Source organism: Azospira sp. I09, assembly GCF_009177135.1.
Lineage (GTDB): Bacteria > Pseudomonadota > Gammaproteobacteria > Burkholderiales > Rhodocyclaceae > Azospira > Azospira oryzae.
In genome coordinates this window covers 328,806-385,449 of sequence record NZ_AP021845.1, presented here as the reverse complement: position 1 = coordinate 385,449, position 56,644 = coordinate 328,806, and the positions used below count along the sequence as shown (strand labels likewise).

The 56,644-nt window shown below is 60.3% G+C and carries 55 protein-coding genes (2 of these 55 only partly in view); 33 read left to right on the top strand and 22 right to left on the bottom strand.

What is annotated here, in order from left to right; translation table 11 throughout:
- The 6 genes from AZSP09_RS19820 to AZSP09_RS19795 form a co-directional block, all read right to left on the bottom strand.
- A protein-coding gene (locus AZSP09_RS19820; protein WP_152090417.1) for a fatty acid--CoA ligase crosses the window boundary here: on the bottom strand, positions 1-1,358 show its 5' portion. The gene continues 283 nt to the left of window position 1, outside the view; only the first 1,358 of its 1,641 coding nucleotides appear in the window; it begins with the start codon at positions 1,356-1,358; the stop codon falls past the left edge of the window.
- Positions 1,359-1,530: 172 nt separating this feature from the next.
- Positions 1,531-2,160, bottom strand: coding sequence for a response regulator (locus AZSP09_RS19815; RefSeq protein WP_152090416.1), 630 nt, complete (start codon positions 2,158-2,160; stop codon positions 1,531-1,533).
- Positions 2,157-3,203, bottom strand: a complete 1,047-nt coding sequence (locus tag AZSP09_RS19810; RefSeq protein ID WP_152090415.1) for a PAS domain-containing sensor histidine kinase — start codon at positions 3,201-3,203, stop codon at positions 2,157-2,159. Before AZSP09_RS19810 ends, AZSP09_RS19815 begins: the two co-directional genes overlap by 4 nt.
- Before the next feature lie 543 nt (positions 3,204-3,746).
- Positions 3,747-4,724 carry an IS5 family transposase gene (locus tag AZSP09_RS19805; protein ID WP_152090826.1) on the bottom strand — a complete coding sequence of 326 codons (978 nt, stop codon included), beginning with the start codon at positions 4,722-4,724 and terminating at the stop codon, positions 3,747-3,749.
- A gap of 475 nt (positions 4,725-5,199) precedes the next feature.
- Positions 5,200-5,808 (bottom strand): DctP family TRAP transporter solute-binding subunit, encoded by a 609-nt coding sequence (locus AZSP09_RS19800; protein ID WP_152090414.1) that lies wholly within the window; start codon positions 5,806-5,808, stop codon positions 5,200-5,202.
- 436 nt (positions 5,809-6,244) lie between these two features.
- Positions 6,245-7,066, bottom strand: coding sequence for a hypothetical protein (locus AZSP09_RS19795; protein WP_152090413.1), 822 nt, complete (start codon positions 7,064-7,066; stop codon positions 6,245-6,247).
- 75 nt (positions 7,067-7,141) lie between these two features.
- Here AZSP09_RS19795 and AZSP09_RS19790 point away from each other — a divergent pair, with 75 nt between their 5' ends.
- From AZSP09_RS19790 to istB, 3 genes are all read left to right on the top strand, one after another.
- Positions 7,142-7,495, top strand: coding sequence for a hypothetical protein (locus AZSP09_RS19790; protein WP_197739018.1), 354 nt, complete (start codon positions 7,142-7,144; stop codon positions 7,493-7,495).
- A gap of 396 nt (positions 7,496-7,891) precedes the next feature.
- Entirely contained in the window at positions 7,892-9,439 is a 1,548-nt protein-coding gene (istA, locus tag AZSP09_RS19785; protein ID WP_152090412.1) for an IS21 family transposase, read from the top strand.
- Complete coding sequence (istB, locus tag AZSP09_RS19780; RefSeq protein WP_152090411.1) at positions 9,436-10,188, top strand: IS21-like element helper ATPase IstB; 753 nt, start codon at positions 9,436-9,438, stop codon at positions 10,186-10,188. Before istA ends, istB begins: the two co-directional genes overlap by 4 nt.
- 431 nt (positions 10,189-10,619) lie before the next feature.
- Here the strand turns inward: istB and AZSP09_RS19775 are convergent, their stop codons facing one another.
- From AZSP09_RS19775 to AZSP09_RS19760, 4 genes are all read right to left on the bottom strand, one after another.
- Positions 10,620-12,419 carry a UvrD-helicase domain-containing protein gene (locus tag AZSP09_RS19775; RefSeq protein WP_004883039.1) on the bottom strand — a complete coding sequence of 600 codons (1,800 nt, stop codon included), beginning with the start codon at positions 12,417-12,419 and terminating at the stop codon, positions 10,620-10,622.
- 2 nt (positions 12,420-12,421) lie between these two features.
- Positions 12,422-14,560, bottom strand: coding sequence for an AAA family ATPase (locus tag AZSP09_RS19770; protein WP_004883041.1), 2,139 nt, complete (start codon positions 14,558-14,560; stop codon positions 12,422-12,424).
- Positions 14,561-14,665: 105 nt separating this feature from the next.
- Positions 14,666-16,075: a Shedu immune nuclease family protein gene (locus AZSP09_RS19765; RefSeq protein ID WP_004883043.1), complete on the bottom strand. Its 1,410-nt coding sequence runs from the start codon at positions 16,073-16,075 to the stop codon at positions 14,666-14,668.
- Between the two features lie 61 nt (positions 16,076-16,136).
- Complete coding sequence (locus tag AZSP09_RS19760) at positions 16,137-16,367, bottom strand: type II toxin-antitoxin system RelB/DinJ family antitoxin (protein WP_050554911.1); 231 nt, start codon at positions 16,365-16,367, stop codon at positions 16,137-16,139.
- A gap of 640 nt (positions 16,368-17,007) precedes the next feature.
- Between AZSP09_RS19760 and AZSP09_RS19755 the strand changes: the two genes are divergently transcribed.
- The 4 genes from AZSP09_RS19755 (at position 17,008) to AZSP09_RS19730 (ending at position 21,416) form a co-directional block, all read left to right on the top strand.
- Complete coding sequence (locus tag AZSP09_RS19755) at positions 17,008-17,838, top strand: DUF932 domain-containing protein (RefSeq protein WP_004883049.1); 831 nt, start codon at positions 17,008-17,010, stop codon at positions 17,836-17,838.
- An 80-nt stretch (positions 17,839-17,918) separates the two neighbouring features.
- On the top strand, positions 17,919-19,985 hold the full coding sequence (locus AZSP09_RS19750; RefSeq protein ID WP_004883050.1) for a ParB/RepB/Spo0J family partition protein: 2,067 nt from the start codon (positions 17,919-17,921) through the stop codon (positions 19,983-19,985).
- Between the two features lie 810 nt (positions 19,986-20,795).
- The gene (locus tag AZSP09_RS19735) at positions 20,796-21,110 is read left to right on the top strand and encodes a DUF736 domain-containing protein (RefSeq protein WP_004883051.1); all 315 of its coding nucleotides are present in this window, start codon (positions 20,796-20,798) and stop codon (positions 21,108-21,110) included.
- 87 nt (positions 21,111-21,197) lie between these two features.
- Entirely contained in the window at positions 21,198-21,416 is a 219-nt protein-coding gene (locus AZSP09_RS19730) for a hypothetical protein (RefSeq protein WP_103790875.1), read from the top strand.
- Here the strand turns inward: AZSP09_RS19730 and AZSP09_RS19725 are convergent.
- Positions 21,413-21,706 (bottom strand): helix-turn-helix domain-containing protein, encoded by a 294-nt coding sequence (locus AZSP09_RS19725; RefSeq protein WP_064717570.1) that lies wholly within the window; start codon positions 21,704-21,706, stop codon positions 21,413-21,415. The genes AZSP09_RS19730 and AZSP09_RS19725 overlap by 4 nt on opposite strands.
- A 118-nt stretch (positions 21,707-21,824) precedes the next feature.
- Between AZSP09_RS19725 and AZSP09_RS20510 the strand changes: the two genes are divergently transcribed.
- From AZSP09_RS20510 to AZSP09_RS19670, 9 genes are all read left to right on the top strand, one after another.
- Positions 21,825-22,376, top strand: a complete 552-nt coding sequence (locus AZSP09_RS20510; RefSeq protein ID WP_004883053.1) for a DUF2958 domain-containing protein — start codon at positions 21,825-21,827, stop codon at positions 22,374-22,376.
- A gap of 343 nt (positions 22,377-22,719) precedes the next feature.
- Positions 22,720-23,487: a DUF2285 domain-containing protein gene (locus AZSP09_RS19715; protein WP_004883055.1), complete on the top strand. Its 768-nt coding sequence runs from the start codon at positions 22,720-22,722 to the stop codon at positions 23,485-23,487.
- Positions 23,488-23,599: 112 nt separating this feature from the next.
- Positions 23,600-23,884: a helix-turn-helix transcriptional regulator gene (locus tag AZSP09_RS19710; RefSeq protein WP_004883058.1), complete on the top strand. Its 285-nt coding sequence runs from the start codon at positions 23,600-23,602 to the stop codon at positions 23,882-23,884.
- Positions 23,885-23,910: 26 nt separating this feature from the next.
- Positions 23,911-24,753 carry a replication initiator protein A gene (locus AZSP09_RS19705; protein ID WP_004883059.1) on the top strand — a complete coding sequence of 281 codons (843 nt, stop codon included), beginning with the start codon at positions 23,911-23,913 and terminating at the stop codon, positions 24,751-24,753.
- A 265-nt stretch (positions 24,754-25,018) separates the two neighbouring features.
- On the top strand, positions 25,019-25,657 hold the full coding sequence (gene parA / locus AZSP09_RS19695; protein ID WP_004883061.1) for a ParA family partition ATPase: 639 nt from the start codon (positions 25,019-25,021) through the stop codon (positions 25,655-25,657).
- Positions 25,654-25,929: a hypothetical protein gene (locus AZSP09_RS19690; protein WP_004883063.1), complete on the top strand. Its 276-nt coding sequence runs from the start codon at positions 25,654-25,656 to the stop codon at positions 25,927-25,929. Before parA ends, AZSP09_RS19690 begins: the two co-directional genes overlap by 4 nt.
- Positions 25,926-26,471, top strand: a complete 546-nt coding sequence (locus AZSP09_RS19685) for a DUF2840 domain-containing protein (RefSeq protein WP_004883064.1) — start codon at positions 25,926-25,928, stop codon at positions 26,469-26,471. Before AZSP09_RS19690 ends, AZSP09_RS19685 begins: the two co-directional genes overlap by 4 nt.
- A complete protein-coding gene (locus AZSP09_RS19680) occupies positions 26,468-27,067 on the top strand; it encodes a S26 family signal peptidase (protein ID WP_004883067.1) in 600 nt (199 codons plus the stop codon). The genes AZSP09_RS19685 and AZSP09_RS19680 overlap by 4 nt, the downstream gene beginning before the upstream one ends.
- 436 nt (positions 27,068-27,503) lie before the next feature.
- Positions 27,504-29,486, top strand: a complete 1,983-nt coding sequence (locus tag AZSP09_RS19670) for a relaxase/mobilization nuclease domain-containing protein (protein ID WP_004883068.1) — start codon at positions 27,504-27,506, stop codon at positions 29,484-29,486.
- Here AZSP09_RS19670 and AZSP09_RS19665 read toward each other — a convergent pair.
- On the bottom strand, positions 29,479-30,933 hold the full coding sequence (locus tag AZSP09_RS19665; protein WP_196636953.1) for a patatin-like phospholipase family protein: 1,455 nt from the start codon (positions 30,931-30,933) through the stop codon (positions 29,479-29,481). The genes AZSP09_RS19670 and AZSP09_RS19665 overlap by 8 nt on opposite strands.
- 337 nt (positions 30,934-31,270) lie before the next feature.
- On the opposite strand from AZSP09_RS19665, the gene AZSP09_RS19660 reads away from it, so the two are divergent.
- Positions 31,271-31,579 carry a hypothetical protein gene (locus AZSP09_RS19660; protein ID WP_152091299.1) on the top strand — a complete coding sequence of 103 codons (309 nt, stop codon included), beginning with the start codon at positions 31,271-31,273 and terminating at the stop codon, positions 31,577-31,579.
- A gap of 28 nt (positions 31,580-31,607) precedes the next feature.
- Here AZSP09_RS19660 and tnpC read toward each other — a convergent pair whose 3' ends face one another.
- The 8 genes from tnpC to AZSP09_RS19620 form a co-directional block, all read right to left on the bottom strand.
- Positions 31,608-33,116 carry an IS66 family transposase gene (tnpC, locus tag AZSP09_RS19655; RefSeq protein ID WP_152091298.1) on the bottom strand — a complete coding sequence of 503 codons (1,509 nt, stop codon included), beginning with the start codon at positions 33,114-33,116 and terminating at the stop codon, positions 31,608-31,610.
- A gap of 82 nt (positions 33,117-33,198) precedes the next feature.
- Positions 33,199-33,531 (bottom strand): IS66 family insertion sequence element accessory protein TnpB, encoded by a 333-nt coding sequence (gene tnpB / locus AZSP09_RS19650; protein WP_152091297.1) that lies wholly within the window; start codon positions 33,529-33,531, stop codon positions 33,199-33,201.
- On the bottom strand, positions 33,528-33,929 hold the full coding sequence (tnpA, locus tag AZSP09_RS19645; RefSeq protein WP_152091296.1) for an IS66-like element accessory protein TnpA: 402 nt from the start codon (positions 33,927-33,929) through the stop codon (positions 33,528-33,530). The genes tnpB and tnpA overlap by 4 nt, the downstream gene beginning before the upstream one ends.
- Before the next feature lie 61 nt (positions 33,930-33,990).
- Positions 33,991-34,587: a DUF3313 family protein gene (locus AZSP09_RS19640; RefSeq protein ID WP_232058921.1), complete on the bottom strand. Its 597-nt coding sequence runs from the start codon at positions 34,585-34,587 to the stop codon at positions 33,991-33,993.
- A complete protein-coding gene (locus AZSP09_RS19635; RefSeq protein WP_004883073.1) occupies positions 34,588-34,923 on the bottom strand; it encodes a DMT family transporter in 336 nt (111 codons plus the stop codon).
- 190 nt (positions 34,924-35,113) lie between these two features.
- Entirely contained in the window at positions 35,114-38,230 is a 3,117-nt protein-coding gene (locus AZSP09_RS19630; RefSeq protein ID WP_004883075.1) for an efflux RND transporter permease subunit, read from the bottom strand.
- A 22-nt stretch (positions 38,231-38,252) separates the two neighbouring features.
- Entirely contained in the window at positions 38,253-39,419 is a 1,167-nt protein-coding gene (locus AZSP09_RS19625; RefSeq protein ID WP_023123862.1) for an efflux RND transporter periplasmic adaptor subunit, read from the bottom strand.
- Positions 39,419-40,054, bottom strand: a complete 636-nt coding sequence (locus AZSP09_RS19620; protein ID WP_004883078.1) for a TetR/AcrR family transcriptional regulator — start codon at positions 40,052-40,054, stop codon at positions 39,419-39,421. Before AZSP09_RS19620 ends, AZSP09_RS19625 begins: the two co-directional genes overlap by 1 nt.
- Before the next feature lie 109 nt (positions 40,055-40,163).
- Between AZSP09_RS19620 and AZSP09_RS19615 the strand changes: the two genes are divergently transcribed.
- From AZSP09_RS19615 to AZSP09_RS19540, 16 genes are all read left to right on the top strand, one after another.
- Entirely contained in the window at positions 40,164-41,588 is a 1,425-nt protein-coding gene (locus AZSP09_RS19615) for an efflux transporter outer membrane subunit (RefSeq protein WP_028699135.1), read from the top strand.
- A 74-nt stretch (positions 41,589-41,662) separates the two neighbouring features.
- Positions 41,663-42,607: a LysR family transcriptional regulator gene (locus AZSP09_RS19610; protein WP_152091295.1), complete on the top strand. Its 945-nt coding sequence runs from the start codon at positions 41,663-41,665 to the stop codon at positions 42,605-42,607.
- The gene (locus tag AZSP09_RS19605; protein ID WP_004883082.1) at positions 42,604-42,879 is read left to right on the top strand and encodes an EexN family lipoprotein; all 276 of its coding nucleotides are present in this window, start codon (positions 42,604-42,606) and stop codon (positions 42,877-42,879) included. The genes AZSP09_RS19610 and AZSP09_RS19605 overlap by 4 nt, the downstream gene beginning before the upstream one ends.
- A gap of 298 nt (positions 42,880-43,177) precedes the next feature.
- Positions 43,178-45,193: a conjugal transfer protein TraG gene (locus tag AZSP09_RS19600; RefSeq protein WP_004883083.1), complete on the top strand. Its 2,016-nt coding sequence runs from the start codon at positions 43,178-43,180 to the stop codon at positions 45,191-45,193.
- Positions 45,190-45,654 (top strand): ribbon-helix-helix protein, CopG family, encoded by a 465-nt coding sequence (locus tag AZSP09_RS19595; RefSeq protein ID WP_004883086.1) that lies wholly within the window; start codon positions 45,190-45,192, stop codon positions 45,652-45,654. The genes AZSP09_RS19600 and AZSP09_RS19595 overlap by 4 nt, the downstream gene beginning before the upstream one ends.
- Positions 45,651-46,718: a P-type conjugative transfer ATPase TrbB gene (trbB, locus tag AZSP09_RS19590; protein WP_004883088.1), complete on the top strand. Its 1,068-nt coding sequence runs from the start codon at positions 45,651-45,653 to the stop codon at positions 46,716-46,718. The genes AZSP09_RS19595 and trbB overlap by 4 nt, the downstream gene beginning before the upstream one ends.
- A complete protein-coding gene (locus AZSP09_RS19585; protein WP_004883090.1) occupies positions 46,715-47,098 on the top strand; it encodes a TrbC/VirB2 family protein in 384 nt (127 codons plus the stop codon). The genes trbB and AZSP09_RS19585 overlap by 4 nt, the downstream gene beginning before the upstream one ends.
- Complete coding sequence (locus tag AZSP09_RS19580; protein WP_004883097.1) at positions 47,095-47,367, top strand: VirB3 family type IV secretion system protein; 273 nt, start codon at positions 47,095-47,097, stop codon at positions 47,365-47,367. The genes AZSP09_RS19585 and AZSP09_RS19580 overlap by 4 nt, the downstream gene beginning before the upstream one ends.
- An 11-nt stretch (positions 47,368-47,378) precedes the next feature.
- Positions 47,379-49,829, top strand: coding sequence for a conjugal transfer protein TrbE (gene trbE / locus AZSP09_RS19575; RefSeq protein ID WP_004883099.1), 2,451 nt, complete (start codon positions 47,379-47,381; stop codon positions 49,827-49,829).
- Positions 49,826-50,563, top strand: a complete 738-nt coding sequence (trbJ, locus tag AZSP09_RS19570; protein ID WP_004883101.1) for a P-type conjugative transfer protein TrbJ — start codon at positions 49,826-49,828, stop codon at positions 50,561-50,563. The genes trbE and trbJ overlap by 4 nt, the downstream gene beginning before the upstream one ends.
- Before the next feature lie 12 nt (positions 50,564-50,575).
- Positions 50,576-50,902, top strand: coding sequence for a hypothetical protein (locus AZSP09_RS19565; RefSeq protein ID WP_004883103.1), 327 nt, complete (start codon positions 50,576-50,578; stop codon positions 50,900-50,902).
- Entirely contained in the window at positions 50,899-52,263 is a 1,365-nt protein-coding gene (gene trbL, locus AZSP09_RS19560; protein WP_004883106.1) for a P-type conjugative transfer protein TrbL, read from the top strand. Before AZSP09_RS19565 ends, trbL begins: the two co-directional genes overlap by 4 nt.
- A gap of 29 nt (positions 52,264-52,292) precedes the next feature.
- Positions 52,293-52,997 carry a conjugal transfer protein TrbF gene (gene trbF / locus AZSP09_RS19555; protein WP_004883108.1) on the top strand — a complete coding sequence of 235 codons (705 nt, stop codon included), beginning with the start codon at positions 52,293-52,295 and terminating at the stop codon, positions 52,995-52,997.
- Positions 52,994-53,986, top strand: a complete 993-nt coding sequence (gene trbG, locus AZSP09_RS19550) for a P-type conjugative transfer protein TrbG (RefSeq protein ID WP_004883112.1) — start codon at positions 52,994-52,996, stop codon at positions 53,984-53,986. Before trbF ends, trbG begins: the two co-directional genes overlap by 4 nt.
- Before the next feature lie 2 nt (positions 53,987-53,988).
- Positions 53,989-55,269: a TrbI/VirB10 family protein gene (locus AZSP09_RS19545; RefSeq protein WP_004883119.1), complete on the top strand. Its 1,281-nt coding sequence runs from the start codon at positions 53,989-53,991 to the stop codon at positions 55,267-55,269.
- Positions 55,266-55,508: a DUF2274 domain-containing protein gene (locus tag AZSP09_RS19540; RefSeq protein WP_004883121.1), complete on the top strand. Its 243-nt coding sequence runs from the start codon at positions 55,266-55,268 to the stop codon at positions 55,506-55,508. The genes AZSP09_RS19545 and AZSP09_RS19540 overlap by 4 nt, the downstream gene beginning before the upstream one ends.
- Before the next feature lie 152 nt (positions 55,509-55,660).
- Here AZSP09_RS19540 and AZSP09_RS19535 read toward each other — a convergent pair whose 3' ends face one another.
- Both AZSP09_RS19535 and AZSP09_RS19530 read right to left on the bottom strand, forming a co-directional pair.
- Complete coding sequence (locus AZSP09_RS19535) at positions 55,661-56,038, bottom strand: hypothetical protein (RefSeq protein WP_152091294.1); 378 nt, start codon at positions 56,036-56,038, stop codon at positions 55,661-55,663.
- Positions 56,039-56,147: 109 nt separating this feature from the next.
- Positions 56,148-56,644, bottom strand: the 3' end of a protein-coding gene (locus AZSP09_RS19530; protein WP_152091293.1) for a hypothetical protein. It continues 886 nt past the right edge of the window; the window shows 497 of its 1,383 coding nt (coding positions 887-1,383); its start codon lies beyond the right edge, outside the window — the gene reads right to left on this strand; it ends in the stop codon at positions 56,148-56,150.

Genomic DNA, 56,644 nt, shown 5'->3' with positions numbered 1-56,644 from the left:
GAGGAGACCCATTCGCCTCCAGTCTTGATCACGTCTTTCAAGCGGTCAGTTACGGTCAACATGCCGCGCTGGTCAATGACACCGATGTCGCCCGTATGCAGGTAGCCACCAGACCAAAGCTCTTCCGACGCGACAGGGTTGTGCAGGTACCCCTGAGTCAGCCACGGTGCTCGAACGACAATTTCGCCGGTGGCCTTACCGTTCCGGTCGACATCAAGCATTTCGTCGTTAACCGTACGCAGATCAACGAGAGGAATCGTGTAGCCAGTTTTGATGCGTTCGCTGACCTGCGTATCGGGATCATTACCAAGATCGTCACCGACTCGAACGATGGTTAGAATCGGGCAGGTTTCCGACATACCGTAACCGGTAAAGACATCCATCCCACGCGCCAATGCAGCTGCAGCCAAGCCCTTGGGGAATGCCGCCCCGCCAATCACCATCTTGCAGCGTGACAAATCAACGTTTGCGCCAGCCTTGCTGTTCAGTAGCATGTGCAGGATCGTCGGAACGCAGTGCGAGAAGGTCACCCCTTCGCGAGCAATTAGTTGCAACAGCATATCGGGGGCATAGCGACCGGGATAAACCTGCTTCAAGCCAAGCATGGTCGCCACGTAAGGGACGCCCCAGGCATGAACATGGAACATAGGGGTAATCGGCATATAAACATCGTCACGATGCAACCGACCTTGCCCAACCGCAGAACCAAGTGATGCCGCCACAGACAATGTATGTAATACAAGTTGGCGGTGGCTGAAATAAACCCCCTTGGGCACCCCCGTCGTGCCAGTGGTATAGAAAGTCGTTGCCCTTGTGTTTTCGTCGAAATCCGGGAAGTCGTAATGTGCTGATGCGGCTGCAAGTAGGGCTTCATACTCGCCGGCATAGGGAACCTTGAAGCCACTCATTGTTCCGCCATCGTCAGTGATCAGGATGAATTTCTTCACCGTTTCGAGCTGATCCTTGATGATTGCCAACATCGGAATAAACTCGACGTTGACCAAAACAATGTCGGCCTTGGCATGATTCAGGGTGTATAGGATTTGCTCCGGTGACAGGCGGACATTCACCGTCTGCAGTACGGCCCCCATCATCGGCACGGCAAAGAAGGCTTCAAGATAGCGATGGCTATCCCAGTCCATCATCGCTACCGTATTGCCGGGTCCAACACCCTGGCCTGACAACGCATTAGCCAAACGACCAATGCGCTCGAAAAACTGGCGGTAGTTGCCGCGGTACTGATCGCGATAGACGATCTCTTGGTTGCCAGCAGTGGCCCAGGCTGAATGCAGTAACTGCTTGATCAGTAGCGGGTAGGCATAAGCTGAAGGGGTCGTCTCGATTGGCTCGAACGGCATCCTTGTCTCCTTTGTTGTTTGCTTGGGAGACGCAGAATAGATTCGCGCTAATTCAGCTTATGCAGGAATTTTCCGGCATTGGTGTAAGAATTTTCTTAAGGCCGAGAATGGGCATCAGCATGATGGTAGTTCTTACCAAGGAGGTGGCTTGCCCATGGAGTCAACTGCATCATTAACTTAGTCCATGTGATAACGCATAGCGCACCAAATTTGCGTTATTTTCCAGCCCCAGTTTGGCGAGAATGCGAGTGCGGTAGGTACCGATGGTTTTGACACTAAGAAACATCCGCTCGCCTATCTCGGTCAGGGATACACCCTGAACGATCAATAACATGATTTGCATTTCACGAGCGGAGAGTTGTTGGTGAGGAGGTTGGGTGCCGGCATCCTGAATATTTAGAAAAAGCCCACCCAAGGCGTTAGGCGAAATGTAACGCCCCCCACTTGCCACGGTCCGAATTGCTCTCACCAACTCAGGCGCATCAGTATCCTTCGAGAGGTAGCCGTAGGCTCCCGCCCTGAGGGCCTGAGTCGCGAATTGCTCCTCCGGATACATGGAGAGCATCAGCACCGCCTGATTTGGCCATTCAGCCTTTATCCGCTCAAGAACCTCCAGGCCACTTCGCCCTTCCATATTAATATCAAGCAGAATGGCTTGATATTGGTGCGAACGTAACAATTCGATCGCTTCCCGACCGTTTTTGGCTTCGCCAGTAACGCGCAGATCAGGTTCATCCGATAAAAGACGAGACACACCACTCCTGAATATAGCGTGATCATCAACAATCAGTATTTCGATCATGCCGCATTCTCCAAGGGCACCCTAAGTAGCAGTCGAGTTCCGTTGCCCTGCTCCGAACAGATTTCAAGACTCCCGCCAAGCTCATGTGCTCGTTCAGCCATGCTAACCAGGCCAATCGACTTCCCGGTTGGAGTCAGAACCTGAATGCCTCGCCCATTATCGCGAACTTCAACGGTGAGCCATTTTTCCGATTTTTCGAGAGAAATAGTAACCTCACTGGCTTGGGCATGCCGGGAGATGTTGGTCAGCGCCTCCTGGCAGATGCGGTAGACACCTGTAGCCTGCGATTGCGAAAGATGCAGTTCCAACTCGTCCGGACTCATGGTCACAACGATGCCAGTGCGACCAGCAAACTCTTTAAGCGCAACGCGCAAGGCAGTTACCAGACCAAAATGGTCGAGCAACCCCGGACGTAGGCATTCCGAAATCTCTCGTACCTGAACGATTGTTTCCTGGGCAAGCCCTAACAAATCCTCGGTCATTTGCAGGAGCTCCTTGTCCTGCACTCGCCGGGCGATACGTTGTATATCCAGTTTCATTGAAGTCAGCATGCCACCAACCACGTCATGAAGCTCCCTGGCAATTCTGGAGCGCTGTTCCTCGCGAACGGTGTTTATGTAGGCCGCCAGTTCCCTCAGGCGTTCATGCGACTTTCGCAGTTCCTCCTCCCGTTGAACCCGCTCAGTAACATCGATTCCCACACCGACCACGGCCAGACGACCTTGGTAAAGAAGTCGGGAACCGTGTACTTCGAGGTGGACAATGCTGCCGTTCTTGTGCACCCCCTGCGTAATGAAACGAATACTTTCGGCTTCGCCGCGGATACGTCGATAATAATTATGGACGACCTCGTCTACGGCCTCTTTCGGCACGATCGCACTGAGATGCAAACCAATCACTTCCTGAGGCGTGTATCCGGCGATAGCTGCGAATGTGCTGTTTACGTAACGGAATATCTCGTCCTGAATGACATACACCCCGGCCAGGGATTGCTCCACGATGCCTCGAAAGGGTATATCGAGAAAATCATTTTCAGAGTCCATGAGGTATTCCTAAATATCACTTGCTTGATGGAAAAGTGAAAGGAATCGGTTTCTCCCTGCGACGGGCGTTCCTCAAACAGTCAGAGCTTCCCCGAGGATTGCTCGACATTTGGAGACACCAGAATGGCCTTTTCCTGCACGAAATGTTCAAAATAGGAAGTAATCGATTCATCATCAGCGCATCATCACAAGGATAAGGCTATTGATTTCTCGGGAGAAAATAACTGTCTGTAGGTCTGTTTGCATCACCGCAATTGTCCCGCAATGACTAAAAAAAATCCAAGATAATCCAAATACATATTTCGTGCGCATAGAAGAAAGATGCGGAGCTCCGAAAGTACGTGGCCCGCGACTTTTCCCGCAAAACGCGGGAATTCAATGCGTACGCGTCTTTTGCCTCGCTCCGATCCTATCGAGTAAGTTAGCTTAGGGATTCTCTGAACAACCCGCCATTTCAGCGTGGGCTGTCATAAAAAAATGAAAAATTGGCGATTTTCGACCGTTGACCGTGAAATTCCGGGGCTCTCACCCGCATTTCCCGTTTCACGGGCGCACCTCGCCCAACAAGGGCAGCAATCGCTTGCGTGCCAGCCACAGATTGGCCAGTGCAAACAGCGTCACAATCTGCCCGGTGTTCTTGGCCAGTCCGCGATAGCGAACTTTCACAAAACCAAACTGGCGCTTTACCACCCGGAACGGGTGTTCAACTATCGCTCGTACCGCCGACAGCATCCGGTTGAATCCCTTTTGTTCGTCGGTCAATTCGCCACCCTTGGGTTTCTTGGTCGGCGTCAGCACAGACAGACTACCTTCTTTCTCAAAGGTCTCAATCGTCCGGTTCGTCTTGTGATAGCCGCGATCACCCAAGGCAATTTTCTCTTCCCCGTGCAAGCACGCCTCCATCATCGTGATGTCCGCTACTTTGGTCGTTGTGCATTCCACGGTATGAATCAGACCGCTCTCGGCATCAACACCGATGTGCGCCTTCATCCCGAAGTACCACTGATTGCCTTTCTTGGTTTGCGTCATCTCGGGATCGCGTTTCTTGTCTTCGTTCTTGGTCGAACTCGGTGCCGCAATCAGCGTGGCATCGACCACCGTGCCGCGCTTCATCGACAAGCCTTTCTCAGACAGAACAGCACTGACTTCAGCAAACACCGCCACTGCCAAATCATGCTTCTCCAGCAGGTGACGGAAGCGAAGAATGGTGCTTTCGTCTGGCATCACGTCCTCGAACGCATCCAGCCCGGCAAACTGGCGAAGCAAAGGCACATCGTGCAAAGCCTCTTCCATTGCCGGATCAGAGTAGCCAAACCATTGCTGCATGAAGTGAATGCGCAACATCGTACCCAACGGCATCGGCGGGCGACCGTTTCCCTTCTTCGGGTAGAACGGCTCGATCAAGCTTTTGAGACGCGACCACGGAACAACCGCCTCCATCTCTGCCAGAAACACCGCCTTCCGGGTTTGCTTACCTGCTTTCGGCAGAAATCCCGTCTCGGCCAGGCTCAGTTGCTTCATCCGTTTCATCTTCTTCATCAGCACCATGACAATGGCGCTATTTTCTCAAATTGCGCTGCATGATGGTTACTTATGCAGAGTTTCCTTAGTGATTGATACCAGCCCAATCCAGCCAGACACATCTCTGGCGGCTCTGGCCGGAGGCTGTGTGGAAACGCTCGGGAATTTCGGCCGCCACGGGTTGGATTCAGAAATTCTGGCTGCTCATTTCGGGTTTGCCAGGTGGAATTCGGAATAAGACTGGCAAAAAGGCCCGGCGAGGCCTGGATCGCGGCCATCAACCCCTCAATTCCGATAATTTTCATCACGCGTTCATGTTGTAGGCAAGAACATGCAGGCTCATCCTATCCCCGGAGACCGTCAGCAAGGTGGCGCCGCTGTACGCTTACCAAAGACCCGACGAATCCCTTGGAACGGCAAAAAAATGCCTGACCACATCAGGTCAGGCATTTCAGTCCAGATGAAATTACAAAGCCTATTTTTTACCGGTCACTTTGTAAATTTCATTCAAAATTTCCTTGCCATACCGCCCTTCCATTTCCTTGTGCACCTTGGTGAAGGACTGCTTCCACTCAGCAATTTCTTGAGGATTTGGCGTATAGATCTCGGTCTTTCCGGCCTTTTTGATTCCCTCCATGGCCATCCGGTCCTCTTCCTTCGCCTGATCGTAGTAGTAAGCCGTCGTGTTCTTCATAACGTTATCGAGGGCACTACGAATGTCGGGTGGCAACCCGTCCCAGAACTTCTTGTTCACGATGACCACATAGCCATGGTAAGCATGATTCGTCACTGCCAAATGCTTTTGTACTTCATAAAATTTCTGGGTATAGATATTGGTTGCTGGGTTTTCCTGGCAGTCAACCACCCCCGTCATCAGTGAGTTATAGACCTCTCCGAACGCCAGAACCTGCGGCATGGCACCAATTCCACGCATCTGCGCCTCAGCCACCTTTGAAGACTGAATACGAACCTTTTGCCCCTTCAAATCACTCGGCCTATGGATCGGCTTGTTACAGGTAAAAACCCGGAAGCCGTTATCCCAAAATGCCAATCCAGTGATGCCCTTAGGGGCAACAACAGCCATGAAACAAGAAGATTTCCGCAATTTTCAGCTGGGCCACCTGAAGCCATGCACGAGTTCGCGCATCAGGAATGAAACCGCACGAGCTAACAGCACCTCTCGTATGCGTATAGCGACTGCTTACAGCAGCATTGCTGCCCGACAATGCCACCCATGCTACTGGCAGCTAAGGCCGAGAAGTTCGCGTTCAGCAAACGCTCTGGATGTCCGCAACACTCAGTAAGCTGCCGTTGCGCTGCCTGAGTGCTAAAAGTCGGCTGAGGATTGGGAGCACGTATTCGTCGAATGAGAAAGCTAACCTTCGTTGCTGCCTTTGCCTGAACGTCCCCTGATTGAGGAACGACTGTCTCTCATCTTGCACAGACTGGTTTGCGGATCGACGGAAGAAATCTGAACCCATGAATTTGCGCGACGCAAGAAAGTTCAACCGTTGCCGGCGTTAAGTTGAGTTCCCCCACTCCTCCCAACCATTTCCCCATTCGTGAGCACGGTATAGAAGGGCTAATTTCGGGCCAAAGTAGGAGATTCGATCACTTGCCCACTCCTGGCCATGCCAGAATACGTGCACGTTCATACGCTTTCCCGGCGAAACCATCACCCAATACTGGCATACCTTATCGACATAGGTGAAAAGCTCGGGGTAGTGCGCACAAGTTTCCGGTGCGTCCGCCAAGATGGGCTGCAGCCGAGCGTAGCAGTCGAGCGCCATATCGCGTAACTCGTGAGACGCGGTCTCCTCTGAAAGTTTGGTCAGGATCGCAACCGCTGCCAGCGCGTCAAAATTCCCCAGCGCCACAAGGCAATCAAAGTGCTCATGGGTCAATTGGACGAGTTCTGCTTGCCCCTTGATAGACCCTTCTGTTGTGATCAATACGTCAATGACTGCGGGGGAAAGTGTCTGCAGCAGGCGCTGCAATTCCCAACGATCCGGCTTGGTTCCTTTCAAAATTTCCCAAAGGGGATTGTCAAACCAACTCGCCGTTCCTGGGTAGTGCCGCTCGGCTAGATCAACTGCATCGCTCAGATCATAGCTGCGCTTGGGAACCCGGGTGCCATGTTCATAACTGTCCCACTTCCTAGGACGATTCACCCCATCTGCAGTAATGCGGACAAGGTGGGGCTCCAAGGCTTTCTCGATGGCATAGGCGCTGGGCAAACCTGAACGCAGCTTGAGCACATGGAACCAAAGCTGAGTCCTCAAGACATCAATCAAGTTTCGTGGTGGCCGGCCCGGCTTTTTGGAGGTAAGGAATTTCGGCATTTGTATAGAGTACAGAAATTCCGGATTTCTGTTCGGGTAGATTGGGCGTGCGATCTGGCGAACACTGCGTGACCAATGACGACACTGACTGCCATGACCCTTTCGCCATCTCCCAAAACCCCAAGCCCCTTAAGGGCGCTCGATACACAGCAAATACTGCAGTCGAGGCCGCTTGTCGTGCAGTTGTATGAAGATCTTCTGGAGCGCCATGGCCCGATCCTCGGTGGAGTTGATTTGGCTCAAGCGATGGGATATCGGTCCTTGGCTGCATTCCGTCAGGCCCGCAGGCGCGGGCAGGTTGAAGTTTCCCTGTTCACCTTGCCTAACCGTCGGGGAGTCTTTGCACTGGGCCTTGATGTGGCCCGATGGTTAGCTGACGCATATCAAGCCAATCTGGTGGCTTCACATGAGTTACGCCAACCGACCTGAATAACAAATAGATCAGCGATATCAGGAATTCATTGGCATGAAATTGAGAACGACCAACGAGTAGATGAGTTGGCGGTTTCAGATGTGATCGAGAATTTCTGTCTATCGACGATAGCGCATTCACGAAAAGGACCTAGGCAGCAGGCGTTGCCTAGCTTTGTAATAAGGAGCATGCATGAAATAAGGACCGAACAAAATTCCCGGCCCATAAAACGCAAAACCCGAGGTGGCGACCTCGGGTTGCGTACTGCGGATTCAAGTTTGCGACTTGGAATAAGCAGTATCAGCAACGTCTCAGGATAAGTCAAGTCCGGGACGGTGGGCTTTCTCATCCGTTCGTTTCGCGTGAACGAACATTCAACCCTTCGGCGCGAGTCGCCGGATACGGAGAGATCCATGCGGATACCTGTAACACAGCAGCGTGAGATTGCACGCCTGCATTTTCATCAACCTCAATCAGCTCGTTCGATCAGTCGGATCACGGGCATCTGTGCCAACTCGGTTGGCGAGTTGCGCAAACGAATCCAGGCTAGTGGCAAAAACTGGCAGGATATTGTCGATCTGGACGACGATCAGTGGGAGTTGGCTCTGGGCACTAAAAACCGCTCAGTGGCCCAACGCAAGGTGTCGCCGGATTGGACATGGGTCCATGAGCAGATGCAGTTAGAGGATGCCACCCGGGAACAAATCTGGCAGGAATGGCGTGAAGAGCACCCGGATGGGATTGGTCAGTCCCAGTTCAACGAAGGTTACCGGAAATGGCTGGGGCAGCAACGTGTGGTGATGCGCCAGATTTACCGCCCGGGAGACCGGATGTTTACGGATTTTGCCGGGCGCAAGGTGGTCATCCAGGGCTGCTCAGGCGAACCGGTTCGCGAGGCCAATCTTTTCGTCGCCGTCATGGGCTGTTCAAGCCGCACGTATTTGGAACTGGTATGGCAACAGACGACGGCCTGCTGGCTGGCAGCACAGGCAAATGCCTTCGAGTATTTTGGCGGCGTGCCAAACTGGGTTGTCAGCGACAACCTGAAGGCGGCTGTGCTACGCCGTGAAAAAGATCGTATTGTCCTCAACCCCCAATATCTGGAATGTCTGAAGCACTACGGTACGGCCCCCATGCCGACCAAGCAACGCTCACCTCGGCAAAACGCAAAGGCGGAGGCCGGAGTGAAACTGGCCCAGCGCTGGGTTCTCTTCCGCTTGCGTGACCGGGTGTTTTTCAGCTTGGATGAGGCGAACGCCGAAATTCGCCGGCTCAACGAATTGTTGAATGATCGGAAGTTGACTAAAAGCGAAGATACTCGGCGCAGCAGGTTCCTTGCACTGGATGCGCCGGCCTTGCGTCCGCTGCCTTCTACTCGATACGAATTGTCGGAGTGGCGTCACAGCGTCCGGGTCGGAGACGACTATTTGATCGAACATGGCAAATGCTATTACTCGGTTCCCTGGCAACATCGGGGGGATGTGGTCGATTTGCGCATCACCAGCACCTCGCTGGAAATCTTTCGGCGCAACAAGCGGCTGGCGACCCATACGCTTCTCACGGAACCAGGAGATATCTCCCGGTACGAAGAGCACATGCCGGTTGCGCATCGCCGCGTCCAGGAAGGCGAACCTCATGCATTGCTGAATTGGGCCAAAGCGAAAGATCCAGTCATCGAGCAGCTTTTCACGCACCATCTCATCGAACGCCATGATCTGACCAACGGGCTCAAAGCGGCACGGAAGTTGCGAACATGGGCGCTGGAGTACGGTGATGAGCGTTTCCTGGCCGCCTGCCGTTACGCGCAATCCTGCAATATCACGGCGATCCGGAGCATCGAGTCTATCCTGAAGAAGAAAGCAGATCTGATGGCACAGCAGGCGGATGCCTCACCTCACTCTGGCGTACGCGAAGCCCACGAAAACAATCGGGGTGCCGCTTATTTCGGAGGGGAAGCATGAGCACAGTGCAACAAACCCTGAGCGGGCTGCGCCAACTGAAATTGGGAGGTATGGCCGACGCCTACCAACTCCAGCTGGATCAGCCGAAACTCAACACCTCATCCTTTGACGAACGATTGGCCATGCTGGTCGATCGGGAGATCTCGAATCGCGATACACGTCGCATCCAACGGCTGTTGAAAGGAACCGGGTTTCCGGAGTCGGCGGTATTGGAAGACTTGGATGATCGGGCTGGTCGAGGGCTGGATAAGGCTTTATTGGCTACTTTGGCTGGGTGTCAGTGGATTCTGCGCCACCAGAATCTGAACATCCTAGGGCCGACAGGGGTTGGAAAAACCTGGCTGGCATGTGCATTGGGCACCCAAGCTTGCCGGCAGGGAATCTCCGTTCTTTACTACCGGTGCTCGCAACTGTTCTCCGATATTGCGATGGCGTTGGCCGACGGTTCGGTCTCGACGCTCAAATCTCGGCTAGTCAAACCGGCGTTGCTGTTGATCGACGATTTCGGCAACGGGGAGATCAATCTGGCCGTTGGGCACGTGCTGCTCGATATCGTCGACCGGCGCATGCGCTGCGGTTCGCTGCTGATCACCAGCCAGTATCCGCGGGCGCAATGGCACGGACTGTTCCCTGATCCGACCCTTGCCGATGCGGTATTGGATCGTATCGTCCATCAATCGTATCAGCTTCAACTCAAGGGGGAGTCGATGCGGAAAATTCGGGCCCAGGAGAAGATGGCAGGGGAGTAATTCTCTTGGAGGGATGCTCACGCGTAGCAACGCTCGTGAGCATCATTTCTTTGTTGAGCGTGCGCAGTGCCGGACCGTGAATGCTGCTCATGATATTCGGGCGACCTGCTCATGGCAAACTGGGCCGACTGCTCATGTCGAATCGGTCGGGGTGATTGCGAAGGTCCGCTGTCAACAAGCGACGGAACCTTGAGCGTCTCCACTTTGTGGATCGCGCTGCTCCACGTTCGCTATTCGCTCATCCCTGACGGGACTGGCATTCGCCAGCCCTCCACGGCCCGACACTGTGATCCGGGCCTGCGCGCTCCGCTTGCATGTTGAGCTGGCGACAGCAGGGCATGCAGAGCGAGCCGCGCGCAGATGATTCAGCCAAACGCTAAACAAAGCTGTAGGGCATCCCATAGAGAGCGCGGTTGCGCTACTCGTGATTTCTATGGAATTTGATCGTATCCAAAACTGCATGAGGCAAGCTTGCGAGTTACTTGATACTCTTCGCCAGAATACTGGCGAACTCGACCTCGTTCCGAAACAAGGTGCAGGTTCTTCCTTGCCCGCGAACCAATGACATACAGCAATTTCATCGCGCTTTCTTGACCGTTCGGATCATTGAAATGCGGCACCATATCTTCTAATAATGCATAAGCGATCACTGCATCGAACTCGGCTCCCTTGACGCCGTGTATCGTCGAGATGGTGATTCCAGTCCTATGCTGAAATACCTTCCTGAATGTCTCAATATCGCCTATAAATTCGCTACCTTCACTCTTCAATCGATTTACCCGGGCTTGCGAACTATCGAAGAAGGCAACGTGATGCTCTTGAAGCAGCGTGAAAAGGCGAAAGTCGATTGCTAAGTTTGCAAACAGACGCTCGAAAAATGCGCTCAAGTAGGTAAGACCATCTGTTTCATCGATCTTAATTGCATTGCACTCCCTCAACAAGGACCTCCGCGTGAGCTTCGACACGCTAGCCCCGGCCGCCTCTAGGTCATTCAGAATCTCCCCGGCCCACCGCAGTCTGCGCACATACATTCCCGGCGATGCCTGAGTAAGTGCAATCTTAGAAAGCCTGTACCAGAAATTCTCTGTGTCCCGTGCAAAGGGAACCATACCGGGGCCATCGAATGAGTACTCCGGCATGCTGGCGACCAAACGACGTGTCATGCTTGCAAGATGCGTCCACTGTGGCGCGAGAATGCACACCTCGTGAGGTGAGATGCCCATAGTCTCAATGTTGAAACGGATGAGCCGGATGAGCTCAGCGTCCAGATCATTTTTGCTCACTGTGTCGTCGAATGAAATAAGGCTTGGGTACGCCTTGTCCTCGGATGCGGCTTCGATGCGTGTGTTGTGAACGTTGTAGTTTCCGAAGTACTCAATGATGCGCTCAGAAGAACGGTAGTTCCGCGACAGTTCGAGTTCGTCCAAATCGATATTGGCCATCGCCTTGAAATCCTCGAAGGCAATCGGATATCCGCCAAGCGATTGATAAATCGCCTGGTTAGGATCTCCGACAATAAAGGCCTTGGTCGCACCTTGACCAGCTTTCAGAATGGCGGTGATGATCGAATACTGAATTCGTTTGGTGTCCTGATACTCGTCGATCAGCACGAAAGAGAACAACTGTGCCAGAAGAGTGCTGATCGCAGGATGACGTGCGATCAGTTGGTACGCATAGTAAAGAATGAGCTCAAAGTCTAGCTGCCGACTTTCGTGCAGAATCTCAAAATACTTGCCCAATATGACGTGAAGACCCGAATGCTTCCAATCTTGTGGGCAGGAGAGCACATATCCAGTTTCGGTGTAATAAAACTCACAATCCCAGAATGTTATTTTTGGCTTCTGGTAAGGCTTGCACAATGCCTCCAGGATTTTCTCGCGCTCATGCTGATCGATCACACGGAAGCCTCGATCCAACGCTTCGTGATAGATGCCGTACGGTTTCAATATCCATTCAAGACAGAACGAATGTATCGTTCCTATCCATAATCGGGATGTATCCACCCCAAGGCTCTCAATGCGCTCGTGGATTTCGTCGGCGGCACGGTGCGTATAAGTGATGGCAACGACAAACTGCTTGTTCGATTTCAGCCTGGACAACTCATAGGCGATTTTGTAGGTGAGCGTGCGCGTTTTCCCGCTGCCCGGGCAAGCGATGAGAAAGACGCTCCCTGGCTTCAGAATGGCTGCTTCCTGCTCGGGATTCAGATCATCTTTGTTCCACATGAACATGATCAGAACACCGCGAGTACATCGTTGATGCGATCATCTGGGAACGTGGCAAGCATCTCGTTTCGGATGCCGACGAAGTCGATGTCTCCATTTCGGAAGGCCAGCAGCTTGGCCCTAAAGTCGTCGAATACGGCAGACGCAGTGAAGATATCTTCTGCATCGATGTAGTTCACGCGGTAGCTCAGCACGTTAAACCAGACTTCCTTAGTGACCACCGGATGCGCAAAAGCGATGGCGTCCAAGATGTACTTCGGAATGGCGGTCTGCGGATCGATCTTCTTTCCCAGCAAGATGGCAAACCATCCCTTGCCGTAGTTGTCCGCCATGGTCAATGCGCGCTGACCGAACAACGCGATGTCCGCTGATTCGAGCTCCGCCTTGGCCGTCGCGATGGTTGGTGCATCCTTGTAGACATCAGGAAGGATGCCGACCACCTTACGCGCATTGCCGGCGGCAATGAAGTCGACCTCGAAGGTATGGGGGGCAAAGAATGGAGAAACCCACCCGTTATCTTTGAAGGTGTCTTCCAATAACGCTTTCCTGGCGACCCCTTTTTCCTGGGATGCCTGATACTTGCCCTTGCGCCGGAGCAGCCCTTCGGAGTCTCCCGCCGCCGGCGTTGTGTCAATGATGGACTTGTCAAGGTCGGTGACGATGCTGCACCGCTTCCGGATTCGGGCATCATCGAAAAGAACCGCGACGTTCTGAAATCCAGTGCTGCGGATATTAATTAAACTGATGCCGAGTTCATCAAGGCTGACGCCTAGCACGTTCTTGATCAGGATCGGAACGAGAATTTCTTCTGCATCGCCCTCCACTAAGAGGACGCTCTTGGCAAACAACAAGTTGCTACGGACAGCATCCAGGTAGCGTTGAATGTTGCCGATCTCTTCTGGGTTTAGGCCAATTGCAGGCTGGTATGCCTCGCAACGATCACCTTCTCTGCCGAGGATGTTCACGTTCTGAACATTGCTGACCTCAGAGATGTGCGTCGAATGGGTCGAATAAATGATCTGTGTGTCGTCGTATTTGAGCTTGTCGAACAGTGTTTTCTGGATATGTGTGTGAATGTGAGCTTCCGGCTCTTCGATAAGCAGAAAGTTGGCGATCGACTGTTTAGCCTTTTGATACTTGAATTCAAGCAGTTTCAACGTGAGGAATATCAGGTTTGCTCCACCAAGGCTCAGCTCGTGGATCGGTCCTTCGTGGCTCTCCCCCGATTCGCCAACGAACAGCTTGAGCGACTGGAACAACTTGTCAGCTTCGTCTGGCAGATCCGACTTGATAGAAAGAGAAGACGGCGAATACGCCTCACCCGCCGCATCCTTGATGGTGTCTCTGATATCCGTCCGGACGACCTGCACGTCTGGCAACGCTTCGATGGAGTCATTCAATGCCTTTACCCCGTCGGTGATAGCCTGGAACGCCACGGGGTCGATATCGCCGCTCTTGCCCTTCAGAAGCGAAAAGAGCGGATTTGTCCGGTTGTTGTGAAATTCGGAGACGACGTCCCGTAGCGCCTGGACGAAAGTGAACGAAATTTCTTTGGAGACGGACAGCACGTTCGGAATCTTCGCGCCGATAACACGAAATTCAACCTCTTCATTGAATCGAACATTCGCGAAGTCGCCGACCACATCCTTATAGAAGGCCTCGTCGTTGAAGTCGGCTTCACTCCGACCTGTGAAAATCGTTTCATAGTCGTCGATGGTGACCGGGTTCAGGATAGCGTCGAGGCCTGCCTGATCACCATCGTTCAATTGAGAAAGTCGCAGCCTGATTTCCTTCTTCGGACGAAAGATCAGGTTGTAAGTGGCCTTGCCGTTCGCCTCTTCCTCAATTACGCCCGTCCCATGTCGGAAGAGCGCCTGCACTGATTCATCCGCAGAGATTTCCTCAAACTCAAGACTGATGATGATCCAATGTCCCTGCCAGCGCCCTAGGCCGCGATGAAAGTCGGTATGCTCCAGCCGGTAGGCAGAGCGAATCATGTTGTCATCAAGCAGCAATCTGATTGCGCGAAAGAGATTGGTTTTGCCAGATCCATTTTCGCCGATGACAGTGTTGATACCCTTCTGGAACAGCAGCTTCGTGTTGGGAAAGTTCCGGTAGTTGACCAGGCTGAGCTTGGATATATGCATTTGATTCAATCTTGTTGTTGAAATCCACATGCCGATCGGCCGATGGATTGGTTGAACACTGCAGCCATTGATCCCAACTACGGAATGGCCAACTGTCAGTTGGTTTTAGAACGGCACCGTGTCTAAGGTAGGAATCGGTTGGAGCGCATTTTTAATCTCGGTTAGCCTTGCAAGTAGTTCATCGAAAGTCACGATCACGATCTCTGCGAACGCATTTCGAACGAGCTCGAATGACTTTCTTTGCTGATGCTCTTGTGGCGTCATGCCAGCGACAACTATGCAGCGAACCGCATAGCTGTGGAGGTCGTATCGGTTCATGTTATTTTTTATGACGGGTAGTTCACTCTGCAATTTGAAACGCTGATCTAGAATTTGAGCAATCGCTCCACCCAATTCTGTCGATGGGCCAAAAACATCATCTCCACGATAGGGAGATTTTCCTAGCAGTTCGGTTTGCGGCTTTTTTATCTCAATGAGGCCAAGATTGCCCGTGGAAGCGGATGCGTATAGAAAATCTGAAAATTTTCCGCCGGACCCGTTAAGTCGCTTGCCACCTGCATAAGCTTGCCCCTGAACCAGCATGGCTGGAACGGCAAATGCAAGACTAAGTATGAAAGGATTTTCCAGAAAGAAGCTTTGCCACTTGCTTTCCGTCAGTCCTTTTCCAAGCATTTCCTGGTATCGCTCAATCAGTTGATTCAGTGTGATGAGCTCAATATCATTCTTTAATGCCAGCAGCGAGCGCGGCTCAGATTCCGCCAGTGCTTCTATATTGTCTTGAACCATGCGAACAGCGGCGCGCCGATCACGCTTGGAAAGCGTCACATGCTGCCGCCCACCATCGGTCATTTCCGTTAGTGCATCAGGTCTTACGCTCTTCTTTAGAGCGGGAAATTGTGCTGAATCGGCAGCATGTAATAAGGTCTGGTAGACATGAAATTGCTTGTCCTTGCGCGCGTCTCTCTGGTGGCGAGAGGCTATGCGATTTAATTCTTTTCTTAATTCATGAAATCTTCTTATTCCGAGAATAAAGAATGGCGAATCAATTTTCGCGTCATTTCCTTTGTGGACAATGAGTATGCTTACGTTTTCTAAGCTGGCGGCTGTTTCGCAAATTTGCCGATATTCCCACAGAAGCCCCAAACCGAATCGAAAATCTTTGGCAAACCCATCCGGCAACTGCTCAAGAAGCCCAACGACATCGTCAGTAGTCTCTGGCAGTATGTAGGGCTCGATAACAGGCCGAGCGACGACGATGCGTTCAAGGGTGCCGTATTTAGGTTGCAGGTAATCGTCGCGATCTTCTCGAATATTAAGAGGCCAAATGGTCAATCTGTCTGGACACACATTGAGCAGTCTCGCTATTGGCGAATCCGGCTTGCGCTCCGCTGCGGGAATATCAGTGAAGAAAACGTTAATGCCTTCCTCTTCCGGTTCGGCTGCTTCAATGACAAGGAAGGGGCCGCCGTCCAAACGCTCACGTTGATTGAATGCTGAAGGTCTGATAGATGCCATGAACTATTCTTGATCCCTACTGTTCAGAGAAACGATTTGCGGGCCTTGCCTCAGCGCAACCTTATGGTGCCTTCCGATCAGAATCGGACGACACACGATTGATGTCAAAGGGGAGTGCCTTATCTGCCGCGATTCGGGTCAGCAGCATCCGAATCGCATCCGAAATTGATAACCCCATTTCAGCCAGAACAACAGTTGCGGCTTCTTTAATCTGCCCGTCAATCCGGGCACGAACGACGTCGTTACTTGCCATTGTTGCGCTCACAATAGATGTAGCTACATTGTGGCTCATAAGTACTATTGCGTCACTTACATTTTGTTGTGAACAGTAGAGCATCCCGGCGTGCCGCCGTCGGGCTCGCGGGCGTTGCCCCGCGCCTCGTGCCGAGTCGCGGCCATGCGGCTTTGATCCCTGATGCCTCCGGCCGTCTCTTCGCTCCTGGCCTGCGCGCGGCGCTTGCCCTCCAGGGGATCGGCTGGACAGCCCATCCCCGCCGCGCCTTGCTTGGCGCCCCTCGCATGCACCGAACAGGTTGCACCTGATCGACCAACAGCCATCCAGCTAGGCGTGCCGCTGGCACGCAGGGGCGCTCGCCGCGCGGCGTTGGTTTCAGCGCACCCCCTGGCCCATTGGCCGCTGTTCGTCTTTCCCCAAGTTCATCGCTTTTTCCCGCGACCGTAGCCCGCGGTGCCTGGCCGTCAAGGCGCGCAGGGCCGAGTCCTCGCTGCGCTGCGGGCCGCACCAACCCTGCGCTTCTCCCTTGACGGCCAGTCCCTCGCTGGCCCGGTTTTTCGCGGGCGATGAACTCAGGAAAGACGGCGGCAAACAGGACCGGCCCAGGTCTCTGCGCCGAACCAACCGAAGCCACAACGGGCTCCGAATCTTGGAATCCGGTCAGCTTTGAAACCACAGCAACTCATTGGAGAAAACCATGCAACTCGCATCTCGATTCGCTTCCCATTCCCCGACGCTGCGCAGTGACTACCCGCTGTCCGACGACCAAATCCGCCGCGTAGCCCCGTCCATCTTCGCGGAGGCCCCGCACGATAGCCGCTCCGAACGGTACGCCTACATTCCCACCGCCGCCGTGCTGGCGGAACTGCGCAAGGAAGGGTTTGAACCCTTCATGGCAGCGCAAACCCGCGTGCGGCACGACGACCGCCGCGACTACACCAAACACATGATTCGCCTGCGCCATGCCAGTCAGATCAACGGCGCGGAAGCCAATGAAATCGTGCTGCTGAACTCGCACGACGGCACCAGCAGCTATCAGATGCTGGCCGGAATGTTCCGGTTCGTTTGCAGCAATGGCCTTGTGTGCGGCGATACCGTGGCCGATGTGCGCGTGCCGCACAAGGGCGACGTGGCCGGTTCTGTCATCGAAGGCGCTTTCGAGGTGTTGAGCGGCTTCGAACGCGTGAAGGAATCCCGCGACCTGATGCGCGCTATCACGCTGGACGAAGGCGAAGCCGAAGTGTTCGCCCGTTCCGCGCTGGCCCTCAAGTACGACCCCACCGATAACAAGCCCGCGCCCATCACGGAAAGCCAAATCCTGATGCCGCGCCGGTTCGACGACCGCCGCCCGGACTTGTGGAGCGTGTTCAACCGCACCCAAGAAAACCTGACCAAAGGCGGATTGCATGGCCGCAGCGCCAACGGACGCCGCCAGCAGACCCGCCCCGTGCAGGGCATTGATTCCGATGTGCGCCTCAATCGCGCCCTCTGGATGTTGGCCGATGGCCTGCGCCAGTTGAAGGCCTGATTCCCCACGCGGCAGGGGCAGGCAGCAGCCCTTGCCGCTTTCTTCGCTGCTGCATCCCTGAACCGATAGGAGTTATCACCATGAACGCCATTACCCAAACCGAAGCCCGCGCCCTCAACACCGCCGCCGCTATCCCGCTGGAAGCCGCCGACCCGACCAAGAACCTGATTTTGGTTCCGCTGTCGCGGCTGGTGTCGCGTCCTGCTGGCCGCAACGTGCGCAAGACCCCGCGCATGTCCATTCCCGAACTCGCCGCGAGCATTCAGCGTGTCGGCCTGCTGCAAAACCTCATCGTCATTGCCGCCGCCGATGGCGAGCATTACGAAGTCGTGGCCGGTGGCCGCAGGCTGGCCGCGTTGAAGCTGCTGGCGAAGAAGCGCCGCATCAGCAAGGAATGGGAAGTGCCTTGCCTGTTGGTGGCCGATGGCACCGCCCGCACGGCCAGCCTCACCGAGAACGTGCAGCGCGAAGCCATGCACCCCGCCGACCAGTTCGAGGCATTCGCCGCGCTGGTGGCCGAAGGCCGACCCATCGAGGACATAGCCGCCGATTTCAGCGTCACGCCGCTGGTGGTGCAGCGCCGCTTGAAGCTGGCGAACGTCTCGCCCCGGCTGCTGGCCGACTACCGCGCCGAAGCCGTGACGCTCGATCAGTTGATGGCCCTTGCCATCACCGACGACCACGCCGCGCAGGAAACCGCGTTCTACGACGCGCCGACGTGGCAGCGCAACCCTTCCCAATTGCGCGACCGCCTCACCGAGCGCGAGATTGACGCATACCGGCATCCGCTGGTGCGTTTCGTGGGGCTGGATACCTACGGAGCCGCAGGCGGTGGTGTGCGCCGTGACCTGTTCGCGGAAGGTGACGCGGGCGTGTATCTGACCGATGCCGCGCTGCTGGAACGGCTGGCGCAAGACAAGCTGGCAGGTATCGCCGCCGAGGTGAAGGACGAAGGCTGGGCGTGGGTGGATGCCACCCCCGCCGTGACCCATGCCGACCTGCACGCCTTCCAGCGTGCGCCGAGGGAGCGCCGCGAACCGAACAAGCGCGAAGCGCAGCGCATCGAGAAGCTGCAAACCAAGATGCACGAACTGGCCGCCGCCGTGGATGACGCGCTTGATACCGAGGACGAGGAAAAGGCCGATGCCTTGCAGGAAGAAGGCGAAGCCGTGGGCGAGCAGTTGCAGGCGCTGGAAGATGGCTTGCAGGACTACGGCACGACCGTGAAGGCCGCAGCCGGTGCCATCGTCACCATCGACCGCAACGGGCAGGCAGTGATTCATCGCGGGTTGATGCGCGAGGCCGAGGCCAAGGCGCTGCGCACACTGGAACGCCTGCGCCAAGGTTTCGGCAGCGAAAGCGAAGCCGGGAACGACGACGAAGGCGAGGACGACGAGCAGCCCAAGACCGCCGCCATGTCCGACAAGCTGGCGCAGCGGTTGAGCGCCCACCGCACCGCCGCGCTGCAAATCGAAGTCGCCCGGCATCCGCAAGTGGCGCTGGCCGCGCTGGTGCATGGCATGGTGCAGACCGTCTTGCAGGGCAGCCACTACGGCCACGACTTGCCGCTGGGCGTGAGCCTGAAAGCGCAAGACCGGCTGGAAGGCATCGCCCCGGATATACCGGATTCGCCCGCCGCCGTGGCGCTGCGCGAGTTGCAGCAGGTAGCAGGCGAAGGCTTGCCGGAGGACAGCGCCGAACTGTTCGCCGTGCTGCTAGCGAAGTCGCAAGATGAACTGGTGCGGCTGCTGGCGATATCCGTGGCCGTCACGGTGGACGTGGTGACACCCCGCGCCACGCCGCAGCAACCGGGCGCGGAACTGGCGCAGGCTGTCGGCTTGGACATGGCCGCATGGTGGAAGCCCACCAATGAGGGTTATTTCCGGCATGTGCCGAAGGCCGCGATTCTGGAAGCCGTGGAGCAGTACGCCCCGGCGCACGTCACCCGGCTGGCGAAGTTGAAGAAGGCCGACATTGCCAGCGAAGCCGAGCGGCTGGCCGATGGCACCGGCTGGATGCCTGCCATCTTCAAGGCCGAAGGCACCGACGACACCACGGCGCAGGATGCGCCGCAGGCGGTGACGAACGACGAGCCGGAAGCCATCGACAACGACGACGAGCAGCAGGCCCACGCACTCGCCGCCTGACCTTCACCACCACCGAGCGCCCCGGTTTCGGCCGGGGCGCTTCGCTGTTCCATCAGCATCGGCCCCAGGCCGTTCCGCCCTGGTGCCGATGGTCAAAAATCCGGGCGCGGCGGTGGCCGCGCCCGGTTTCCAAGCCCAAAGCCAGAACGCCCCTTCGCCGCCTTCGGGCGGACGGCGAAGGGGCGGCGCACAAGTGACCTTGTGCGCGGGAAACCCTCGAAGCCCATAAGTGCGTCGGCGCACAGCGCCGACGACATTCCGAACGCGCCCCACCGCAATGGACGGGCGTGTGGGGCTACGCCCCGGCTTGCTGCCGCAGGTTGCACGAAAGCGTGCCGTCCTCGACGCTGGCGGTTCGTCGCCTGTACGTCACGAAGGACGGTTCACCGACACGCCGCCCGGCCTTGCAATGGAGCTTCCACGCCACGCCTCACGCAAAGGGCCGCAAGCAGCAGTAGGGACGCTTTCACCTTGTCGCTGGGCATTGTCCTTGCCCGTGTCAGGGCGCAGGCCGGTGAAGCCGTCGCGCGGGGATGCCGAGTCGGCCATGCCTCCATTCGGGAGCGGGCGGCCAGTACGTCCTTGTGTTGTTGTGAATCCTGGCGGTGGCTGGGCTTCATGGCCGCAACCTTCCAGCGAAAACAATTCCCCCTGCGCTGCGCGCATTCCTCGCGGGACAAATTCTTTTCGCTTCCAGGTTCTCCACGGTGTTGCGACCGCTGCGCGGTGCGGCCAGCCCATCCCCCGCCGGACGGATCACAACAAGGACGCACTGGCGCGACCTTGTTCAACCCGAAAGGAGAAATCATCATGGCTAACATCGGCACCTTCACCGCAGAGAAAGACGGCTTCACCGGCCAGCTCCGCACCCTGACCCTCAACTTCAAGGTCAAGCTGGTTCCCAACGACAAGGGCGAGAACGAAAGCGCCCCGGACTTCCGCCTGCAAGCGGCCGGCCACGACTTCGGCGCGGCGTGGAAGAAAACCAGCGAGGCCGGGCGGGATTACCTGTCGGTGGCCATCGACGATCCTTCATTCCCGGCGACGGTCTATGCCCGCCTGATCGAAGGCGAGAATGACACGCACGACCTCATCTGGTCGCGCAGCAAGCCCAAGGCGGCCTGACGGCCGCCCACCGCGCCCCGCCCATTGCGGCGGGGCGCGGTGCTGCTGATCGCAGCATCGCACGCACAGGGTTTCGGCAGTTGCCCCATGTCCCGCATGTCCAAGGCCAGCATTGCATTGGTGATGGTCGAATGGCTCGAAGCCCGTGGCAGTAGGAACAGCATGGCGTGTCGGCGCATTGCGCCGCCGGGCTTTCGGGCTGCGCCCCATGCCGCCAATGGCGTCATGTCCATTCGGCTTCAATCCCTCACGCCTTCGCGCCTGGCGGCGCTGCGCGCTCCGCTTGCGGGCATTCAGACGCGCTAGGGCGCGTCGCGCTCTTTCAGCACGGCCTCGAACTCCTGGCGCACCCGCGCCAGCAGTTCGTCGGCCTTGTGCGTGTCGTCGCCGGCGTAGGCCAGCGTCAACAGCGTCAGCGGATGCACTTCCATGACCTCGCACAGCTCGGTCAGCTTGTGCAGGGTCGGACTTTTCAAGTCGCGCTCCAGCGTACTCATATAGGTGCGGCTGGACACGTCGGAGAACGCTTCCTGGCTCAAGCCTCGCGCCTTCCTGACTGTCCGTATTGCCGTTGCCAATGAGTGTTTCGCTGTCACTAACTTGGTTTCCCCATAAAAACCAAGATGACAGCCCATTGCGCCCTATAGGGCTACAATCTATAGTGTTCATTCATGGCTGAAAGGCCCGCTTTCGTGCTTTTACGGAAATCCGCAGATGCGGATTCCGACAGAACCGGGGAATCGCATCCGTGTCTTTCCGGCTTCCGACAATTCCGCTTCGGCGCTTCTGTTCTTCTACGGATGCGATGGCTTGCACATCGGTGCTTCCACACGAATGCACGGATGCGTTTCGGCAGTTCTGCGCTTCGGCACCAAAGCGCATTCGCGCATCGTCGGTTTCGTGGAGAAGCTGCCCATGACCCTGCCGCTTGTCACCGCTGATGAACGCGCCCGGCTGCTGGCCCACGGCGCGGCGCTCGCCGCTGGTCAGCGGCTCGACCCGCTGCCCGTGGTGCGCTTGTTCACCCCGGACGCGCATGTGACCTGGCTGCTGGTGTCGCTCGACCCGGCGGATGGCGACACGGCCTACGGCCTGATCGACCTCGGTATCGGTATGCCTGAGCTCGGGATGGTCAAGCTGTCCGACCTGGCGGGCATCGTCGGGCCGCGCAAGCTGCCGGTGCGGCGGGATCGGTATTTCCAGGCGGTGCGCCCGTTATCGGAGTACGTCCGGCTGGCGCAGGAGAACGGCGCGATCACGGACTGATGAAAACCAGCGCGGCCTAGCCAGCCGGGGCGCATCGTGACTATTTCAATCTTGATCAAGACCGTGCAGGTCTGAATCCGCATTCTTGCACCGAAGTGGTGCGATCCTGTTGAAAACAGTCCTGATCTTGGGCGCGGGCTGCGGCACGGTGTTCGGTGCTGCGCGTCATTTTCCTGAAGGCGTAGCCGTCGCATTCAGACGATTTCCGCAACACGCAGAGCCAAATGGTCTTGACACCGACAGTTACAGCCTAACCAATTTTGATGACGACCTGATGGCATTTCGATAGTTCCCGCATCGCGGAAATCGTGGCGACGCATCCCAAACAGAGGGAGGTTTCGCCATGACTGATCGCAGCGCCGAACACTGGTATCCGACAGCGGCCTATCTCTACGTTCTGCACCTTGACGGCCCTGCGCTGGCGTGGGAATACCTGCGCCGAAATCCCGACTACCGCCGCGACTGGCTGCGCCGCCGCCGCCGGCCGGACACGGCGCAGGCGTGGGGCCTGCGCCTGCTGGAAGACCCAGCCCTGGATGCGCGCGACGCGCATCCGGCCTGGTTTCCCGATCACGATGCCGTCGTGCAGGTTTACCCGGACGATGACCCGCCACCCGAAGCCCATGCCTTCGAGTTCTGGCGCGTCCCTGGCCGCAAGCAACTGATCCACGACGGCAAGCGCCTGGTGCTGGTGTCGCATTGGCCCGGCTGCTGCCTGCGGCTCGCGCTCGCGCCGGGCCTGGAAGACGGCATGGCCTACCTCTACGCCACCCGCGCCTGCGCCACGCCCTGCGCGCGCTATCGCACGCTCGCGTCCGAGCTGGACGCATTGGCCGTGGCCACGGTTGCCACGCCTGCGGCGGCGGCCCGTTCCAGGCCCACGACGGCCGCGGTGCTGGAACTGCACACCTTGCAGACGCTCGACGCGACCCTGGCGGGCGCGTCATTGCGCGAAGTGGCCGAAGGGCTGTTCGGCGCCGATGCCGTCGCCGCCGACTGGCACAAGGACAGCGCCTTACGTGCCCGCGTGCGGCGGCTGGTACGTCGTGGCGATGCGCTGATGCGTGGCGGCTATCGCCGCCTGGCACAGCTTCCGCCGCCGTTGCAGTAGGGGGGGACGTTTCGCGTCCCCCGTAGATCGTCCCTTAGCAAGCAGCCTCGCTTTCTTGAAAGTGCCTCTAACCGGCCGCGTGGTGTGGCCGGGCTTGATGGAGGTACATCCCATGCGACCCGCTCCCTTGCGGCCTGCCGCCGCTGCTGTCGCTGCGCCTGCGCAGCCCCAACGCTACCTGACCAACGACGAAGCCGCCGAGTACCTGCGCCTGTCGCCACGCACGCTGGAGAAACAGCGCGTGATCGGCGGCGGCCCGAAGTTCCGCAAGTTCGGCCGCCGCGTCATGTACGCGGTGTCCGACCTCGATGCCTGGGCCGACCAGCGCAGCTACGAGGCGACTTCCGACCCGGAATATGCCGAACGCCACGCGGGCGATTACCGTGATGGCCGCTGATCGCTGGCGCGTGGGTGGCCGTCGCCATGTCCAGCCCGCCAGGGCAAGCCTTGCAGCGCGAACAGCTCGACCTGTTCCGCGCGCTGCCGGGCGACATGGCACCCCGCGACAGCCAGGACTTGATGGCCTTTCCGTTCTTCTCGCTGGCGAAGTCGCGGCGTACCGCGCCGATCGACTTCCGCGCCGGCGGCATCACCATCCGCGTGGAGGGTACGCAGGAGCACGGCATCGCAACGATATGGGATGCCGACCTGCTGATTTGGGCCGCCTCGCAGATCGTGGAGGCGCGCGACGCGGGCTTGCGCCCGTCGCGCTGGATACGCGCCACTCCCTACGAGATCCTGCGCTTCATCGGGCGCGGCACGTCTCTCAACGACTACCTGCGCCTGAAAGCCGCGCTCGACCGGCTGCAATCGACCACGGTGGCCACGTCCATCCGCGAAACCACGGGAAGGCGATTGCATCGCTTCTCGTGGATCAACGAGTGGAAGGAACTGGCCGATGCCAGCGGCGTGCCGCTGGGCATCGAACTGATCCTGCCGGACTGGTTCTATGCGGGCGTGCTCGATGCCGCCTTGGTGCTGACCATCGACCCAGCCTATTTCCGCTTGAAGGGCGGGATCGAGCGCTGGCTGTACCGCCTGGTGCGCAAGCACGGCGGCAAGCAGCCGGGCGGCTGGCAATTCGACTTCCGGCACCTGCACCGCAAGTCGGGCAGCGCTGCGCGCTTCTCCGACTTCGCTTACGACCTGCGCGTCCTGGTGGCGCGGCAGTCGCTGCCCGGCTACGTCCTGGGCATCGAGCGAATGCCGGACGACGGACAAGAACTGCTGACCTTCCGGCCCGTGCTGCACACGGCACGGGGATAACTCGTGGAAAAGGTGTGGACGGCCTCGTGCTATCAGGAGTACCGGGTATCGTGCTATCGGGAGTACGCCTATCGTGCTATCAGGAGTACGAAAACGCCGGAAAGCCAATAACGGCGCGGGTTTGCGGCCCCTCTAACTTCCCTAACAAGAAATACATAACTTTTAGTAGAAGCGCGCCGTTTCGGTGGACAACCGAGAAACGGCACGGCGAACAGCGTTTTGCACGGCAGGTAAAGCCCGGCTTTCCAGCAGGGAGGGCCGCGCCATGATCCTCGCTCTGCTCAACCAGAAAGGCGGTGTCGGCAAGACCACGCTCGCCACGCACATCGCGGGCGAACTGGCGATGCGCGGCCAGCATGTCGTCCTGCTCGATGCCGACCCGCAGGGTTCATCCCTGGACTGGACGCAGCGCAGAAGCCAGCAAGGCTTGCCACGGCTGTTCAGCGCCGTGGGCCTCGCACGCGAAACGCTGCATCAGGAAGCGCCAGAACTCGCCAGGCGGGCCGATCACGTCATCATCGACGGGCCGCCGCGCATCGCCGCCTTGGCGCGCTCCGCGCTGCTGGCGGCCGAGCGCGTGCTGATCCCGGTGCAGCCCAGCCCCTACGACCTCTGGGCCAGCTCGGAAATGGTTTCGCTGATCCGCGAGGCGCAGGTGTTCCGGCCGCTGCTCCGCGCGGCCTTCGTCATCAACCGGCGCGTCAGCACCACCATCATCGGGCGCGAGGCGCGGCAATCGCTCGCCGAACAGCCGCTGCCCGCGCTGCGCTCGGAGGTGCATCAGCGCATCGTCTTCGCCGACAGCGTGGCCGCTGGCCGGCTCGCACGCGAGACAGCGCCCGACAGTGCCGCCGCCCGCGAAATCACCGCCCTGGTGGACGAACTGCTGCGGTGGCCGACATGACAGCGCAGCAGCCACCCAACAGCAAACGCACGGGCAAGCGCGTCGGCATCGGCGCACGTCCGCCCGCGAATCCGCACGCCGAGGCGTGGATTCGTCAGGGCGATGCCGACGCGCTGGGCAAAGGCGACCTCTACACGGCCCGCCTCACGCTCGACATCACGCCCGCCATGCGGGCGCGCATCAAGGTGTCGGCCTTCACGCAAGGCGTGACCGTGGCCGACCTGCTGCGCGGCCTGCTGGAGCGGGAGTTTCCGCCGGAGAACACACCATGAACGCATTCGCTTGGCCTGCCGCGAACGCGGCACCGGCTGCGCCGCTGCCTGCGCTTTCGGCACTCGCCGGACAGGCCGGCAATGTGCCGCTGACGCGCGTTTCGCTGGCCTACCTCGAACATCGCTTCAAGCTCTACCTGCGCTTCGGCGAACCGGCGCGCACGCTTCAGCTCGACCGCTGGCGGCGCTGCGCGGTGTTCCTGCCGGGCGCGATGCTCTGCCGCATCCGCTGGCAGGCCAACGACTACGGCACGATCCGCTGGCAACTCATGGTGATGCAGGCTTGCACACCGCTGGACGCGGCGCAGCGCATCCCCGGTGTTCAGCCGGGCGCGCGCTTGCTCCTACACACCGAAGGCGATGCCAACGTGCGCGCCGTGCTGGAGCGCATCGACGGCATCGAGGCGCTGGGCATCGCTGCCATCGACGTGTCGCCGGCGTACTGGCGCACGCTGGGCAACCGTCTTGCGGCTCGCCTTGCGCTGCCTGAATACACCACCGAGCGGCATACCGCCTGGCTGGCCGGGAAGGTGCTGCCATGACCGCCCCGACCACCACACCCAACGCGCCCGACGTGGCGCCGCGTCCTCGCTCACGCCTGCGCGCTCGCATCGTGCTGGCGACACTGGCCGCCATCGGCTTCGCTGCGCTGGCCTGGGCGGCTTTCGTGTCGCCGCTGCCGCGTCTGACCTACAACCCGTCCGACAGCGTGGCGGTCGGCTGGTATCGCATTGACCCGTTCGACCCGCGCACCGCCTCGCTGCCACGTCCGTTGTCCGTGGACAGCATCGTGCTGGTGCCGCTTCCGGCCACGGCTGCCGCGCTCGCTGCGCAGCGCGGCTACCTGCCGACGCGCGTTCCGCTGCTCAAACGTGTGGGCGCGGTCGCGCCGCAACACGTCTGCATCGTCGCCGGTCAGGTACGCATCGACGGCGTGCCTTCGGCCGCCGTACTGCCCGCCGACCGGCTGGGCCGGGCGCTGCCGTCCTTGCAGCTTTGCCGCCGCCTTGAACCGGGCGAACTGCTCCTGTTGAGCGTGACGAATCCAGCATCGTTCGACAGCCGCTATTTCGGCCCGGTCAGCGCATCCGCCGTGATCGGCGTTGCGCATCCGGTGTGGCCGGAGATACGCCCATGATGGCCGCCGATTCGCTGCGCTCTGACGTGCCATCGGGCATGTCGTTCTGCTGGCTGCTTCAGTGTCGCTGCGCCTGTCGTGCCGGTGCATTCGCACCGCACGTCGCGCAGCATCCGGCGCAGCCGTCCAACGTTCAGGCGTCTTGCCTCGAACGCGCCCGGCCTGCGGCCATTGGCGCTTTCGCCGGCGCGCTGTCTGTTCACGCAGCAGCGCCGCCGGGCCGCCGTTGCCTGGAGCGACAGCGAAGGGCAAAGGCGGAAGGCAAGACAAAAGGACGCGGCACCTGGCCGCGTCGAAAGCCAGTCAGCACATGGGGGGAACGCGGCACGGAGCGGCTTCGCCACCGTGCCGCGTTTGGCGCGAGGGTCGCGCCAATGCTGGCATGTCCGCGTGCTTCGCACGACAGGACACGCCCAAGCTTGCGGGGAGCGCAGCCATGACCGACAGCCGCGACGACGACTTTCGCGTGCGCCCCAGCGCCCCGAAGAACCGGGGCAAGGGCCAGGGGCAGAGCTTCGTTTCCAAGGTGCTCAAGCAGGCCGGCAAAGCCAGCAGCGGCAAGTCGGCAGTACGCCGTCCTGGCGCGGCTGGCACCGGCCAGCGGCCCGGCTCTCGGCTCGGACGTGGCCACACGGCGGCGCGCTTCGCCGGGGCGAAGCTAATGCCCATGTCGCGGCGCGTGACCATCAAGACCTTGCTGGTCAATCACCAGCGGGCCAGCCCGCAATCGCTCGCCAAGCACCTGCGCTACATCGAGCGCGACGGCGCGGGTCGCGATGGCGAACCGGGCCGGGGCTACGGGCCACAGGCCGACGAAGCCGATCTGGACGCCTTCAAGGAACGCTGCGCCGACGACCGGCACCATTTCCGCTTCATCGTCTCGCCCGAGGACGGGGCCGAGCTGGACGACCTGCGCACCTACACCCGGCATCTGGTGAGCCGCATGGAAGCCGACCTGGGCACGCGGCTGGATTGGGTGGCGGTGGATCACTGGAACACCGACAACCCGCACACCCACCTGATCGTGCGCGGGCGCGACGACACCGGCAAAGACCTCATCATCGCGGGTGACTACATCGCCCACGGCTTCCGCCATCGCGCCGCCGAGCTGGCGACCGAGTGGCTGGGGCCGCGCACCGAACTGGAGATTCAGCAGACCTTGAGGCGCGAGGTGGAACAGGAGCGGTGGACGAGCCTGGATCGCACCTTGCAGCGCGAGACCGGCGAGGATGGCCGGGTGCATGTCGAACGGCTCAACGAGCCGAGGTTGCAACGCCAGCGCCTGCTGCTGATCGGCCGCCTGCAACGCTTGCAGCGCCTGGGCCTAGCCGACGAGGTGCAGCCCGGCACCTGGGCCATTCATGCCGATGCCGAGAAGACCTTGCGTGCCCTGGGTGAGCGTGGCGACATCATCCGAACGATGCAGCGGGCCATGAGCGGCCAGCCGCGTGAGCTGGCGGTGTTCGAGCCGGGCGACGATGGTCGCAGCCTCATCGGCCGCGTGGCCGCGAAGGGGCTTGCCGATGAGTTGCACGACCGAGGCTATCTGATCATCGACGGCACGGACGGTAAGGCCCACTACGTTGCACTGAACGCCCGCGACGAACTGGCGAACTATCCCACGGGCGCTGTGGTAGAGGTGAAGGGTTCGACTGAGGTGCGCACGGCCGACAAGAACATCGCCTCGCTGGCGAGCGATGGCCTGTACCGCACCGATCATCACCTGGTAATCGAGCAGGGCCGGGCTACGCCCGGACGCGACCCGCAGGAAGTCGTCGCCGCTCATGTCCGGCGGCTGGAAGCCCTGCGCCGGGCTTGCATCGTGGAGCGCGTGGCCGAAGGGCTATGGAAGGTACCGGACGACCTGGCCGAGCGTGGCCGCCAATACGACGCGCAACGGCTGGGCGATGTAGCCGTAGAGCTGAAATCACACCTTCCTATTGAACGGCAGGCCCGCGTCATCGGCGCGACTTGGCTTGACCAGCAACTGATCGGCGGTGGCCGTGGGCTGGGCAACTTGGGCTTTGGCGGTGATACCAAGCAGGCCATACAGCAGCGAGCCGATTTCCTCGAAGAACAGGGGCTGGCACAGCGCCGCGGGCAGCGCGTCATCCTCGCGCGCAACCTGCTGGGCACGCTACGCAATCGGGAACTAGTGCAGGCCGCGAAAGACATTGCGGCGGAAACCGGCCTAGAGCATCGCCCGGTGGCCGACGGGCAGCGCGTAGCCGGTATCTACCGGCGTTCCATTATGCTCGCCAGCGGGCGCTACGCGATGCTCGATGACGGCATGGGGTTCAGCCTTGTGCCGTGGCGGCCGGTAATTGAGCCGCGACTGGGACAACAGCTTGCCGCAAAGGTTATCGGCGGAAGTGCCTCTTGGGAACTTGGACGAAAGCCCAGTATCGGTATCAGTTAGATATCAAGGGAAGCTGAGTACCAGGCGCAGTCTGCTTGGCTGCTGTGATTCTTCTTAGAGATTCAATCAATGCCATAAACTCCTTGGATTGCCTCAGTGCTTCGCCTCCCGCAGTTTGCAGGTCCAAGACATCCGTAGCCTCGATCGTGAAGGCTGTGGGCACGCGCAGCAGCGAATGCCGGATCTTGTCGTCCGGCACGTCGTTCAGACTTACGCTTACTACGTAGATTTCTGCGTCGGCCGCAAAGGGGCTGTCCGCTTGGCCACGGGTGCGGACAATCTCGGAACGCCAGTGTTGCAGGTCGTCGTTAAGCATGGCCAGCGTCACCTGGGTCTCGCGAGCGCCGGCACCGAAGATCAGCGACTCAAGTACTTGCGTCGTGCTGGGAACTCGGTCGCTACTGTCCACTCTCTCGCTCAGTCCTCGTTCGGAGTTCACCGTCACCAACACGAGTCGGCGCAAGCTTCCGGGCTTGACCTCCGAGAAATTGGCGCTCATTGAGCCCGAAGCTACTAGCCGGTCTAGCATCAGACGTACGCCGAGGTTGTCGGAGACACCACCGTCCACGAGGTGGATATAGGGCCGATCGTGCGCATTGAGGTAGCTGTCTATGCCGCTTTGCAGGATGCGTGATCTGTAATTTTGCCCTCTGACAGGCAAAGATCGGAGAGGCGGCGGACAGGTATTGGCGTTGTTTCGCACCGTTACGGGCGACAGCACCAGCGGTACTGCCGACGAGGCCGCCACCGCGAAAGACAGCGGCGTTGCATCGAGGTCGGAACAGATTAGCCGGAATTGCTCGGTGGTGAAATCGAAAGGGGCACCGGTCGTGAGGTCGGTTGCCGTGATCATCAGTTCGGGCGCGCCCGGTCGTCGGCGCACGTCACCAAAGGTGCGGCCTTCAAAAAGTTCGTCCAAGCGTTGAGCCAGGATCTGGCTGCGCCCAAACCAAGGTGAAGTTAGTCTATAAAGACGCTCAGGCCACAGAGCTTCACGTATGAGTCGCCCCTCAAAAGGCACAAGCAGAAAATCCGGCTCGAAACGAGTCAGCGTGGCATCGCCGAAGGCCGCGAAGTGCGCGGCAAGGATGCTGCCCCCCGACACTCCGCTGACCAGGAACACCTGATCCAACAGAGTGGTCTCCTGGCCCTCTAGCGCGAAGCGTGTGGCCTTGAGTTCGCGCAGCACGCCCAGGCCGAAGGCCGCCGCCCGAGCGCCCCCGCCTGACAGTGTCACCGCTACAACCACCGGTTGGTTGACCTCCGACGGCCTGATGCGTTGGTCGTTCTCGGCGAGAGACATTAAGGCGGCGTCGGAAAGTGTCGGGTTGATCCAAGGACGGTAAGTGGAACACCCTGTCAGAACTACCGTTGCCAGCACACCGGCCAAACTCCATCGTGTGAATTTACACACCTCCAGGCGCTTTACCTCTGCAAGCAGCACCACGCAGCGTTTCGAATAGACAAGAACGAGAAACGCCGGCAATTTTGCGACGAAGCAGAGCCACTCCAGAATGCTGCAGACGTTACAAGAACGGCACCCTACGAATCCCCTTGATGAGGCTCCTCGCGATCCGCGCGAAGTTATGGAATAGCAGCTATTCACGAGCCAGCACTTCTCCAAGCGCTATTGATCCGTTCAAGGCAGGTGGTGATTGGTATGCGTCCGGCCAACCCATCTTGCGCATGATAGGAGTTGATGGTCAGCACGCCAGCGGTGCGTGCGCGCTGCCATAGACTCCCGGTGAACAGCCGCCGTCAAGCGGTGGAGGTGCGCACCGAAGATGAATTCCAAGCAGACGATTCTGGACCGCGAGTTGTTTACCCAAGCCCTGCGCCACATGGGCGAAGAAGACCTGCTGTACCTCAACCGGATGGTGGTCGAACGCTTGAACCTGCTGGCTCAGGCCAGGAGCACGGTGGAGCTGGCGCAGTTCGCCGAAGGCGACCGTGTTCAGTTCATGGCCAGCGATGGCAGCGTCAAGAGCGGCATCGTGCTGCGCCTGAACAAGAAGACCGCCAGCGTGCACACCGACGAAGGCCAGAACTGGAAGGTCTCCCCAGGGCTGCTGCGCAAGATAGCCACCCGATGAACAAGGCCCCTGGCGTCGATGGCCAGGATTAGTCCGCCGGTTGCCAGCGGTGCGGCAAGAGCTCGCCGATGCGGCTGGCCTTGTGCGTGGGCAGCCGGGCAAGCACATCCTTGAGGTAAGCATACGGGTCGTGCCCGTTCATGCGCGCTGACTGGATCAGACTCATGACGGCAGCTGCCCGCTGGCCTGCGCGTAGGCTGCCGGCAAACAACCAGTTGTTGCGTCCGATGGCAATCGGCCGGATCTGGTTCTCGATCCAGTTGTTGTCCGCCGGCAGTTGCGGGTCATCAATGAATCGCGTGAGCGCCGCCCAGCGTTTGAGGCTGTAGTCCAGGGCCTTGGCCGTGGCCGAGTTACCCGCTACCTGCTGGCGTTGCAGCACCATCCACGCGTGCAAGGCGTCCAGTATCGGCCGGCTGTGCTGCTGGCGCATCTGCAGCCGCTGGGGTGCCGGTGTGTCCTGGACGGTCCGTTCGATCTCGTAGACCCGCGCGAACTGCGTCAGGGCGAACTCGGCGATCTGGCTCTTGTTGGCCGCGTGCAGGTCGAAGAACTTGCGCCTGGCGTGAGCCAGGCAACCCGCTTCTGTGACGCCTTGAGCGAAGCTGGCTTTGTACCCAACGTAGTCGTCGCAAATCAGGCTGCCACGCCAGTCGCCCAGGAAGGCTCGGGCGTGTTCCCCGGCGCGTGACTCGCAGAAGTCGTAGACCACGCCGCGCATCTCCTCGAACGCCCCCGGGGCATAGGCCCACAGGTAGGCCCGGTGTGTCTTGCCGTTGCCTGGCTTGAGCATGGCCACCGGCGTCTCATCGCCGTGCAGCACCCGGTGCCCGAGCACCTCAGTCTTGAGGGCATCGACCAGCGGCTGCAGCTGCGCGCCGCAGGTGCCCACCCATTGCGCCAAGGTCGATCTTGGAATGGCCAGACCGGCGCGGCCGAAGATGTTCTCCTGGCGGTACAGCGGCTGGTGGTCGGCGTACTTGGCCACCAGCACCTGGGCCAGCAGGCCGGCCGTCGGGATGCCTTTGTCGATGACGTGCGCCTGGACCGGCGCCTGTTGAATGGTCTCGCACTTCGCGCAGGCCCACCTGCCACGGACATGGCGCTCCACGGTGAAGACGCCAGGCACGTAGTCCAGCTTCTCGGCCACATCTTCGCCGATGCGTTTGAGCTGGCAACCGCACTGGCATGTCGTGGTCGTGGGTTCGTGGCGGATCTCGCGCCGTGGCAGGTTCGCCGGCAGCGGTGCACGCCTGGGTTGCTGCCTCTCGGTCGCAGCGGGTGCCGGCCGCAGTTGCTCAATCTCGTGCTCGACGGCCGCCAGATCGCCATCGAGTTCTTCTTCCAGCAGGTTGCGCTGCTCGGCGCTGTGGCGCTCGGACTTGGCCGCGAACTTCAACCGCTTGAGCAGCGCGCATTCGTAGGCGAGCTTTTCGTTCAGAGCGCGCTGGTGGCGCAGTTCGGCCAGCAGGCGTTGGCTGACCTCACGCAGTTGCTCTGCGTCCAGTTCGCCCAGGGCCTGTTCGTCGATCACCATGAAGCGCAGTGTGCCTGTGCGTGCCGGGCAAGACCATTGGCGCATCACCCGATTGCCAGTGGCCAACCCGCACATCGAAGATTCAGACCACAGTGATGGCGCCTTGTGAGCCCATGCGCCGCCAGGGCAGGCCCAGCACCAGCGCATTGAGCTGGGCGTGCTCCAGCGCCACGTTCGGGCTGCCCGGCGGCGCCCAGACGAACTTGCCCTGGTGCAGCCGGCGCGCGGCCAGCCACAGACCCACGCCGTCGTGCACCAGAATCTTCAACCGATTGGCACGCTGGTTGGCAAAGACATAGGCGTGGTGCGGGTGGGCCGCGCCAAAGGTGGTGATCACCCGCGCCAGGGCGGTGTCGGTGCCCGCACGCATGTCCAGCGGGGCCGTGGCCAGCCAGGCCGCATCGATTCGGATCACTGCAGCAGCTCGCGCAGTGCCTGGGCGCACTGCGCCGCCGCTGTCACCGGCCAGTCCATCGTGACGGTGGTACCGTGGCGCTGGACTTCAATGTGGATCGCTTCGCATATGCCACTCACCGGTGCCGGCGCAGGGGTCACAGGCAGTGCAACGCGTTCCTGCGAAACCACCGACTGAACCGGCAGCGGCACGAAGGCGGGCGTGCCTGGCAAGGCCTTCTCCCGCAGCAGGCGCTGCTCGCGCAACCAGCGATGCACCATGTTCGGATGCAGGCCATGACTCAAGGCAACACCGGAGACCGACGCGCCACGCTCCCGGGTCTGCCGCAGAACCAGCGCTTTGAAATCGGCGCTGTACTCGCGCCGCAACCGGCGCTCTCCATCGATCAATCGTTCCATCGTCTCCACGATCTCCTTCGTGGGGACGATCCTTGATTACCGCCTTCGCTTCAAGATGGGTTCACCGGACGCATACGGTGATTGCAGACTTTGCATGCCCGAGCAGTGTGTAGGAGCCTTTGAAATCCGCGAGAGCGTTGCCGTGCTCGAAGCAGCTAGCAGCAGCCACCCGACGATCTGTTTGTTCATCTACTGCCTCAAACTCCAAACTAGCTCCCCCAGTTGTCACTGGTCCAACAAGCAACGTCGTTAGGGTGTTGACTGCTCTATTGGGCGTCTCAATGGTCGTAATTGCCACACGCACACGTATGCGGCCTGACGATGCGGGAGCTTCGGACTTAGTTTGGAGATGTCGCAGTTCACTGTTGACGTGATCGAGAAGCTCTCGCACTTGCTCAGCTTCAAGCCCACCTATGCGTCCAGTTGCCGTCACTACCTGAGCATCCTCGACTAATATTTCCCGGTAACGACTGGGTTCAAAGCCTGGCGCCTTGAAGAGCAGAACATTTTCGTACTTCGTTTTTCCCAATACATCGTAATCACCAAGAAACCCTGATCGAGTCATTCCGTTTGAAGCACAGCCAGATAAGGTTGCCGTGAGGCCTGCCAGCAGCACAAAATGGATTAATGAAATAGGGCGTTTCATATATATTTTCATTTATCCCATTTTCAGACAGACGATGCCAGCAACAACCAGCGCAATTCCAACCCAACGTATCAAGGAGGCGGTATCGCCGAACACATACACGCCCACGAAAAACGCGCCCAGCGAACCGATGCCGGTCCAGACCGCATAAGCTGTTCCTATGGGGATCTGTTTAAGAGATAACCATAGGAAAAAGCCGCTGGCTGCCATACAGGCAACTGCAATCGCCGGCCCCACGTAGCGCATCGCTGCATTGGCCGCACCCATCTTGAGGCCTAGTGGCCAACCGATTTCGAACAGGCCGGCAATCAGTAGAACCAACCATGGATTCCATGACAACGGGTTCATATATTTCTCCAAATCTATTCAGTGAAAATTGATTATCAAAGCATCAAAGCATCAAAGAATAGGCAGTAGGCGGTCAATTCGCTCTGCTTCTGATTTCTTCTTAAACTCTCTGATGGCGAGAATCTGTCTCCCCGATCTCTCCGGCCACGAGAGAGATCGGGGGAAGCGTGTGGACAGTTACGCTGAGGGATCAGACCGGTTGCACTGGTTGTTGTACCGCCTCGTGACTCCGTTTGCTGCCCGGCCACTTCATTCCGAACAGCACCTCGTAGAGCAACGGAATCAGGCCAAGCGTCACGAGCGTGCCAAGTGCGAGACCACCGATCATGCCGATGGCCATGCCCTTCCACAGCGGCCCCGCAAACAACATCAGGGGCACGAGACCCGCGATACAGGTCACCTTGGTCATCACGATTGGACGCAGCCGCTGCATCGCAGCTCCCACCAGGGCTTCATGTCGGGCGAGACCTTCCGAGAGGCCGTGTTCAATTTGTTCGAGCAGAAGAACGGCGTTGTTGACGATGATTCCGAACAGCGCAAGCACCCCGAATGTCGCCATGAAGCTGAAAGGAGTGCCTGTTGCCTTCAGTGCAATCACGACCCCAATCAACGTGAAGGGAATCGTTGCGAGAATCACGATCAGCTTGCGGAAGGAGTTGAACTGCCAGATGAATAGCAGCAACATCGCCAGAAGAGCGAACGGCATGTAGTGCGTGAGCGATGCATTCGATTCAGCCGATTCCTCAATTTCTCCACCAAGCTCTATGGCATAGCCTGCAGGTAGTTCAATTGCGGCGATCCGAGGTGCGAGGTGATCCACGATCTCTTGCGCGGTGTATGCGGTGTTCTGCCCCTGAACTGTGACTGTACGAATGAGATTGCGGCGCTGGATCACAGACGGCTCGCTAGCGAGCGTGACATCGGCCACTTGCGCCAGGGAAACCGGCTGGCCACCCGACGCTGGATAGATGGTCGTCGAACCAACGTCCGCAGTGCTGCGCCGATCATTGGACGTCCCGCGCATCACGATTGGCACGCTGGTATCGCCATCTCGGATCACAGAGATCGACTGGCCGATGTAGCGGGTGCCAAGCCAGGCAGCTATGTCGTCGGTGGTGACGCCAGCACGTCGCGCACGATCTTGATCGACCCGAACATCGAGACGGCCGACACGGGTATCCCAGTTGTTCTTGATGTTGGCCGTACCTGGCAGCTCCCGTAGCGCGGACTCAATTTTCGCCGCCGCATTCATCAGCACCTCATGATCCGGCCCACTGACCCGGTAGACGGCTGTGCCGGCTTCGGTAGTGCCTAGCGAGAACCGCTGAGGCTCTGCGCGTACATCTCCATGATGCTGCGCGAAGTAAGCCCGAGTTCGGGCAATCACGACGTCAATGTTGGTGCCTGCCTTGACCGTCACGACAAAGTACGCGATGTTCGATGCTGGCAATGGGGGATTGAGCCCAAGGATGAAGCGCGGCCCACCGTCAGCGACGTAGCCAATGTGATCCGTGATTTCGGGGTTGATTTCTTGATCACCGAGCCAGCCGCTCACTTCCTTCACTTTGGCAAGAGTGAGCCGTGAATCCGTTCCAGGGGCGAGCTGCACCGGTATTTGGAATTGAACTCGGTCGGACTTCGGCAAGAAGTCGTATGGCAGTGTCGTGAATCCGTACAGAGCTACGGCCAATGCACCCGTCATCACACCAACGTAGATCGCCTTGTGGTCAAGCACCCACTCAAGCAACTTGCGATAGCCGCGATAGAAGCGTGTGTTGTAGGTTTGCGCGTCATTCGCCGGTTGATGATGCACTTTGGTGAAGTGGTAGCACAGCAGTGGAGTGACGGTCAGACACAACAGCCAAGATCCGAGTAACGTGAGCGCGAGGACAATGACGAGAGAGCGCAGATACTCACTCGTCGCACTCTGGCCGAAGAAGAACGGGGAGAAGGCGATGACGATAACCAATGAGGACGTCAGCAGCGGCAGTGCGAGGGTACGACCCGCTTCGAGACAAGCCTGTTTGCGGTCTTCACCGGCTGCCAAGCGCCGTTCAATGTCTTCGGCAATCACGATGCCGTTGTCTACCAAGAGCCCCAAAGCGATGATGATGGCTGCCATCGAAACACTTTGCAGCTCGATGTTCAGCGCGCGCATCACGATCAGTGCCCCCAGAATGGTAAGCGGCACGATCATCCCGACGATGAATCCTGTGCGCCATCCCAGGAAAAGGACGACGACGCCGAGCACGATGACAATCGTTTCGATCATCACCTGGTTCATCTTGCCCATTTCACGTTTGACGACGTCTGCCTGGAATGTCACATAGGAGAGCTCGAAACCTGCGGGCAGAAGTTTCTCAAGCTCGGCCACACGGGATTTGAGGGCTACGCCGAATTGCTCCACGTTCTGGCCCGAGGTCATGGACACTGCCATCACTACGGCAGGCTGGCCCTTATAGACTGCAGCAGACTCGGGAGGATCTGCAGGTTGTACCTGCACGCGCGCAAGCTCTCCCAGTGAGATTGAAGGAGCAGGCGAAGCACCGCGCGCACCCTGAGCTTGCGCCATCATGATCGGCAACGCGCGCAGCGAAGCGGCGTCGCGAACCTCTCCACTAACAGCCAGCGAAGCGTTGATGCCACCGATGGCGATTTGCCCGCCTGAAAGCACGACGTTTTGTTTAACGAGTTGATCGATCACCCCTTGTGGGGTCAATCCAAGCTGGGCTAGTTTTGGTCGATCAAATTCGAGATAGACGCGCTCTTCCTGCAAGCCGTAGAAGCTGATGCGATCAACGCCGGGAAGCGCGTATAGGCGATCGCGCATCTCTTTCAACGACACACGCATTTCGCCCATGGAGTAGCCCGGCGCGGTCACCGCAATGGAGGCCACGGCAACACGGCCGAAGTCGTCGTTGACAAATGGCCCCAACGTACCCTGTGGAAGCAGAGGCTGAGCATCGGCAACCTTCGCGCGAACGCGCTGCCATATGGGGGCTAGGTCGGTGTACCGCTCCCAGATCGTGACCTGTATGACGGCCCCGCCCGCGCGAACGGTTGTGGTTACACGCTTGACCTCGGCCAGCTCCCGCAAACGCTCCTCGATCGGACGCGCGATCAACTGCTCAACACGTTCGGCTGGCATGCCAGGGTTCAGAACGGCAACAACCGCATCTCGAATCGTGACCGATGGCTCTTCCTGCGAAGGGAAATTGAGAAACGTGGCAATGCCGGCAACAAGAATGATGACCGCGGCAAGGTAGGTGAGTCTGCTGGCGCGCAGCGCCATTTCTGTGATCTTCATAGCGAAGTCTTCCTGTAGCGGGTCAGCGTCCGGCCAATTGGGTCGTGGCCTTGAGTGGGGTGACTTGTTGCTCGTTCGTCAGCCAACTCGCGCCAGCCGCGACTACCATCTCGCCGCGCTTCAGGCCGCCCACAACGCGAACGTTGTCGCCGCCTGGCTCGCTCTGGAATTGCACTTCCCGGCGGTGCACCTTCTTTCCGGTCACGTCATATACAAACACTGCGGCTTGTCCTGCTTTCTCACTGAGCACCAGTGCCGAATAGGGAAGCATCAGACGATCTGGTGAGGCATCCTTCGCTTCCGGTGCCTTCAGCAATACTTGAACGGCAGACCCGGGTCGAAGACTGCGCGCAAGAGTAGCATCTTGAGGAACGAGCACGACAGGTAAAAGTGAGCCATTTTCAGCACGCAAGCCGATGCGTTGTACCGAAGCACGAACGGGACTTGCTGACTCGCTCAGGCGCAGTTCGGCGACCTGCCCAATTTTGATATTTGCCGCCTGGGTCGTCGATGCAGTCGCAAGGACTTCTACGCCGCTGCGTAGTCCATCCACTTGAAGCACCGGCGCTCCGGCTGCAATATCTGTGAACGGCAGAGCGAGTTTCTCCGCGACGACGCCGTCGAATGGCGCATGAATGGCGGCCCCCCTTCGCGCACGCTCGGCAAGGCCGAATGCGGCCTTTGCATTGCGCACCTGGCCTTCAGCTGCAACCAACTGTGCTTTCACACTCTCGAATGCAGCCGGGGAGATTACGTTGCCCTCAAGCAGCCCCCTTTGCTGCGTTGTCTGCACGATTCTGTCTGCCAATGCGGCTTCCGCAGCAGCGAGTGTCGCCCGAGCCTGTTCTAGGCGGAGTTGCTCGGGCTGAACATCCAACTCAGCCAGAAGCTGTCCGCGAGAGAAGCGATCTCCCACGTCCACATGAAGCTTGCTGATACGCCCGCCAGTCTCGAACCCCAAGGTACTCCGCTCACTGGAGCGAGCTAGACCACTCAATTCAATGCGATTGGCCACAGAACCTACATCCCCCACCGTGAGCAGCTTGACCGCTCGCGGTGGATCGGAAGCAGGCTCCTTCTGACTACCACAGCCGGCAAGCGATGCGAGCAGAACAAACGCGAGGCCGACTTTCTGCATTTGCCAGGACTGGGATTTAAAGGGAGTGCAAGACACGGGAAGGCCTTTCATCAGCGTTTATCAATAGGGGTGAGTTCCAGTTCGCCGCGGGCGAGCGCCTGGAGGGTGTGCATGAGTCGAGAAAGGTCTTCGGCAGCAAACGTCGGAAAACCCATCATTTCGGCGAGGAAGACTCCGTCCAAGGCAAATAGAACGATTCCGGCGATATCGGTGCCGCGTGGAGATTTGCTCGCGTTCTCGTACTGCCTGCGGTACCAGCCGCGCACAGGCTCAAGCAGCGTGGGGTCTTCAGCCACGGCCGCCAGCAATGCAGCGCTCATCTTTTGCATCCCGCCGTCAGGCATAGCCGAGACCTGGCTGGATAGCCAAGGGTCTGGATCGCCGACGAATGGCAGCTCTCGCTCTTCCTGCCCGCCATCAAACGCCGAGACCTGGTCATCAATCATCGTGAGGAGCAGATCGCGCTTGGTCTTGAAGTGGTACAGGAACGCACCTTTGCAAATTCCTGCCCGTGCAACGACCGCGTCAAGCGTTAGGTGCCCGGCACCTCCCTCCATGACTACGTCACGCGCAGCTTGAAGGATGCGCTCCCGTGTTTGTTGCGCTTTCTTAGAGATGGAGGGGGCTTCAGCGCCGTTGTCCGCCGAATGCGACTCCTCTGGGCTTGATTTCATACGAGTTGCCATGGTGAAACTCCAAAGATGCTTGATTTTTGAACCGTCTGGACGGTATAGTACACGCCATGAACTATGCCCGTCAAGACGGCCTCCTCAATTCACAACCTAGTGGCTCAACATGTCCGATCCCTACGCCCGCCGCGGCCTTACTGCTGTTGCATTCCTATCGATCACGCTTCTCGCCGCGTGCAGCCACTCGCCTCACAGGGTGGAGACATCACGCGTTGAGGTTCCGGCCAAATTCATGAACGAAGCGGGTCTGGCTGTGCAGCAGGTGCCAGCACAAGCACTCCCGGCCGAGTGGTGGACGGCGTACGGTGATCCGCTGATTGACGCGCTGGTGCGCAACGCGCTGGAGCACAACACCGATCTCGCTATTGCAAGAGCGCGGATTGATGAAGCTGTGGCGATCACCCGACGTACACGCGCTTCAATGTTCCCTAGCTTGGCGCTCACGCCCCAAGCAACGCGCGCGCGCGACTTTTCTTTGGCACCGACCATCAGCAGCGATGCCAGGCTTCCGCTGTCGGCTTCATGGGAAGTTGATCTAGCGGGCCGCCTCTCGCATGCCGCTGATGGCGCACGGATGGACGCAGTTGCTGTCGAACAGAACTGGTTCGCGACACGTTGGCAGATCGCCTTTGAGACAGTGTCCGCTGCACTGCAGCAGCGGCAGGCGGCAGAGCTGGAAGATCTGGCAAAAGAGCGACTTCAAGTCGCCGAGCGCCTTGAGCGTCTGACAGAGCAGAAGTTCAAGGCAGGTCAAGCTACGGGCTTTGACATTGAACGCACGCGTTCCGAGGTCATCGCCCTCCGGGTGGAGCAAGAGCAGTTGCGACGCGTACGCGGCGAAGCAACGCATGCCTTGGATGTGCTCGTTGGCCGGATTCCGGGGGCGCTTGGCAGCGGTCCTGCGCTTGCCTCTCTCACCATGCCCGATTGGACTCCCAGAAGCGTGCCAGGCGAATTGCTGCAGCAGCGCCCCGACGTCAGAGCCGCGCAGGCGCGTCTTGCAGCGGCGACGGCGCGATGGAACGCAGCAGAAGGCGAGCGGTTCCCCAAACTTGTGCTCGATTTGAGTGGTGGGCGCCAACGCTTCGAGAACAACGGAACACGTGTGGCAGGGAACATTTTCTCTCTGGGCTTGGGTGTGACGCTTCCGATCTTTGACGGTGGAGCAATACAAGCGGGAATCGACGAGGGCTCAGCACGCAGTCGCGGCGCACAGGCTGACCTGGAACGCACGGTTTTGCTTGCGCTTCAGGATGTGGAGAACGCTTATCTGGGCTGGCAGACCCAGCGGACTTCTCTGCAGCATCAGGTCGATGGTCTTGTCGTCGCTGATCGACTCCTTGACCGCAGTCGACGCCTCTTTGAGGCGGGACAGGTGGATGCGACCGTTGTTGCAGAAGCGGAGCGTGGCACCTTGTCCCAGCGAGCGGCTCTGGTCCGTGCTCGCGCCGACGCAGCCGTGCAATGGGGTGTTCTCGCTAAAGCGCTTTCTGGTTCGCCAGAGCATGTGAATCTGCAATCTTCACCCTGAGTCCTTGAGTTGGAAGAACGCAGCATGGCAGCGAGTTTTAAATACTGAATAGATCGACGATTAGTAGGGGACGCATGGAAATTCGACATCTACGTTGTTTTATGGCGCTCGCCGAGGAACTTCACTTCGCTCGCGCCGCTGCGAAACTGCATATTGAGCAGTCCCCACTGTCTCGCACGATCAAAGAACTCGAAGAGGAGTTAGGAGCACAGCTCTTTATTCGGAACACGAGAAGCACGCGTTTGACACGAGCTGGGTTGATGCTCATGGAGCACGCACCTCGGGTGTTCGCATCCTTGCAACAGGCGCGGGACTGCGTGAAGGCAGCAAAAAATGGCTTTCATGGACAACTCCGCGTCGCCTTGTCAGACGGCGCAACACTACTGTGCTTACCAGCCCTATTGGCGTTGTGTCGCGAGGAGGAGCCCGAGGTTGAGATTCGCTTTTTTGAGGTGCCACTATCCCAACAAATCAAAGGATTGCACGACGACCTGTATGACGTCGGCTTTGCACAGTCCGACGACGTAGGTGATGGAATCGTCGCACTTCCCGCGTGGACTGACACGCTTATGGTGGCGCTGCCAGCTCGGCATCCGTTGCTGGCTCTTAAGCGAATTCCATTGGATGAACTGCTGCGCTACCCGCTAGTGCTATCTGATCCTCAAGTGTGCGAGGGCCACGCCAAGCACATTGAGCGAGTACTTAGCCGGGCTGAAATGCAGCCTCTAGTTGCCGAGCGGGTTACCACTTTCGACCTGATGATGGCGTTGGTATCTGCCGGTTTTGCACTCGGACTTACAGGGGCTGCACACATTGCAGCCTCCCGAGAGCCAGGAGTCGTGGCGAGGCCGTTTTCGACACGCGTACCACCTTTGACGACCTATCTACTCAGACTTGAAGGCGATCCGTTTGACGAGCTTGCGCGCTTCATTCAGCGAGTACAGGCCATCGAATTGCCAGAGTTTCTCAGGTCAACAAAAAGCCGAAATCCCGATCTTCCGGAGGAATTGATGCCATGAGACTCGCCATCACGCTCGTCGCTGCAATGCTAGTCGCATGCGGTCAATCTGATAAACCGCACAAAGCCACTAGTGCAGAAAAGAAAACCCCGACAGTAGAAGAGCTGGTGGCAGACCCGGAACAGCTCAAGAAGTTGCGCCAGCAATGCAAGACGGATCGGCCTACTTTGGGCGAACTGCTTTGCAACCGGGTAGCGGAGGCAACACGTAAGCGGTTCTACGGTGACGGAAAAACGCCATACACACCGCCCAAAGAATCCCCCAAATTCTGAAATTCAGCAATTCAGCAATTCAGCAATTCAGCAATTCAGCAATTCAGCAATTCAGCAATTCAGCAATTCAGCAATTCGCTAGTCTGCCTGAATCTTCTGTTCGGCACGCTGATATTCGCCGGCGCTTACGGAGTCACTCCCTGGCTAGACACAGCGCGAATTCATTCTTTCTTATCGACCTTTCTGCCCCAAACGGTCTTTGACCGGCACTAAGCCAGCACCGATCCTGACGCCTGCGGCACATTTCTAAGCCGCGTTTCCCAAGGGAATCAGCGTAGGAGAGATTGGAGGCGGGGCTATGCAAGGTACGAATGTGCTGTTCGGTCAGATAGCCGTGGTATTCGGCATCGTGATCGCGGGTGTGTGGGGCGCCACACAATGGACGGCAGCAGCCCTTGGCTATCAGGTACGCCTTGGCTCCCCCTGGTTTGATTTCCTCGGCACACCGATCTACCTCCCGTGGAAGCTGTTTGAGTGGTGGTTCTTCTTCGATGCCTACGCGCCACGCGTTTTCGACACGGGCGGTGCCATAGCGGGTGGCAGTGGCTTGCTGGCGGTGGTGGTCGCAGTCTGCATGTCGATCTGGCGCTCTCGTCAATCACGCCTAGTCACGACCTATGGCTCGGCACGCTGGGCAAGTACGGAGGACATTCGCAAAGCCGGCCTTACGCAGCCGATCGGCGTGTTCCTCGGTCAGCACGATGGCAAGTACCTTCGGCATGAAGGCCCGGAACACATCCTCACTTTCGCGCCCACGCGCTCAGGCAAAGGCGTCGGCCTTGTGGTGCCGACGCTGCTTTCTTGGCCTGCATCCGCCGTAGTCCACGACATCAAGGGCGAGAATTGGCAGATCACCGCAGGTTGGCGCTCACGCTACTCACACTGCCTGCTGTTCAATCCGACCGATGCGAAGTCGGCGGCCTACAACCCGCTGCTAGAAGTTCGGCGCGGCGCACATGAAGTGCGTGACGTACAGAACATAGCCGACATTCTGGTCGATCCAGAAGGCGCGCTTGAGAAGCGCAACCATTGGGAGAAGACTTCGCACGCGCTGCTGGTCGGGGCCATCCTGCATGTGCTCTACGCGGGCGAGGACAAGACGCTGCGCGGCGTCGCCAATTTCCTCTCCGATCCGGCCAGCCCCTTCGAGCTGACCTTGCACCGGATGATGACCACACAGCACCTCGTGAACGTGGAAGGTGGTGGCCCGCATCCAGTCGTCGCTTCGGCGGCGCGCGAAGTGCTCAACAAGTCGGACAACGAGCGTTCCGGCGTGTTGAGCACCGCCATGTCGTTCCTGGGCCTCTACCGCGACCCCACGGTGGCCGAAGTCACCTCGCGCTGCGACTGGCGTATCGCCGACCTGATCGCGTCCGAGCATCCGGTGTCGCTTTATCTGGTAGTGCCACCTTCGGATATTTCGCGGACGAAACCGCTCATTCGCCTGATCCTCAACCAGATCGGCCGACGGCTCACCGAATCGCTCGACGGCAGCGACGGCATCGAACGCCGCCACAAGCTGCTGCTGATGCTCGATGAGTTCCCGGCGCTGGGCCGCCTGGACTTCTTCGAGACGGCGCTTGCCTTCATGGCGGGCTACGGAATCCGCAGTTTTCTTATCGCCCAATCGCTCAACCAGATCGACAAAGCCTACGGCCAGAACCATTCGATTCTGGATAACTGCCATGTCCGCGTGACGTTCGCCACCAACGATGAACGCACTGCGAAACGGATCTCCGAAACGCTTGGCACCGCTACCGAACTGCGCGCGCAGCGCAACTATGCCGGGCACAGATTGGCACCGTGGCTGGGGCACCTCATGGTGTCGCGGCAGGAGACGGCCCGCCCGCTACTGACGCCCGGTGAAGTGATGCAGCTTCCGACTGAGGAAGCTGTGGTGATGGTGTCCAGCGTGGCACCGATCAAGGCCAAGAAGCTGCGCTACTACGCCGACGCGAATTTCAAGAACCGCGTTTTACCGCCGCCTGTGCTCGCGGCCGGGCAATACGCGGACGCGCCACCGGCCCGGCCCGACGACTGGAGCGGCCTATCGATCCCAGCCGTGTCAACGGTCCGGGCTGCGGGCCTGTCCGGCGATGGCACAGGCACCGCCGATGACGGCGGCCCACGCCGACAGCCGGAGCTATCCGAAGTCAGCGAATACAGCCCCGAACCGCTGCTCGCCGGCCATGACCTGACTCTGCTCGATGACGACGACGACCTGCCGCTGCCGCTTCCCGGCCAGCTCGACCCGGCCATGCAGCGCACGGCCCGGCTGGCTTCCCTCGACCCCAACGACGGAATCGACTTATGAGCCAATACCGCCTCAATCTGTTCATTCAGCCCGAGCACGCCAAGCGTCTCGAAGAACTGGCCGCCAAGAAAGGCGTGTCCAAGTCGTCCATTGTCGCGGCGGCGCTCGCGTCGTGGCTATCGCCCGATGCTGGCGACCAGCGCGAGGCGGCCATCGCCAAGCGGCTCGATCGCCTGTCGCGGCAGGCCGAGCGCATGGAGCGCGACCAGAACATCCAGATCGAAACACTGGCGCTGTTCATCCGCTACTTCCTGACCGTCAGCACCCCGATTCCCGAAGCCCATCAGGACGCAGCTCGCGCCCAAGGCAAAGCGCGTTTCGAGCAATTCGTGGAGCGGCTCGGCCGCCACCTGCTGCGTGGCCGCAGCCTGGTGCGCGACGTTGTGGAAGAACTGCACCCAGACCCGGCGCGAATGGATGACGCGGAGGCACTGGCTGAAGCGCAGGAGCGTGCCTCATGAGCGCCATTCCGCAAACCCCGCCCGAACTCTCATCCGCCGCAACCTCTCTGGATCGCCGTATCCAGATGCTGCGCACGGCAATGGGGCCAGTCATCGCCGCTGCGCTGGCCGACCCCGACGTGGTGGAAATCATGCTCAACCCCGACCGCACCCTATGGGTGGATCGGTTGTCATCGGGCCGCATGCCGCTGGGCGTGGAGCTGTCCCAAGACGATGGCGAACGCATCATCCGGCTGGTGGCTGCGCACGTCGGCGCAGAGGTGCATCGCGGGCGGCCGCTGCTGACCGCCGAGCTGCCCGAAACCGGCGAGCGGTTCGAGGGCATCTTGCCGCCCGCAGCGCCCGGCCCAGCCTTCGCGCTGCGCAAGCGCGCCGTGAGCATCATCGGGCTGGATCGCTATGTGGCCGACGGCATCTTGACCACAGGCCAGGCCGAGTTCCTGCGCCGCGCCGTGCGTGAGCGCCAGAACATCCTGATCGCCGGGGCGACGAGCAGCGGCAAAACCACACTCGCCAATGCCTTGCTTGCGGAGATCGCCGCCACGGGCGACCGCGTGCTTGTGCTCGAAGACACCATCGAGCTGCAATGCGCAGCCCGCGACCATGTGCCGCTGCGCACCCGCGCTGGCGTCGTGTCTATGACCGAGCTGGTGCGGGCCACGATGCGCCTGCGCCCCGACCGCGTGATCGTCGGCGAGGTACGCGGCGGCGAAGCCCTGGACTTGGTTAAGGTGTGGGGCACCGGCCACCCCGGCGGCATCGCCACCATCCACGCCGGTTCCGCGCTGGGCGCGCTGCTGCGCCTCGAACAGTTGATTCTTGAAGTGGCGGTGAACCCACCGCGTGCGCTGATCGCCGAGGCGGTCAACGTCGTGATCCACATCGCCGGGCGTGGCCGCAAGCGCCGCGTCGAAAGCATCGCCCGTGTCGTCGGTTTCGACGGCACCGGCTATCGCCTGGCGGACGCGCTGGAAACACCGTTTCCCGAGCTGATGCCGGTTCCTCTCGCAGCCGATGCCGCTGCGCCTTCCTCGTCCCTTGACCTACCTGGAGAACTGCCATGACGCAGATGCACGTTCACGCTTTCCGTAATTCCGTAAATCCGGTTTCAACCATCGCACGCCTGCGGCGGCTGGCCGGCCCCGCGCACCACGGCCTGCTGCTGGCCGCAGTCATGCTGATGACGGCGGGCACGGCGAAGGCATCCGGCTCCTCGATGCCGTGGGAAGGCCCGCTGCAATCCATTCTGGAGTCGATTCAGGGGCCGGTGGCACGCATCGTCGCGGTCATCATCATCATCGCCACGGGCCTCGCGCTCGCCTTCGGCGACACGTCGGGCGGCTTTCGCAAGCTGATCCAGATCGTGTTCGGTTTGAGCATCGCGTTCGCCGCGTCCTCGTTCTTCCTGTCGTTCTTCAGCTTCTCCGGCGGGGCTGTCGTATGAGTGGCCCGGATAGCTTCGCGGCCGGCTTCGAGGTGCCGCTACATCGCTCGCTGACCGAGCCGCTCTTGATGGGCGGCGCACCGCGCACGGTGGCGATTGCCAACGGCACGCTAGCCGCTGCCGTCGGGCTGGGCCTGCAACTCTGGATTCCTGGCGTAGTGCTCTGGATCGTCGGTCACTCGCTGGCCGTGTGGGGCGCGAGGGTCGATCCGCAGTTCATGCAGGTCTTCGCCCGGCACATCAAGCACAAGCCGCTGCTGGACGTGTAGGAGACGCCGCCATGCTTAACCTTGCCGAATACCGCCAGCGGCCCGCCTTGCTGGCCGACTGGCTTCCCTGGGCTGGGCTGATCGCGCCGGGCGTGGTGCTGAACAAGGATGGCTCGTTTCAGCGCACGGCGCGCTTTCGCGGGCCTGATCTGGACAGCGCCACGCAGGGCGAATTGATCGCCACGACGGCACGGCTAAACAACGCGTTGCGCCGGCTGGGTTCGGGCTGGGCGCTGTTCGTGGAAGCCGAGCGCCAGTCGGCCGCGGACTATCCGCATTCCGACTTTCCCGAACCGCTGTCCTGGCTGGTGGACGAAGAACGCCGCGCTGCCTTTGAGGAATCGGGGAACCACTACGAAAGCAGCTATCACCTGACGCTAGCCTATCTGCCGCCGGAGGAATCCCGCGCTCGTGCAGCCAAGCTGCTCTACGAGCACGCGCCGGGCGATGGTGTGGACTGGCGCGGTCGGCTTGACGCCTTCCTGGCAGAAACGGATCGGGTTTTCGACCTGCTCGATGGCGTGATGCCAGAAATCGTCTGGTTGGACGATGCCGCGACGCTGACTTATCTTCACGCCACGGTGTCCACGCGGCGCTACCGGCTGGCCGTGCCCGAGGTGCCTTTCCACCTCGACGCACTGCTGGCCGATTCCGCCCTAGTCGGCGGCCTTGCGCCCATGCTGGGTGACCAGCATCTGCGCGTGGTGTCGGTGCGGGGCTTTCCGACCTCGACCTGGCCGGGCCTGCTGGACGACCTCAATCGCCTGGGCTTTGCCTATCGCTGGAGTACCCGGTTTCTCTGCCTCGATAAAGCCGAGGCGGAAAAGGAGCTGGGCCGCCTGCGTCGCCAGTGGTTTGCGAAACGGAAGAATGTCATTGCGCTACTGCGCGAAACCATCTTCCAGCAGGAATCGCCGCTGGTGGACACGGATGCCAGCAACAAGGCGGCCGACGCGGATGCCGCCTTGCAAGAGCTTGGCAGCGATCAAGTCGCCTTCGGCTACCTCACCGCCACGGTGACGGTGTTCGATGACGACCCTGCCGTAGCCGACGAAAAGCTGCGCATGGTGGAACGTGTCATCCAAGGACGTGGCTTCGTCACCATCCCCGAAACCTTAAATGCAGTCGATGCGTGGCTGTCGTCCATACCAGGCAATGCCTATGCCAACGTGCGCCAGCCCATCGTCTCGACGCTGAATCTGGCGCACATGATGCCGGTGTCCGCCGTGTGGGCTGGGCCGGAGAAAAACGCCCATCTCGACGGCCCGCCGCTGATCGTCACGCGCACGGATGGCGCGACGCCGTTCCGGCTGGTGACGCACATCGGCGACGTGGGGCATACGCTGGTCGCGGGGCCGACGGGCATGGGAAAATCTGTCCTGCTGGCGATGCTCGCCTTGCAGTTCCGCCGCTATGGCGGCTCGCGCATCTTCGCCTTCGACATGGGGCGATCCATGCGGGCGACGGTGCTGGGCCTGGGCGGCGAACACTACGACCTCGGCGCGGACGGCGCCATTGCCTTTCAGCCCTTGGCCCGTATCGACAGCGAAGGCTATCGCACCTGGGCCGCCGAGTGGATCGAAGGCCGCCTGCTGCATGAAGGCGTGACCGTCGGCCCCGACGAGAAAGCCGCCATTTGGTCGGCGCTCGGCAGCCTCGCTGGTGCGCCGGTGGAGCAGCGCACGATGACCGGGCTTTCGGTGCTGCTGCAATCGAACGCGCTGCGGCAGGCATTGTCGCCGTATGTGCTGGGCGGCGCGCACGGCAAGCTACTGGATGCCGACCGCGACCGGCTCGGCAGCGGCGACGTGCAGGGCTTTGAGATGGAAGAGCTAATGCACAGCCCCGCCGCCGTGCAAGCGGTGCTGCGCTACTTGTTCGCCCGCTTCGATGCACGTTTCGACGGTGCTCCCACGCTGCTGATTCTCGATGAAGCCTGGCTATTCCTTGATGAACCGTCCTTCGCGGCACGCATCCGGCAATGGTTGAAAACTCTGCGCAAGAAAAACGTGTCGGTGATCTTCGCCACGCAGTCGCTTGCCGACATCAAGGATTCGACCATCGCGCCCGCGATCATCGAAAGCTGCGCGAGCCGGATTTTCTTGCCCAACCCGCAGGCGACCGAGCCGCAGATTCGCACGGTCTACGAGGGCTTTGGCCTCAACAGTCGGCAAATCGAAATCGTCGCCACCGCGCAGCCCAAGCGCGACTACTACTACCAATCGCGCCTGGGCAATCGTCTGTTCGACCTCGACCTGGGGCCAGCCGCGCTCGCCTTCTCGGGCGCATCCACACCGCAAGACCAACGCGACATTGACCGAGTGCTGACGCAGGCCGGCGCTCCCGGCTTCGCCGGTGCGTGGCTACGCCATCGCGGCCTCGATTGGGCCGCCGACCTGCTGCCGTCCTCGCCGTCGGCGGCTTCTTTCCTCGCTACTCAACCCCTGGAGATTTCGCCATGAAGACCCGTGTACTTTCCGTTTCGCTCGCCGCCGCGCTGGCCGGCTCGCTGATGCTCGCTCAGCCAGCGGCGGCGCTCACTTTCGTTGATCCCGTCAACTTGGTGCAGAACACGCTGACTGCCATCCGCACGCTGGAGCAGATCAACAACCAGATCAACCAGCTCCAGAACGAAGCGCAGATGTTGATGAACCAGGCGCGCAACCTGGCGAATCTCGACTTCAACATCGTCAACCGGCTGCGCTCGACGCTCGCCACGACTGAACGCCTGATTGCCGAGGCGCAAGGGCTGGCCTACGACGTGCAGAGCATGGATGCCACGTTCTCGCGCCTGTACCCGGAGCAGTACGCCGCCACCATCAGCGGCGACCGCATGGCACAGGACGCACGCGAACGCTGGAAGAACACGCTCGACGGCCTGCACACCGCGATGCGGATGCAGGCGCAGGTGTCGCAGAACCTGACGCAAGACGAAAGCGCGCTGGCCGACCTCGTGAGCCAAAGCCAATCGGCCACGGGTGCGCTGCAAGCGATGCAGGCAACGAACCAGCTTCTCGCCTTGCAGGCCAAGCAGTCCATCCAGGCCCAGCAGCTCCAGATCACACAAGACAGGGCGGCCTCGCTGGAGCTGGCGCGGCAGGCAGCGGCCACCGAGCGCGCCCGCGAAGTGCGGCGGCGCTTCCTGGGCACCGGCACGCCGTACACACCGCAGTCCGTCAACTTCTACAACAACTGACGGGAGGCGGCCATGCGATGCGTTCCTGTCCTGCTGGCCGTGCTGCTGACCGCATGCGGCCAGCAGCCGGCTGAAGACCTGACCGCCACCTTGGCCGCCGATCCCGTGCGGCTCAAGGCGCTGCGCGCCCAATGCGCAGCCGACCGGCAAACCGCAGGCGAAGACACCTGTCGCGCCGCTGCCGAAGCCTTCCGGCGGCGCTTCTTCACCGGCCAGACTGGGCCGGACGAATACCGGACGCTGGCAGAACTGCCGCCGATTCCGGCGAGTTTCGACACGCCAACCGACGACGCGCCGGAAGGTGATGCGTCGCTCGCCGCTGCGGAGGACACGCCATGAACGACGTAACGATCATCGACAGATTCCTCGATACCTTCTCGCGCTACATCGACTCCGGTTTCGGTCTGCTGCAAGGCGAAGTCGCGTTCCTGACGGCCACTCTCATTGTCATCGACATGACCATTGCCGGTCTGTATTGGGCCATGAGCCATGCGACCGGCCAGGGCGAGGACGTGATCGCCAAGCTGCTGCGCAAGGTGCTTTACGTCGGTGCCTTCGCCTACATCATCGGTAACTTCAATTGGCTGTCGAGCATCGTGTTCCGCTCGTTCGCCGGGCTAGGCATCACCGCCACTGGCTCGGCCATAACGATGGAGAACTTCTTGCAGCCGGGTCGGCTTGCCAAGACCGGCATCGACGCCGCTGCGCCGATCCTCGACCAGATCGGTGACATGGCCGGCTTCCCCGAAGTGTTCGTGAACCTCGACCCCATCGTGGTGCTGTTCATCGCTTGGCTGGTGGTGATCCTCTGTTTCTTCGTGCTCGCGGTTCAGCTTTTCATCACGTTGATCGAGTTCAAGCTGACCACGCTTGCCGGCTTCGTCTTGATCCCGTTTGCGCTCTGGAACAAAACCTCGTTCCTCGCGGAAAAGGTGCTCGGCAATGTGGTTTCGTCAGGCATCAAGGTCTTGGTGCTGGCGGTAATCGTCGGCATCGGCTCGGGCCTGTTCGCGGAGTTCCAGGTTCATCCCGACGAGCCTTCCATCGACCATGCGCTTGTCGTGATGCTGGCTTCGCTTGCCTTGCTGGCGCTGGGCATCTTCGGCCCCGGCATCGCCACGGGCCTTGTGTCCGGTGCGCCGCAGCTCGGCGCGGGTGCGATGGCGGGCGCTGCCGTCGGCGCGGTAGGCACGGGTGTTGCCATCGGTGCCGCCGCGACCGGCGTGGGCGGTGCCGTCATGGCGGGCGCACGCATGGCCCCGGCCGCCGCAAAGCTGGCCGGGAGCGGCGCACGCGCCGCCACGTCGGCGGCCAGCAGCGCCAAGTCCGCATTCCAGGCCGGTTCCGCCGCTGCGGGCGGCGGGGCTAAAGGCGCGGCTGCGGGCCTCGGCAATGTCGCCAAGACCGGCGCGCAAGCGGCAGGCCGCCGAGCTGCATCGGGCGCTTCCGCTGCCGGTCAGAAGGTGGCCGACTCCTTCCGGGCAGGATGGAACGGTGCGGATGTCGGCGCTGCCGGTTCCGGCCAGGCCGCCGCAGGCGAAGGCGCAGCCAGCGCGCCGAAGCAAGAGCAACCCGCCTGGGCAAAGCGGATGCACCGCCGCCAGCAGATCACCCATGCCGCAACCACCGCAGCCCACACGCTGCGCAGTGGCGACGGCGGCGGCTCAGGGCAAGGCCCAAGCCTGCGCCCCGATGCGTGACCCGATACCTGACCACCAAGGAGAACCCTATGCGATTCAAACGCCCGCAGGTGCGCTATGCCGACACGCCGCAGCCTGCCACCCCGTACCAATCCGCCGCGCAGGTGTGGGACGAGCGCATCGGCTCGGCCCGCGTCCAGGCCAAGAACTGGCGTTTTATGGCCTTCGGCTGCCTCACGCTTGCGCTGCTGATGGCCGGTGGCCTGGTGTGGCGCTCGGCGCAGTCCATCGTCACCCCTTACGTCATCGAGGTCGATCAGTCGGGGCAGGTGCGCGCCGTCGGCGAAGCCGCCACGCCGTACCGGCCCGCCGATGCGCAGATCGCGCACCACCTGGCGCGCTTCGTGACGCTGGTGCGCTCGCTGTCTATCGATCCCATCGTGGTGCGGCAAAACTGGCTGGACGCCTACGACTACACCACCGACAAAGGCGCGGCGGTGCTCAACGACTACGCCAGCAAGAACGATCCTTTCGCCCGTGTTGGCCGCGAGTCGGTGACGGTGCAGATCACCAGCGTGGTACGCGCCAGCGATGCCTCGTTCAACGTCCGTTGGACGGAGCAACGGTTCATCAACGGTGCCCCCGCCGGGACCGAGCGATGGAACGCGGTGCTTTCCACCGTCCTGCAAACCCCGCGCACCGAACAGCGCCTGCGCAAGAACCCGCTGGGTATCTACGTCAACGGCCTGTCGTGGAGCCGCGAACTGGATTCTTCTGAAGGAGCCAAGCCATGAACCTGTCTTTCCGCTTATACGCTTTCGCGCTGACCGTGGTGGCCCTGTCGGGCTGCGCTTCGCAGGGCAAGCCGCCTCCGTCCATTTCGCTCGATGAGCCGGTGCAGGCACAGCCGCTGCCGGAGCCGCCTGCTCCAGTGGAAGTCGTCGCCATGCCCGAGCCGCTGGCGCTGCCAGCGCAGTTGAAGCCGCTGCACGAGTTGGACGCGGCCCCGGCTAAGCCGGAGCCGGCCGATGAGAAGGTGCGCGTTTCCCGTGCCAATGCCGAGGCGCGCATCGCGCCCACGCGCGAGGGCTACGTCAATGCGATTCAGGTGTGGCCCTTCACCGATGGTGCGCTCTACCAAGTCTATGCCGCGCCGGGACGCGTGACCGTGGTTTCCTTGCAGCCGGGCGAGGAACTAGTGACGGTCGCAGCCGGCGATACCGTGCGCTGGATCGTCGGTGACACGTCCAGCGGCAGCGGCGACGCGATGCGCATCAATGTGCTGGTCAAGCCCATCCGCTCAGGCCTCAAGACGAATTTGGTCATCACCACCAGTCGCAGAACATACCTGCTGGAACTGACCTCGACGGAAAAGGCATGGATGGCGTCGGTGTCCTGGGACTACCCAAAAGACCGGATGTTGGCCTTGCAGCGCCAGTCGCAGGCGGCTAGCGCCGCCGCACCGGTCGATACCGGACTGTCGCTGGAGAAGATCCGCTTCCGATATTCCGTCTCAGGCAGCAATCCGCCGTGGAAGCCGCTGCGCGCCTTCGACGATGGCGAGAAGGTCTATATCCAGTTCCCGCCGGGAATCGCCCAAGGCGAGCTGCCACCGCTGTTCGTCATCGGCGCGCAGGGCGACGGACAACTGGTGAATTACCGTTTTCGCTCGCCTTACTACATCGTGGATCGGCTGTTCGGCGCGGCCGAACTGCGCCTGGGCGGCGACAAGGGTGACGTGGTGCGTATCGAACGCACGGATGGCTTGGCGCGGAGGAACTGACCATGAGCCAGGACGACACTCCCGACCTCGCCACGCCGCATGCGGGCAAGGTGGCACCCGAGGCAGTTGCGCTGCGCGCCCAACCGCGCCCGGTCACGCGCCTGAACCGGCGCACGCTGGCCATCCTCGTCGGCGGTCTCTCGGTCGCTGTGCTCGGCGCGCTGATGTGGTCGCTGCAACCGCAGCGGCGCGGTGCAGGCGAGCAGACCGAGCTTTACAACGTCGATCGCGTCTCGAAGTCCGAAGGGTTGGACGCGCTGCCGGCGGACTACTCGAAGCTGCCGCCCCCCTTGGCGGCATCCGTGCCGGAGTTGGGGCCGCCGCTGCCAGGCGATCTTGGCCCGGCCATTGTGAAGTCGCAGCAGCCGGTGACGGCCGCCTACGCGGCCCCCGGCAACGACCCCAACGACGCGTTGCGCAAGGAAGCCGAAGCAGCAGCGGCATCGGCGGTGTTCTTCCGCTCTGGTTCGCAGAAGGCCGCGCCGGTGGCGCAGACACAGGTAGCCGCTGCGCCGGGCTTCACCGCCAATGCGGCCTTCGACCCGCTGGCGGCCGGGCCTGCGTCGACGGCGGCCCAGCCCGCCGACCCGACCGCCGTGCAGAACCGGCAAGACCAGAAAGAGGCATTCCAGAAAGCCGGAACCACGGAAGCCCGTGATTCCGGCAACCTGACGCTGCCGGCGTCGCCGTATCAGGTCATGGCCGGAACGGTGGTCGCCGGGGCGCTGGTGACGGGCATCAAGTCGGACTTGCCGGGCGATGTGATCGCCACAGTGACGGAGCCGGTCTATGACACGGCTACCGGCAAGTTCCTGCTGATCCCGCAGGGGTCACGCATCCTGGGCAAATACAACAGCCAGGTCAGCTACGGGCAGAGCCGCGTGCAAGTGGTGTGGAACCGGATCATCCTGCCCGACACGTCTTCGCTCAAGCTCGACAACTTGGCCGGCACCGATCCGGCCGGCTACGCCGGCTTGGAAGATGATGTGGATTGGCATTGGGATCGCGTCTTTGCCGGTGCGGCACTGACGACGCTACTGGGCATCGGTGCCGAACTGGCTGCGCCGGAGAACCGGCAGGACGGTGATCGCGTCATCATCGCCGGCCGCGATAGCGCCCAGGACAGCATCAATCAGGTCGGTCAGGAGATGACCCGGCGCAACCTCAACATCCAGCCCACCTTGACGGAGCGCCCCGGCTTGCCGGTTCGCATCATCGTCAACCGCGATCTGGTGCTGCGGCCGTACCAGCCACTTTTCTTCAACAGGGGGACTTCGCGATGACGACGCGCAAGCTACGGCTCGGGCCGCTGCCGAAAACGGAATCCACGAAGCTGACTTTTGCTTGCCCGGCCAGCCTGAAAGCCGACCTCGACCGCTACGCTACGCTGCACGCGCAGACCTACGGCGAGGCGGTCGATGCCACGGTGCTAATTCCGCACATGCTAGAAGCCTTCATGGTCGGAGATCGGGGATTCAGGAAGGGAGGCGCGGGCAAGGCCGCGCCGCCGAAGCCAAGCTGATGATGCCGGTTTCCGCTGGCGGCCATCCCTCAAACGCGCAGCCCAAGGCTGCGCGTTCTTCATTCTGGAGGACGGCGACCGATTGGGCTATGAAGACCAAACGCGGCTACCGCCTGCAGGCAACCGCCCCCGATGCAGCACGCTCGGGCTTTCTACCGCGAAGCTCCTATGTGGCTCCCAGCCCACAACGCCACAGCCCCGCAAGGCGGCCCGAAGTAGAGCCAAACCCGCACCCCATATAGACTTCCGGCCATCAGGCTGATTTCAACAATCGCTTGACTGCGGACATTTGAAATCCGGCCCAGCGCAAGGGCAGAGACATCAAGCCGCTTGTCGATGTCCGCAATGGACACCACCAAGTCGTCCTGGTCGCTCGTGGCCAGGCTGAGGTCTTCCGTCACGCCAACACGTTGTTCTCGTAACGCTTCAATCTCCGCCGGCAAGTCGGTCAGCCGCCAAATCTTCTGGCGCCAGATTTTTTCGGCCACGATCGCCTGGTTGAAGCGCTCGACAGCAGTCTTCCAAGGCATACGAGGCGCCGCCTTGCCGAGCTTGATCGCTTCCAGTCTTTCGCGAAGGCCCGGAACCTTGTCGTTCTCTTCATCCGTCTTCTGCCACCAAAAGCGCCCGACGAAATCATTACGGTTGGTCTATTCCGAGGCGGCCGGCGATCAAGGCCCAGGCATCTTCCTCCAGCAACTCGCTGGCCACCTGCCGAAAGCCATCAACCTCGTCAAGCCAAATGTCATGAATGGCCGACTTCTTCGGCAGCTCGAGCGAAACATTCTCGACCGCCCCGTTGTTGCTGGATGCGACCACGATGGAAAAGCCCGTCAGAGCCGGTTCAAGGGGGTAGTACGGAATCGACTTGCTTCCAACTTCGAGCAGCCGTTTTTCCCCAAGCAGGCGGGCACCGGGATCTGCAAGCACCTTCGCTCGTTCAACGACGATCGCCGCCACAACATCGCGGAGAAGAGTTGTTTTCCCTGTCCCCGGCGGACCATTTACAGCGAAGCAGCCAGACGCTTTCATTCCATTCCACATGGCGTTGATAGCTACCTGCTGGCTCCAAACCAAAGGATGTTCTGCCGGCCAACACCCTTCAGGAAATTTCTCGGGATGGAGAAGCCTAAGGG

Coding starts and splice junctions, on each gene's coding strand:
- istA (WP_152090412.1), top strand. CDS start 7,892: ATGCGGATACCTGTAACACAGCAGCGTGAGATTGCACGCCTGCATTTT.
- AZSP09_RS19705 (WP_004883059.1), top strand. CDS start 23,911: ATGTCCAGCCCGCCAGGGCAAGCCTTGCAGCGCGAACAGCTCGACCTG.
- AZSP09_RS19615 (WP_028699135.1), top strand. CDS start 40,164: ATGTCCGATCCCTACGCCCGCCGCGGCCTTACTGCTGTTGCATTCCTA.
- AZSP09_RS19805 (WP_152090826.1), bottom strand. CDS start 4,724: ATGAAGCAACTGAGCCTGGCCGAGACGGGATTTCTGCCGAAAGCAGGT.
- AZSP09_RS19620 (WP_004883078.1), bottom strand. CDS start 40,054: ATGGCAACTCGTATGAAATCAAGCCCAGAGGAGTCGCATTCGGCGGAC.
- trbE (WP_004883099.1), top strand. CDS start 47,379: ATGCTTAACCTTGCCGAATACCGCCAGCGGCCCGCCTTGCTGGCCGAC.
- trbB (WP_004883088.1), top strand. CDS start 45,651: ATGAGCGCCATTCCGCAAACCCCGCCCGAACTCTCATCCGCCGCAACC.
- trbJ (WP_004883101.1), top strand. CDS start 49,826: ATGAAGACCCGTGTACTTTCCGTTTCGCTCGCCGCCGCGCTGGCCGGC.
- AZSP09_RS19610 (WP_152091295.1), top strand. CDS start 41,663: ATGGAAATTCGACATCTACGTTGTTTTATGGCGCTCGCCGAGGAACTT.
- AZSP09_RS19715 (WP_004883055.1), top strand. CDS start 22,720: ATGACTGATCGCAGCGCCGAACACTGGTATCCGACAGCGGCCTATCTC.
- AZSP09_RS19640 (WP_232058921.1), bottom strand. CDS start 34,587: ATGAAAATATATATGAAACGCCCTATTTCATTAATCCATTTTGTGCTG.
- parA (WP_004883061.1), top strand. CDS start 25,019: ATGATCCTCGCTCTGCTCAACCAGAAAGGCGGTGTCGGCAAGACCACG.
- AZSP09_RS19770 (WP_004883041.1), bottom strand. CDS start 14,560: ATGCATATATCCAAGCTCAGCCTGGTCAACTACCGGAACTTTCCCAAC.
- AZSP09_RS19815 (WP_152090416.1), bottom strand. CDS start 2,160: ATGATCGAAATACTGATTGTTGATGATCACGCTATATTCAGGAGTGGT.
- AZSP09_RS19735 (WP_004883051.1), top strand. CDS start 20,796: ATGGCTAACATCGGCACCTTCACCGCAGAGAAAGACGGCTTCACCGGC.
- AZSP09_RS19635 (WP_004883073.1), bottom strand. CDS start 34,923: ATGAACCCGTTGTCATGGAATCCATGGTTGGTTCTACTGATTGCCGGC.
- AZSP09_RS19625 (WP_023123862.1), bottom strand. CDS start 39,419: ATGAAAGGCCTTCCCGTGTCTTGCACTCCCTTTAAATCCCAGTCCTGG.
- trbG (WP_004883112.1), top strand. CDS start 52,994: ATGAACCTGTCTTTCCGCTTATACGCTTTCGCGCTGACCGTGGTGGCC.
- AZSP09_RS19540 (WP_004883121.1), top strand. CDS start 55,266: ATGACGACGCGCAAGCTACGGCTCGGGCCGCTGCCGAAAACGGAATCC.
- AZSP09_RS19710 (WP_004883058.1), top strand. CDS start 23,600: ATGCGACCCGCTCCCTTGCGGCCTGCCGCCGCTGCTGTCGCTGCGCCT.
- AZSP09_RS19775 (WP_004883039.1), bottom strand. CDS start 12,419: ATGTTCATGTGGAACAAAGATGATCTGAATCCCGAGCAGGAAGCAGCC.
- AZSP09_RS19670 (WP_004883068.1), top strand. CDS start 27,504: ATGACCGACAGCCGCGACGACGACTTTCGCGTGCGCCCCAGCGCCCCG.
- tnpA (WP_152091296.1), bottom strand. CDS start 33,929: ATGGAACGATTGATCGATGGAGAGCGCCGGTTGCGGCGCGAGTACAGC.
- AZSP09_RS19800 (WP_152090414.1), bottom strand. CDS start 5,808: ATGGCTGTTGTTGCCCCTAAGGGCATCACTGGATTGGCATTTTGGGAT.
- AZSP09_RS19795 (WP_152090413.1), bottom strand. CDS start 7,066: ATGCCGAAATTCCTTACCTCCAAAAAGCCGGGCCGGCCACCACGAAAC.
- AZSP09_RS19765 (WP_004883043.1), bottom strand. CDS start 16,075: ATGGCATCTATCAGACCTTCAGCATTCAATCAACGTGAGCGTTTGGAC.
- AZSP09_RS19545 (WP_004883119.1), top strand. CDS start 53,989: ATGAGCCAGGACGACACTCCCGACCTCGCCACGCCGCATGCGGGCAAG.
- AZSP09_RS19760 (WP_050554911.1), bottom strand. CDS start 16,367: ATGAGCCACAATGTAGCTACATCTATTGTGAGCGCAACAATGGCAAGT.
- AZSP09_RS19595 (WP_004883086.1), top strand. CDS start 45,190: ATGAGCCAATACCGCCTCAATCTGTTCATTCAGCCCGAGCACGCCAAG.
- AZSP09_RS19535 (WP_152091294.1), bottom strand. CDS start 56,038: ATGCCTTGGAAGACTGCTGTCGAGCGCTTCAACCAGGCGATCGTGGCC.
- istB (WP_152090411.1), top strand. CDS start 9,436: ATGAGCACAGTGCAACAAACCCTGAGCGGGCTGCGCCAACTGAAATTG.
- AZSP09_RS19580 (WP_004883097.1), top strand. CDS start 47,095: ATGAGTGGCCCGGATAGCTTCGCGGCCGGCTTCGAGGTGCCGCTACAT.
- trbF (WP_004883108.1), top strand. CDS start 52,293: ATGCGATTCAAACGCCCGCAGGTGCGCTATGCCGACACGCCGCAGCCT.
- AZSP09_RS19685 (WP_004883064.1), top strand. CDS start 25,926: ATGAACGCATTCGCTTGGCCTGCCGCGAACGCGGCACCGGCTGCGCCG.
- AZSP09_RS19660 (WP_152091299.1), top strand. CDS start 31,271: ATGAATTCCAAGCAGACGATTCTGGACCGCGAGTTGTTTACCCAAGCC.
- AZSP09_RS19585 (WP_004883090.1), top strand. CDS start 46,715: ATGACGCAGATGCACGTTCACGCTTTCCGTAATTCCGTAAATCCGGTT.
- AZSP09_RS19600 (WP_004883083.1), top strand. CDS start 43,178: ATGCAAGGTACGAATGTGCTGTTCGGTCAGATAGCCGTGGTATTCGGC.
- AZSP09_RS20510 (WP_004883053.1), top strand. CDS start 21,825: ATGCGGATTCCGACAGAACCGGGGAATCGCATCCGTGTCTTTCCGGCT.
- AZSP09_RS19790 (WP_197739018.1), top strand. CDS start 7,142: ATGACGACACTGACTGCCATGACCCTTTCGCCATCTCCCAAAACCCCA.
- AZSP09_RS19565 (WP_004883103.1), top strand. CDS start 50,576: ATGCGATGCGTTCCTGTCCTGCTGGCCGTGCTGCTGACCGCATGCGGC.
- AZSP09_RS19690 (WP_004883063.1), top strand. CDS start 25,654: ATGACAGCGCAGCAGCCACCCAACAGCAAACGCACGGGCAAGCGCGTC.
- trbL (WP_004883106.1), top strand. CDS start 50,899: ATGAACGACGTAACGATCATCGACAGATTCCTCGATACCTTCTCGCGC.
- AZSP09_RS19605 (WP_004883082.1), top strand. CDS start 42,604: ATGAGACTCGCCATCACGCTCGTCGCTGCAATGCTAGTCGCATGCGGT.
- AZSP09_RS19755 (WP_004883049.1), top strand. CDS start 17,008: ATGCAACTCGCATCTCGATTCGCTTCCCATTCCCCGACGCTGCGCAGT.
- AZSP09_RS19630 (WP_004883075.1), bottom strand. CDS start 38,230: ATGAAGATCACAGAAATGGCGCTGCGCGCCAGCAGACTCACCTACCTT.
- AZSP09_RS19750 (WP_004883050.1), top strand. CDS start 17,919: ATGAACGCCATTACCCAAACCGAAGCCCGCGCCCTCAACACCGCCGCC.
- AZSP09_RS19810 (WP_152090415.1), bottom strand. CDS start 3,203: ATGGACTCTGAAAATGATTTTCTCGATATACCCTTTCGAGGCATCGTG.
- tnpC (WP_152091298.1), bottom strand. CDS start 33,116: ATGGTGATCGACGAACAGGCCCTGGGCGAACTGGACGCAGAGCAACTG.
- AZSP09_RS19680 (WP_004883067.1), top strand. CDS start 26,468: ATGACCGCCCCGACCACCACACCCAACGCGCCCGACGTGGCGCCGCGT.
- AZSP09_RS19730 (WP_103790875.1), top strand. CDS start 21,198: ATGTCCCGCATGTCCAAGGCCAGCATTGCATTGGTGATGGTCGAATGG.